The organism is Xanthomonas axonopodis (genome assembly GCF_001304695.1).
Taxonomy (GTDB): domain Bacteria; phylum Pseudomonadota; class Gammaproteobacteria; order Xanthomonadales; family Xanthomonadaceae; genus Xanthomonas; species Xanthomonas axonopodis.
Genome location: NZ_JFAQ01000098.1, coordinates 1 through 43621, shown reverse-complemented (window position 1 = coordinate 43621; position 43621 = coordinate 1). Strand labels below are relative to the sequence as shown.

Here is a 43621-nt window from a genome sequence, read left to right as displayed (position 1 = left end):
CGGGCGCGGCCGGTGCTCGGAATCCTCATGTACCCCTCGTACACTCCGGTTCCTGTGCGCCGTCCACGCCCACCTGACGACCGCTCGCTACGTTTTGTTAGCCACTCTAAGTAGCAAGCCGCGCGACAGGTTGCGGGCAGCAGCGGGCGCTAGCGGGCAACATCACGACGCTGCCAGCAAGGCGGCAGGGTTCTTCCACCCCACGCGCAGACCCGCCGCGCTCCCCCATCCCCGCCATGCGGCACAGCATGAAGCTGTGCCTGCAAGAACGCGATGGACGCCTGCGCAACGGCGCCGGCCAACGGCGTCTTGTGCGTCGACCCGATCGCATGCGCGCCGGTGTCGAAGGCCAGCGCCTGCTTGTGTGCCGGTGAAGTGCCCAGCGCTGCAAACATCTGCAGCATCGCCGGCACCGAGGCGATGCCGTCTTCGCGGCCATCGGCAGCGCGGTAATAGCCCAGAAACACCGGGCAGTGCACGCGCGGCCACGGCGGGTCGGCGGCGATGCGCTCGAACAGGTCATGCAAGGCGCGAAATCCATCCGGATGGATCGTCTCCGACCAGAACGCGCGCGCGGCAGGCGTGCGCGTGCGCGGGTCGATCAACGGCGCCTGCGTGGCGCAGACCTGCTCGAGCGATGCCGGATCGGCGGCCCGAATGCCGGGCGACCAAGCGACCACGCCGGCCACCGCGTCCGGGCGCTGCGCGGCCAGCCACAAGCCCAGTGTGGCGCCCATCGACGAGCCGACAATCGCAACCCGCTGGCCAATGCGTTGCGCCTGGGCCAGTGCCTCCAGCGCCGAGGACTGCAACACTGCCAGCGTGAGCCCCTGCATCGCATCGGCGGCGGCAAGTCCGTGCCCGGGCCAGCGATGCACGTAGCCGTTGGCGGCCAGCGCATCGGCCATCTGTTCGGGTAGCGCGCCCGCTTCGCCGGGGCTGGCGCTGAAGCCGTGCAGGTACAGCACCACCAGCGGCCTGCCGGCGTGTGCGGCATGGTGCCAGTAGACGCGTGCGGCGTTGCCCGGCTTGAGTTCAGGGGCGTGCATGGTTGGCGTGCTGGGCGAGCAATGCCAGCAATTCGTGCGCATTGATGGGCTTGGGTAGATAGCCGGCCACGCCCGCCGCGCTGGCATCGCGCATCGAATCGGTTCGCGTGTCGGCGGTCAGCACGATGATCGGCGGCAGCGCCGACATCGCATCGCGCGCTTCGCGCAGCGCATCCCAGCCGGATGTACCGGGCATGTGCAGATCCAGGAACACCAGGTCCGGCGCAGCCTCGCGGATGCGCTGCACCGTATCGGTACCATCGATCTGGAAGCTCACCCGATGCCCGGCGCGGGTCAGCAGATTGCCGATCACCAGACGATTGGTATCCATGTCTTCAAAGACCAGGCAATGCAGGGAGGGCACGCTCTGTGCGTGCCGGGCCAACGCATCGCGCAGCGCGAGCGTGTTGCTGCCGGCTGCGGCGCCGGGCAGTTCGAAGATCCAGCGGAAGATGCTGCCACCGGCAGGGTTGTCGCTCACGGTGAGGCTGCCGCCCATCGCATCGGAGACCGACAGCGCGCTGTACAGCCCCAGGCCCACGCCGCCTTCGGCCCGACTGAAGCCGGTACTGAGCTGAGTGAACGGAGTGAAGATGTAGGCCTTCTGATCGTCCGGTACGCCAATGCCGGTGTCGGTGACGGTCACCGCGATGCTCCAGCGCTCCTGCACCTGGGTCGCGTCGATCAGCAGATCCACCGTGCCGCCGGCCGGGGTGAACTTGATCGCGTTGATCACCAGGTTGCTGATCACCTGTTCGATGCGGCCTTCGTCGCCCATCACGTGCGGTGTTTGCGGGCGATCGACACGCACATCGAGCGTGACGCCCTTGCTGGACGCCGCGGTGGCGCAGACCGCTTTCACCGTGGTGATCACGTCCAGCAGGTTCAACGGCTTGCGATGCAGCTGCAGGCGTCCGCCATCGATGCTGGCCACGTCCAGCACCTCGTTGACACGATGACGCAGCGCGGTCGCATTGACGGTCACCGATTGCAATAGCTCGCGTTGCTGTGCCGGCATGTGTTCGGTTTCGATCAACTGGGCGCAGTTGATCACCGCATTCAGCGGCGTGCGCAATTCGTGGCTCATGGTGCTGATGAAACGGCTTTGCGCATCGCGCGAGGTCAGCGCCTGCAGTGCCACTTCCTGCATCGCAAGCACGATCCGCGCCACCAGCAACGGCAGCACGATGATCAGCGCCACGGCATAGACGAAATACGCCGGACGCGACAGCCAGTAGCCTGACGGTGCGGTCATCAGCATCAGCACGAAGGTGCTGAGCAACACCGGAAATGTCGCGCGCTGCCCATAACGCGCCACCGCAGCAATGGTGATGAACGGCAAAAACGCGTTCAACGACATCAGCAGGATGAAGGCCAGGTAGGTCTGGATGCCGATGAACAGCAGGTTCATCGCAAAGCCCATCGCATCGAGCCATTCGCTGGGCGGAATGATCCGGCGGCGTACCAGCAGCATCCACGCCACCGACAGCACCCACAGGCTCAGCGCAGTGGAAAAGACGTGGTGCGCGTCGGCCACCAGCACCGGTTGCGGCCCGTAACAGTCAGCCCAGGCACCACGCGGTCACGATGGTCTGCACGATCACGCGGCCGACGCAGGCGCGATATTCCAGGAACGACTCGAACAGCCGCACCAGTCTGTCGTTACGCAATTGCCTGGCGGCCAGGATCAGGCCGGGCGCTGCGCGATTGGGAGTGCGACGCATCAGGGTCTGGATCGTCGGAGGGGAGGGTACGCCGGTACTGCTTGACCAGCAGGCCAGCCGCGTTCGCCACCGCGGTGAAACGCTGCGCAAGCGTCTCGCCCAGCGCGCCGTGGCTTGCGGCGTCGCGCAACTGGTCGCAGGCTTTCAGCAACTGCTGCGAGCCGGTCAGCGAAATGGTGTTTTTCAACGAATGGATCTGTTGCAGGGCCTGGGCCTGCGGTGTGCCCGCATCGCCGAGCGTGCAGGTGGCGATGGCCTGTTCGATCTCCACCAGGAAGGCATCGGCAAACGCCGCTGCCGCCACCGGATCCAGGCCGGCCATGGTGTGCAGCGTCGAGCCGGCCTCGATGCGTGGTTGCGCATGGGCGGCGGCGTGCCGGGCATGTTCGCCCGCTGCGTTGGCCGGCCCGTGCATGCGCAGGCGTTGCAACAGGCTGGCGAACAGGCCGCGCATGCTCGCAGGCTTAGGCCAGTGCGGCGAGGTAAGGGGCGCAACCGCCCCGCCTGCGGCGCGCACGCCGCGCGCGCCATTGCGGCTCACCCGACTGCATTGCACGCACGCGCAGCGCCGTCCCGATCGTTGCGATCACCCAGCCGCACTCAATCGCGGAAGTTGTCGAACTGCAGCGGCAGTTCGAAGTCGGCTTTTTTCAATAGCGCGATCGCGTCCTGCAGGTCGTCGCGCTTCTTCCCGGTGACGCGCAGCTTGTCGCCATTGATCTGCGCTTCGACCTTGAGCTTGGCTTCCTTCAACTTGGCCACCAGCTGCTTGGCCTGCTTCTGCTCGATGCCTTGCTTGATGGTCACCTTCTGCCGCGCGCCGGCCAGGTTGGTTTCCACATCGCCAAATTCCAGGCAGCGGATGTCGATGCCGCGCGCCAGCAGCCGCGCGCGCAGGATGTCGGTCATCTGCTTGACCTGGAAATCGCTGGGCGCGGACTGGGTGATCACCTTGCCGTCTTCCAGCTCGAACTTGGCCTCGACCCTTTGAAATCAAAACGCGTGTCCAGCTCGCGGTTGGCCTGATCCACCGCATTGGTCAGTTCGTGCTTGTCCACTTCGGACACAACGTCGAAGGAAGGCATGCAAAGCTCCTGCAATTGAAAAACAGCCGCCATTCTAGGCCATCGTGCCGCGCCGGCCGTCATGCGGGCATTGGCGGGCGTGCCTGTGCCGCGGCGATAATGCGCGCATGCCCACTCCCCGCTCTCCGCTTCCCGCCATCGCCTGGATGGTGGCCGCCGCGGCCTGTTTCTCGCTGATGGACGCGGGAATGAAGCTGCTCTCGGCGCATTACCCGCCGCTGCAGGTCACCTTGTTGCGCGGCGCCGCCTCGTTGCCGTTCGTGCTGGTGTGGGTGTTCGCCACCGCCGGGCCGCGCGCGATCGTGCCGGTGCGCTGGGGCCTGCATCTGCTGCGCGGGGTACTGGGCATGGTGATGATCGGCTGCTTCGTCTTTGGTATCAAACGCATGCCGTTGTCCACCGCCTACACGCTGTATTTCGTGGCGCCGCTGCTGGTAGCTGCGTTGTCGGTGCCGCTGCTGGGCGAGCATGTCGGCCCGCGCCGCTGGACCGCCATTGGCATTGGCCTGCTCGGGGTGATCGTGGTGTTGAGCCCGGGCGTGGACGGGCTGATCTCGTTGCCGGGGCTGATGGTGTTGCTGGCCGCCACCGCCTATGCCGTTGCGGCGATCACCGTGAGCCTGCTGACCCGCACCGACACCCCGCAGGCAATGGTGGTGTGGTTTCTGCTGTTCATGGCGATCGGCGCCGGGATGATGGCCATTCCCGGCTGGGTGCCGCTGCAGGCCGGGCACGCTGGGCTGATTGCCGGCATGGGCCTGGCCGGTGCGCTGGGTCAGGTCGCGCTGACCCAGGCCTTCATGCGCGGCGAGGCCTCGATGATCGCCCCGCTGGAATACACCGGTCTGGTCTGGGTGATCGGCTGGGACTGGCTGCTGTGGCAGACCCTGCCCGACAGCTGGACCTGGACCGGCGCCGGCATCATCATCGCCAGCGGGCTGTATTTGTTGCGCCGGGAGCGGATACGCCAGGCTGACAGGCCGTTGCCGCTTGAACGGCCGTGAGGACGGGATTCGGGATTCGGGATTTGGGATTGGCAACAGCGGAGCCGCCGTGGCTTTTGCGAATCCCCAATCCCGACTCCCGGCCGCAAACATTGACTGTTAGGCTTCACGACCTCCCAACCGGCCACGCGCGGTGATCCAGTTTCAGCGCCTGCACAAGTCCTATTCCGTCGACGGTCGCCAGATCGTGGCGCTGCATCCGCTCGATCTGCGGATCGGCCCCGGCGAGGTGTTCGGCATCATCGGTCATTCCGGCGCCGGCAAATCCACGCTGATCCGGCTGATCAATCGGCTGGAAGAGCCCAGCGGCGGGCGCCTGATGATCGGCGACGAGGACGTCACAGCATTGGACAGCCAGGGCCTGCGCGCCCTGCGCCGCCGTATCGGCATGATTTTCCAGCACTTCAACCTGCTGTCCTCGCGCACCGTGGCCGGCAACGTGGCTTTCCCGCTGGAACTGGCCGGCACGCCGCGCGCCGAGATCGATGCGCGCGTGGCCGAGTTGCTGGCCCGGGTGGGGCTGCAGGAGCATGCCAACAAGTATCCGGCGCAACTGTCCGGTGGGCAGAAACAGCGCGTGGGCATTGCGCGCGCGCTGGCCACCCGGCCGCAGATCCTGCTGTGCGACGAAGCCACCAGCGCGCTGGATCCGCAGACCACCGCCTCGGTGCTGCAGCTGCTGGCGCAGATCAACCGCGAGCTCGGCCTGACCATCGTGCTGATCACCCACGAGATGGACGTGATCCGCCGCGTCTGCGACTGCGTGGCGGTGCTGGACGCCGGCAAGCTGGTGGAAACCGGCCCGGTGACCGAGGTCTTCCTGCACCCCAAGCACGCCACCACCCGGCGCTTCGTTTCCGAAGCCGAGCATGTGGACGAAGCCGAGCTGCATCGCGATTTTGCCGCGGTCGGCGGGCGCATCGTGCGGCTGACCTTCCTGGGCAACGGCACTTACGAACCTGTGTTGGGCCGCATCGCCCGCGAAACCGGGGCGGACTACAACATCCTGGCCGGGCGGGTGGATCGCATCAAGGACACGCCCTACGGCCAGCTCATCGTCGCCCTGACCGGCGGCGACCAGAACGCCGCACGCGCCGGTTTCGTCGCCGCCGGCGTGCAGGTGGAGGATCTGCGCGTATGAATCCGATCGTTGCCGCTGCGGGCGGTTTCTTCCGTAATCTCGATGCCGCCAAGTGGGGCGATATCGGCCAGGCCACCCTCGATACCTTGCTGATGCTGGCCGGCGCGTTGCCGCTGACATTGCTGACCGGCCTGCCGCTGGGCGTTGCGCTGTTCCTGTGCGGGGCGCCGCAGTTGCGCCGTCGCCCGGTGCTGTACGGCGCGCTGGCGGCGCTGATCAATCTGTTGCGCTCGGTGCCCTTCATCATTTTGATGATCGCAATGATCCCGCTGACGTTGATGCTGATGGGCACCTCGCTCGGCGTGCGTGGCGCGATCCTGCCGCTGGTGGTCGGCGCCGCACCGTTCTACGCACGCCTGGTGGAAACCGCGCTGCGCGAGGTCGATCGCGGGATCATCGAAGCCAGCCAGGCGATGGGCGCCACCACCCGGCAGCTGGTGCTACGGGTGCTGTTGCCCGAAGCGCGCCCCGGCCTGATCGCCGGCGCCACCGTGACCACCATCGCGCTGATCGGCTTCACCGCGATGGGCGGTGCGATCGGTTCCGGCGGCCTGGGCGATGTGGCCTATCGCGAGGGCTACCTGCGCTCGCACTCGGACGTGGCACTGATCACCGTGATCGCCCTGCTGGTGCTGGTGCAGGTGCTGCAGATGCTGGGCGACCGCCTGGTGGCGCATTACAGCCGGCGTTGAGCCGGCGCGCGGCTGTTGGGGCGCGCGTGTGACCCAACCGCTGCATCGCCCCGTCCGTACCGCGCGGTGCATCGCTGCCACGCGCGGCGTCTGGTAGGTTGAGGGTCTGCGTCAGGCCCGCATTCCTCCTCCCACGGATCCCTATATGAGCACATTCGCGTTTCGTTCCCTCCTGGCGGCAGCCACGCTCGCATTGGCGTCCTGTGGTGGCGATGGCAGCAGCGGCGGCGACACCCTGACCGTGGCCGCCACGGCCGTGCCGCATGCCGAAATCCTGGAAGTGGTCGAACCGCTGCTGGCCAAGCAGGGCGTCAAGCTCGATGTGCGGGTGTTCAACGACTACGTGCAGCCCAACGACCAAGTCGTACAGAAGCAGATCGACGTCAACTACTTCCAGACCGAGCCCTATCTGGATGCGTACAACCGCGACCGCAAGAGCCAGCTGGTCACCGTCGTGGGCGTGCATATCGAGCCGTTCGGTGCCTATTCGCGCCGCTTCAAGGCGCTGGCCGAACTGCCTACCGGTGCCGACGTGGTGATCCCCAACGACCCGAGTAACAATAGCCGCGCGCTGACCCTGCTCGACAAGGCCGGGGTGATCAAACTCAAGGACCCGAGCAACGCGCTGTCCAGCCAGCGCGACATCGTCGAAAACCCCAAGCAACTCAAATTTCGCGAACTCGATTCGGCCATGCTGCCGCGCGTCCTGGACCAGGTCGATCTGGCGCTGATCAACACCAACTACGCGCTCGACGCCGGGCTCAATCCCACCCGCGATGCGCTGGCGATCGAAAGCAAGGATTCGCCGTACGTCAACTTCCTGGTGGCGCGCGCCGACAACAAGGACGATGCGCGCGTGCAGAAGCTGGCCAAGGCGCTGACCAGCCCGGAAGTGAAAGCCTTTATCGAGCAGAGGTACAAGGGCGCGGTGCTGCCGGCGTTTTGAGCGCAGGCCGCGGCGCCTGCGCTCCGAGGCGTCCTTACCACGACTTGTAGTAGTAGATGCCATTGGCCGTCATGACCAGGTTGATGGCATTTTCCTCGCCATTGCGATCGCTCATGCTGGGGTGAAGCTTGGCGCCGACGATATTGAAGGGGCGCTGCAGCGCCAGCAGATCTCTCTCGATTTCGAAGCTGCCCAGCTCGTCCTGGTTGGAGATCATGCCGCCGACCAGGAATCTCTCGGGGTTCTGCACGCCTTCTTCCCGCATATCGTCGCGGATTTCGGAAAGCGCATCCTGTGCATCCTGTGCATCCTGTATCCCGGAATAATGCAGCAGGCCCAGAATGTCGTGGTCGCGAGGATTGGTTCCTTTGGCACAAATGCACACGCATGAAGACAAACCGTGCGTGCCGATCGAATCAAATCCGTCCTGCGCGAGATTGATGACGGCACATTCGTCCATGTCCACATCCATTGTCCGGCCGGCTTGGATATCGCGTGCAGACCGGACTGCGCGGATATGGGGTGTCTGGAACAGCGTGGCGTATTGTCTTTCCAGATCGTGAAATGGCTGGATCTGCTCCCGGGTAAAGCCGTCCGGGATGGCGAATGCGTCGCTGCCGGATGGGCGCGCACTGCTGGAGGCCGGTTCGTCATCGGAATCGCCCGCAGTGTCGGCAACACGCTTTCTGGGTCTTGGGCGTGGCAACCCCCGGCAGTCGGGGTGGGGCGCTGACCATTCCGCAGTCTCGTCGGCTGGAGTGGCCGAAGGCGGCGGCTCGGCGGTGTAAGCGGTGCTGGTGGATGTGTCGGGTCTGATGGAAGCCGGCTTCATGGAGTCAAGACCGTCCGCGATACACGTCTGGATCCTCGCATCGCCCCTGCATGAAGCCCCGCCTGCTGCCGAACCGATGGATCTGGAAAACGAAGTGTTCTGCATCGACGAAAATGGATCCGCAGGACCTGTGTCTTCGCCCATCGGGCTTTGATCGCTTGGAGGCGTGCCGGTACCGGGATCAACAGTCCACCGATCCAGTGTCGGCTCGCCAGGCGGGTGTTCGGTCCCTGCTAAACGGCGCCCGGATCGCAGCGCTGCATTGGCGTGCCAATTGATGTGCAGGTGGTCGTAGCCGATTTTCGGCAGGATGCGCTCGATCCTTTCCAGCGCGGTCCAATCTGCCGCGTTCCCCCCGAGCTGAGTGCGTTCGCGGTGCTGCAGAGGGGCATCGATGGCGCCGAACACGCGCCGCTGCACGTCCGCGTAGTAGCGTCATCAGCCATCTTTCTGCGACAGCCACTCAATGCCTTTGCTGCTTGCCATCCCGCTGGCCGTCATCATTGCCCTGGCAGTGTTAGTGGTGGTGTTCCCGTTGTCGCTGCTGCAGCGCTTTCGCATGGGCACTGCACGTCGTCAGGCGCGCGGCTGGCTGCTGATGATCAACCTGTTGTCGGCGGGCATCTCCAGCATGCTGTTTGGAATCTTCAGCTTGATCGCGGCGGCGTTCTGGCCCGGCGCGATCGGCCACGCGGCAGTCGGCTGGGCCTGCGGGTTGGCGCTCGGGGTGTTGGCGCTGCGCCTGACCCGCTTCGAACGCACCACGCAAGGCCTGTTTTACCGGCCCAACCTGTGGCTGGTGCTGGCCTTGACCGCGTTGGTCGTGGTGCGGGTGATCGCCGGGATGGTGCAGGGCTGGCGTAGCGCCTGGCAGGGTGTCGCCTGGCCAACCGAAGGATGGCTCAGTCATGCCAGCCTGCTCGGCGCTGCCGGCGTCTTGCTCGGTTACGCGCTTGCCTATGCCACCTTGCTGTGGTGGCGCTGGCGCAGCGCGCGTCTGCGCGGCAGCGTGTATTGGCGCTAAGTGCGTATGACAGTGCGCCAGGTGATCGTGTTCGACACATGCAAACGGGGCGTCGACGCGTGCAGGTGCACGGAGTTACAGACGTATTGGAAGCGATGAAGCAGAGCCGATACACGTAGGCACACCGCTGTTTGCAGTTGCATGTGGAGAGCTGACACCGCACCTCAGATCTGGGTCGTAGCGGCCTGCAACTTCCACATCTCACCCTCCGCGAAAAAAAAAACGGGCCTTTTGGCCCGTTTTTCTTCAATCAACGCCCTGGCGGGGAGGGGCGTGCTTAGAAGCGCGCGCCGACGCCGAAGCCGACGGTCCACGGATCCAGTTCCAGCTCGCTGCCGGTGCCCTGGCCGCCCACGCGCAGTTCCGGACGCGAACGCATGTAGCGGGCGTCGGCGCGTGCGAACCAGGTGGAGTTGATGTTCATGTCCACACCAACGGTGCCGATGACGCCCTTGGCAGTGCTCAGGCCCACATGCTGGCCGGTGGTCGACGCCGCATCGATCTTCTCGTTGCTGAAGTTCGATTCGTAGTAGCCCACGCCCACGAACGGACGGAACACGTTGTCGGCTTCGCCGAAGTGATACTGGCCGCTGATGGCGATCGGCTGCTGGTCGACGGTACCGACCTTGCCCACGCCATCGGCGGTGACGCGGTGGTTGAACTTGTCGGCGGCGCCCCACAGTTCAAGGGCCCAATTGTCGTTGATGTAGTAGTTGGCGCTCAGCGTCGGTGCCGGACCGCCATCGACGTCCAGGCCCGGAGCCGGGTTGTTCTTCGGGTTCAGCAACGCCACGCCGCCGACCACGGCCCAATGCTTGCCCGACGCGGTGTCGCCGCTGCTGGACATCGCGCTGGAAGACATCGCGCTGGAAGACGCCGAGGAGGTGTCGCTGGTAGTGGTGGTGTCTTGCGCGAACGCAGACGGTGCAATCGCAAGTGCAGATACAGCAGCCAGGCTCAGGATGGAAATGTAACGCATGAGGGTCTCCTCGTCTTGTTGTTAGGCCCGTGGAGTGGGCCGCGCCAAAACTATTCCTGAAAATCTGAATCCACGCCCACCTGCACCCCGCTAAAATTTCGTTTGTTCAGGTATTCCCCCAATAAGGCCGTCGCTACGTCATGCAATCTGAAAAAGACATTCACGCAGATGCGATCGCCGTGACGAAAAAACACGTCAGCCAAGGCCTGCCAGCGCACATTCGCAGTGATTGCAGGGTGTTGCTGCTTGGTTCGATGCCGGGGGTCGCGTCGTTGGAAGCGGCTCGCTACTACGCACACCCACGCAATCGCTTCTGGCCATTGATGCAAGCCTTATTGGGCATTGATACAGCCGCAAGCTATGCAGCGCGCTTGCACGCGCTGCTCGACCATCGTGTGGGGTTATGGGATGTCATCGGCCAATGCGAGCGGCGCGGAAGTTACGTCCATCGTGGCGGCGAGCATCGTGGTCAATCCGCTGCCTGCGTTGCTGGCCACGCTGCCGCAGCTGCGCATGGTGGCCTGCAATGGCACTGCGGCAGCGCAGGCCTGGCGTCGCTACGTCCAGCCGCTGCTACCGACGGAGCTGTGCGCGCTGCCTGTCGTCGTCTTGCCGTCCACCAGCCCGGCCAATGCCGCCTGGTCGCTGCCGCGGCTGGCGACAGCCTGGCAGCCGTTGTGCGATGCCGTGCACTAGCCGGGGGGCAACGCGAGGTCAGTGTGGAATGCGAGCGTCGCAGCGAACCACGCCGTGGTCGCGGTGCTCCGCGATTGTTGATGCACGCTGCCGCACCGCGGTCGGCACCCGCGCTGTGTGTGGCGGCCATTGGCCAGAAGTCATGGTAGCCTCCGGCACAGGGCTGCGTGCCAGCGTTGCAGGCGTGCTGCAACCAGCGCATAACGGAGTGGCGAGATGGCGATCAAACAGGCAATCACGGTGGCAGCAGGCGCGCTGTTCGGTCTGTTGAGCGGCGCCGGGGTGGCCGCTGCCAAGGGCCCGAATCTGCACTGCGAGGTCAGCAGCGATTACGACCTCGTGCTCAACGCACGCAGCCTGATCCTGATCCGCGAATCGGGCACGCCGCAGTGGCTGGTGATGCGCCAGGGCGCCCTGTTCGTCGACGACCGCTGGGTGGCAGTGAGCGCTGACGATCGCGCCCGCCTGATCCAGTTCGAGCGCCAGACCCGCGACGCGGTGCCGCTGGCGCAGGCAGTCGGGCGCGAAGCGGCCGATATCGCAGTCACCGCTCTGGGCGAGGTGGCCGCCGGCTTCAGTCGCAGCCCGGACGCCACGCGCGCGCAGTTGGCAGACGTGCGCGAGAAGATCGGTGTGCGCTTGAAGCAGAGTGTGCGCTTGAAGCAGAGTTTCAGCAAAAGCCAGCTGACCCCGATCGATATCGACGACGACATCGGTGCGCTGGTCGCCGAGTTGCTGCCGCAGCTGATCGGCGATGTGGTGGCCGGTGCGGTGCAGTCCGCAATCACCGGAAATGATGTGCAGCTGCGTTCGCTCGACGGCATGGAGGCGCGCATCGAGCGCCTGGTCGAGCCGCAAGCGCGCGCACTGCGGCCACGCGCGGAGTAGTTGTGCTAGCGCCTGGAAGCGCTCGACGGGCTGGACAATGCGCTGGCGTATCGTTTGCCGTCGGGCGAGCCACTGCAACTGTTGCGGGTCGATCGGCGCGCGGCGAAATGATCGGCGCACGCGCTCATGCGGACGCTGCATCCCGCCGGGCGTGCGATTTTTTGGCACGGCAATGGTTGGCGCTGCGGCCCGCAGCCGGCCACAATAGGGGTTTCCCCATTCTGTTGCCGGAGTTCCCCCGTATGGCCGAAATCAAGGAAGCACTTGTCCCCGATATCGGTGACTACAGCGACGTCCCGGTAATCGAGGTGCTGGTGTCCGTCGGCGATACTGTCAGCAAGGACCAGAGCCTGGTCACGCTGGAATCGGACAAGGCCACCATGGAAGTGCCTTCGTCGGTGGCTGGCGTGGTCAAGGAGATCAAGGTCAAGGTCGGCGATTCGCTTTCGCAAGGCGCGCTGGTGGCGTTGATCGAAGTGGCCGATGCCGGCGCCGATACCGCCAAGCCCGCCGCTGCCCCGGCATCGGCTGCCAAGGCCGAACCTGCCGCGCCTGCCGCCGCCTCGAATGGTGGCCTGATCGAAGCGCGCGTGCCCGATATCGGCGACTACACCGACATCCCGGTGATCGAAGTGCTGGTGGCCGTGGGCGATACCGTCGCCAAGGACCAGAGCCTGGTCACGCTGGAATCGGACAAGGCCACGATGGAAGTCCCGTCCTCGGCCGCCGGCGTGGTCAAGGAACTCAAGGTCAAGGTCGGCGACACCCTGTCGCAGGGCAATGTGGTGGCGATCATTGCCGCCAGCGAAGGCGGCACCGGTGCGGCGCAGTCGCCGGCCAAGCCCACCACCGACACCGCCGAAACCGCGGGCAAGGTCGAGCCGGTTGCCGTCCCGGCCGAGCCGGACAAGCTGGCCCAGCGCGAAATCGCGCAGGTGCAGGGCGCGCGTTCCGGTGCCGGCACGCAGGCAGCGCAGGGTGGCCAGCCGTCCGCGGGCAAGCCGAGCAGCCCGCCGGTGACCTTCGATGCCGACAGCGTGTTGCCGTCCAAGGTGCCGTATGCCAGCCCGGTGGTACGCGTTTTCGCACGCGAGCTGGGCGTGGACCTGAATCAGCTCAAGGGCAGCGAAAAAGGCGGCCGCATTACCCGTGAGGACGTGCAGCGCTTTGTGAAGGCCGCACTCAGCGGCGGTGCATCTGCCGCAGCCGGTGCTGCGCCGGCCGGTGGCGGCAATGGCCTGAACCTGCTGGCCTGGCCGAAGGTGGACTTCAGCAAGTTCGGCGAAACCGAAACCCAGCCGCTGTCGCGCATCAAGAAGATTTCCGGTGCCAACCTGGCGCGCAACTGGGCAATGATTCCGCACGTCACCCAGTTCGAGTCGGCCGACATCACCGACCTGGAAGCCCTACGCGTGGCGCTCAACAAGGAAAACGAGAAAGCTGGCATCAAGCTGACCATGCTCGCGTTCTTGATCAAGGCCAGCGCCGCGGCACTAAAGAAGTTCCCCGAGTTCAACGCCTCGCTGGATGCGGCCGGCGAGAACCTCACCCTGAAGAAGTACTTCCACATCGGGTTTGCCGCCGATACGCCGAACGGCCTGGTGGTACCGGTGATTCGCGATGTCGACAAGAAGGGCGTGTTGCAGATCGCGCAGGAAAGCGGCGAGCTGGCCAAGAAGGCGCGCGACGGCAAGCTGGGCCCGGCCGACATGAGCGGCGGCTGCTTCTCGATCAGCTCGCTCGGCGGCATCGGCGGCACTGCGTTCACGCCGATCATCAATGCGCCGGAAGTGGCGATCCTGGGCATATCCAAGTCGGCGATGCAACCGGTCTGGAACGGCAAGGACTTCGCGCCGAAGCTGATGCTGCCGTTGTCGCTGAGCTACGACCACCGCGTCATCGACGGCGCCTTGGCGGCCCGTTTCACCACCTATCTCAGCCAGGTGCTGGCCGACATGCGTCGCGTCCTGCTGTGAGGGCCGCGCTGCTGACCATCGCCGCGCTCGGCGTGCTGCCGTGGAAAAGCGCTGCTGCACGCGAATGCGAGAGCACGCTCGGCCGCGGCTGGCCGCCGGCCGTGGGCAACTACGGCACTGCTGTCACCACGTTGCTGGATGGCGGCACCAAGCCGGCCTTGTCGTTGCTGACGCTGCCCACGCGTGGCGTGGAGAGCGCGGTGTCGCTGGTGCCGGGCAAGGAGGGCGCCGACTGGACCCTGCGGCATAGCCGCGCCGACGAGCGCGTCTACAGCTGGGTCAGCCAGACCGATCGCGGCAGTGTGCAGTTCCGCACCGAGCAGACGCCTGAAACGGTCGATATCCCGATTCCGGCACCGTTGGCCAAGCGCCTGGTCAGCAACTGGACCAGCACGCTGACCCAGCTCGCACCGAACGGACGTACTGCGCCGGTGAGCGAGGGCGAAGTGCTCTCGTTCCAGGTCGATGGCGTGCGCTACAGCGGCGCCCGTCCCAGCTGCGGTGCCGGCGAGTTGCTGCTGAAACAGGCCGCGCTGCTGATCGAAGCCAGCGAAGGCAAGGAAAAGAAGCGCGACAAGCGCTGGACCCAAATCGAATCGTCGCTGGATGAACTCCAGCAGACGCTTGCCGGCACGGCCGGTTGAGCTACAGGAGAAGCAAATGGCGGTCATTGAAATCAAGGTTCCCGACATCGGCGATTACAGCGATGTCCCCGTCATCGAAGTGCTGGTCGCCGTCGGCGACAGCGTGGCCAAGGACCAGGGCCTGGTAACGCTGGAATCGGACAAGGCCACGCTGGAAGTGCCGTCCTCGGCGGCTGGTGTGGTCAAGGAACTCAAGGTCAAGGTCGGCGACACCCTGTCCGAAGGTGCGCTCGTGCTGCTCCTCGAAACCGAAGGCGAGGCCGCCGCGCCGGCCAAGGCCGAACCCAAGGCCGCCCCGGCCGCTGCAGCGCCTGCCGCCGCACCGGGCAGCAAGCCGCCGGTGACGCCGTCGCACCGTGCCCCGGCCGAGCCGGCCGCGCCCAAGCCGGCGCTGGCCAGCGGCAAGCCGGCCGACATCGAATGCAAGATGGTGGTGCTCGGCGCCGGCCCCGGAGGCTACACCGCTGCGTTCCGCGCGGCCGACCTGGGCCTGGACACGGTGCTGATCGAGCGCTACGCCAGCCTGGGCGGTGTCTGCCTCAACGTCGGCTGCATTCCGTCCAAGGCGCTGCTGCACGCCGCCGCGGTGATCGACGAAGTGGCCCATGCCGGCGACTTCGGCGTGGACTTCGGTCAGCCCAAGATCACCCTGGACAAGCTGCGCGAGTACAAGGAAAAAGTGGTCGGCAAGCTCACTGGCGGCCTGGCCAGCATGGCCAAGCAGCGCAAGGTGCGCACCGTGACCGGCGTGGCCAGCTTCGTCTCGCCCCACGAGCTGGAGATCGTCGGCGCCGACGGCAAGACCCAGCTGCTCCGCTTCGAGCACTGCATCATCGCCGCCGGCTCGCAGGCAGTGAAGCTGCCCAACTTCCCGTGGGACGACAAGCGCGTGATGGACTCCACAGACGCGCTGGAGTTGCACGACATTCCCAAGACCCTGTTGGTGGTCGGCGGCGGCATCATCGGCCTGGAAATGGTCACGGTGTACAGCGCGCTCGGCAGCAAGGTCACCGTGGTCGAGTTCATGGACCAGCTGATGCCGGGCGCCGACAAGGACCTGGTCAAGCCGCTGGCCGACCGCCTGAAGAAGCAGGGCGTGGAGGTCCATCTCATGACCAAGGCCACCGACGTCACCGCCGACAAGAGCGGCATCACCGTGTCCTTCGAAGCGGCTGTGGAAGGCGAAAAGCCCGGTCTGCAGGCCACCGCGTACGATCGCGTGCTGGTCGCCGTGGGCCGTCGCCCGAACGGCAAGAAAATCGGCGCGGAAAAGGCCGGCGTCACCATCACCGAGCGCGGCTTCATCCCGGTCGACCGGCAGATGCGCACCAACGTGCCGCACATCTTCGCCATCGGCGATATCGTCGGTAACCCGATGCTGGCGCACAAGGCCACCCACGAAGGCAAGCTGGCCGCCGAAGTGGCTGCCGGCGAGAAGAAGGAATGGGTGGCGCGGGTGATCCCGTCGGTGGCGTACACCAACCCGGAAATCGCCTGGGTCGGTGTCACCGAAACCGAAGCCAAGGCCAAGGGTCTGAAGGTCGGCGTCGCCAAGTTCCCGTGGGCCGCCAGCGGCCGCGCGATCGGCATCGGCCGCACCGAGGGCTTCACCAAGCTGATCTTCGACGAAGACACCCATCGCGTGATCGGTGGCGCCATCGTCGGCGTGCATGCCGGCGATCTGCTGGCCGAAATTGGCCTGGCGATCGAGATGGGTGCCGAAGCCGAAGACATCGGCCACACCATCCACGCGCACCCGACCCTGAGCGAGTCGGTCGGCATGGCCGCCGAGGTCTATGACGGCACCATCACCGATCTGTACATCCCCAAGAAGAAGTGACGCCGCTGCGCACGACCGTGCCGCCACGTGTGGCGCGGTCGCCGCGATGGTGACTCGACGCATGGAGGTCGTCATGGGGCAGGGCAATCTGTGTTCCGAACTGCAGGCGCTGCTGCAGCGCGAACTGGCCAGCGGCAACCGTATCGCCGAGCCGCCGCGGCGGACCGACTGGCCGCATCCGGGCTCGGTGTTCGTCTCGCTGAAGCGCGACTTGCGCAGCGACGTGGCGTCGCTGCCGGCGACGGTGCAGCATGCGGTCTGCACCGATCCGCACGACGGTTGGCACGACGAGTGCTACTGCACCACGCACCAGCATCTGTTGGTGGCCGGTGCGACCAAGCCGCCCTGAGCGTGTGTCCGCTGCTGCCGGGTCGGTTAGTTGCCACGCATCCGTTAAACGACAGAACCCCGCATCGCCGCGGGGTTCTGCATGAGGCTGCTTTCTGGGTCCCGGGTCCGGGTCCCGAAAGAATCAGAACGCGAACGTCACGCCTGCCACCGGGCCCTTGAACTCCTGCTTCAGGCCGACCAGGCCGTCGCTGCCCTCGCGGTCCACGTCCAGCTTGAACCAGTCGTAGCCGGCGGAAATGCCGAAGTTCTTGGTGAAGCGGTATTCGGCAATGGCGTTGGCGCGGCTCAGGTCGCCGTCGTAGTCGCCGAAGTCGCCCCAACTGGTGTTGAGGTACTGGCCCTGCACGTTGAACAGCCAGTGTTCACTCGGACGCGCGGTGAAGCGGATGCCCACGACCGGCGCAGCGCCGTCTTCGCTTTCGTCCAGGACCTCGCCAGTGAACACGCTACCCAGGTCGGCATACGCATTGGCCTCGACCTTGGCGTATTCGGCACCGATCTGCAGGCCCAGGTTGAATTCCGGAGAATCGATCACCGAGTAGTCGTACACGAAAGTGGCGACCTGGTACTTCAGCTCACCCTTGATGAAGCTGCCGGACGGCACGGTCACGCCATCGGCGCTCAGATCCTGGCTCAAGGTCTCGCGGCGATCCTTGTCGTACTTGAAGTAGTCGAAGATCAGGCGCTGACGGGTGCTGATGCGCAACACCCCATCCACGCGCGGCTCCCATTCCTTGCCGCCCAGCTTGAAGTCTTCGTTGACCGAGACATTGTTGCCAGCCAGCAGGGTGTTGCCGCGCAGAGTGTTGTCGTTGTCGACATTCATCGCGCCGATGCGGAGCTGGAAGCGGTCATCGGTGTCTTCGGCGTGTGCGGGCGCGACGTAGGCGACGGCCAGGACGCACGGGATCGCCAGTGCGAGGAGGTGTTTCATGGGAGCTCCGAATTCTTGGAATGGTCAGGCGGCTCGGCCTCTGCAGCGCATCGTCGGTAGGCGCGCGTTTTTCAAAAGTGAAGGGGCCGTCCAATCAGCGTGAAGGCGGCCATAGCAATCGGACAAAACGGTCCGCTTTGCTAATCCTTTGGTCAGGTCATGGAACGCGTGCAGCGTCACTGCCAAGGTCGCCTAGAGGCCAGGCAAGCCAAGGAATCGATTGGACCGCCGATGGGAAGGTCGCAGGGTGTGACAAAATGCGTTCAAAAGCAGGAGCCCCGGTCTCCCAGGGCTCCTAGACGCAGCCTGCGGCGGTACCTTTCGACGAGGATGTGCAGGCCTTGCAAGCTCTGACCGCCAGTTTGTGGCAAAGTTCCCACCCGCTGCGGCGGCAGCCATGTGGTGCATCGCAGCAAGCGATGACCTCTGCCGGTTGTCTCACAATTTGTCCCATTGCTATACTTTCGCGGCTAGACGAGGCGCAACTGCGCTTCCCACTCATTCACACGTAAGGTAACCGTAGTGCTGAACTCCGTTGACGCGGGTCGGCGGTTGATGCTGCGCGCTGCGGTATATCCGCTTGCCGCCGTAGCTATAACCAGTCTGGGGTTGCTGTTGGTCGGTCCCCGTTACGCTGCAGGCCTGGCATTGACCGGATTTGCGACAGTGCTGGGCGGTTGGGTTGCGGCACGTACCGCGCTAGGTGGCGATATCCAGGCAGCGGGCATCGCCATGGTGCGGCTGATCCTGGCGATGGTGCTGAAGTGGGTGTTGGTTTTCGTGGCGCTGGCGTTGGGCTTCGGCCTATGGCGGCTGCCTCCTCTGGCCTTGTTGGCGGGTATCGCCATCGGGCTGATTTTTCAGGTTCTGGCTCTGGCCAGACGTTGATTCGAACTTAAAGGGCTCCGGACACATGGCGGGCGAGGCAGCAACACCTACCTCCTATATCCAGCATCACTTGCAGAACCTGATCGTTCCGATTCGCGATGGTGGCGGCACGTTTTGGACCATCCACCTCGACACCCTGATCATGGCGGTGTTGATGGGTCTGACCATGGTTTTCGCGTTCTGGACGGCAACCCGCAATGCCACGGCCGGTGTGCCGGGCAAGTGGCAGGCATTCGTGGAAATCTGCCTGGAGTTCGTCGACCGCCAGGCCAAGGACACCTACCACGGCAGCAGCAAGCTGGTGACGCCGATCGCGATCACCATCTTCTTCTGGATCCTGTTGATGAACCTCATCAAGATGATCCCGGCCGATTTCATCGCGATCCCGCTGGGCTGGGCCGGCGTTCACGCCTGGAAGCCGGTGCCGACCGCCGATGTCAACGCCACCTTGGGCATGTCGATCAGCGTGTTCTTCCTGATGATCGTGTTCTCCCTGCGCTCCAAGGGCGTGGGCGGCATGACCAAGGAATTCCTGACGGCGCCGTTCGGCAAGTGGATGATGCCGTTCAACCTGCTCTTGAACACCGTCGAGTGGCTGAGCAAGCCGATTTCGCTTGCGATGCGACTGTTCGGCAACATGTTCGGCGGCGAGATCGTCTTCCTGCTGATCTGGGTGCTGGGTGGTGCGGGCATCGCCGGCATGGTCGCTGGCGGCGCATTCGGCCTGGGCTGGATGCTGTTCCACCTGCTGGTGATTCCGCTGCAGGCCTTCATTTTCATGATGCTGTCGATCGTGTATTTGAGCCTGGCCGAAGACAGTCACTGAGTTTGCGTCACCCTTCATCTGCTTTATTCCGCTTCATCCATCACCCTTAGAAACTTTCGTTCGGAGATCACCATGTACCTCGCCGTCCTGACCAACCTCGCTCAAGTCCAGAGCTCCACCGTCCTCGCCGTCGGCATCATGATCGGCCTGGCCGCGCTGGGTGCCGGCCTCGGTCTGGCCATCATGGCTGGCAAGTTCCTGGAATCGGCTGCGCGCCAGCCGGAGCTGATCCCGGTGCTGCAGGTTCGTATGTTCATCACCGCCGGCCTGATCGACGCCGCGTTCATCATCAGCGTCGCTGTCGGCCTGCTGTTCGCCTTCGCCAACCCGCTGGCCCAGGTGTTCATCGAGCGTCTGTCGCAGGCTGCCGGCTGATCCAGCGGTAGCAGGATGTGGATGGGGCCCTTGGTGGTTGCATCCGCGGATGAAGGTCGGAAATCGCCGCCGCGCGGTGGCGCTTTCACCCCTAAACAGCGATTGAGCGACCCATGGATATCACCCTTACCATCTTTGCCCAGGCGCTGGCCTTCGCCGGTCTGATCTGGATCGTTGCGTCCAAAATCTGGCCGCCGTTGTTGAAGGCGATCGAAGAGCGTCAGCAGAAGATCGCTGAAGGTCTTGCTGCGGCCGATCGTAGTCAGAAGGATCTGGCGCAGGCGCAGGAAAAGGTCAATGAAGCACTGAAGGACGCACGCACCAAGGCCAACGAGATCATCGATCAGGCCCATGCGCGCGCCAACCAGATCATCGAAGCGGCCAAGCTGGAGGCAATTGCCGAAGCCAACCGTCAGAAGGATCTGGCGCAGGCCGAAATCGACGCATCCGCCACGCGTGCCCGCGAGGAGCTGCGCAAGCAGGTCTCGGTGCTGGCCGTCAGCGGTGCAGAAAAGCTGCTCAAGCGCGAAATCGATGCCAACGCCCACAAAGCGCTGCTCGACGAGCTGGCGGCGGAGATTTAAGCGATGAGTCAGGCCCTCACCCTTGCCCGTCCCTACGGCCGTGCCGCGTTTGCGATCGCGCGTGAGGGCGGCAACTTCGCGCTCTGGTCCGATGCGCTGGCGTTTTCGGCGCAGGTGGCCGGCGAACCGCGCGTGGCCGCATTGCTGCTCAACCCGGCCCTGGGCCAGGAACAGGCAGTGACGCTGCTGGCCCCGCCGCAGGCGGGCGAGGACTATCTGCGTTTCCTCGGCGTGCTTGCCGATGCGCAGCGGCTGTCGCTGCTGCCGGAAGTGGCAGGCGTGTACGAACAACTGCGTGCCGAGGCCGAACATGTCGTCAAGGCGACGGTGACCTCGGCCGCTGCAATGAGCCAGACCGAACTCGACACGATCGCTGCTGCGCTGAAGAAGCGCTTTGGCCGCGACGTGGACATCACCACCGCAGTCGATGCGTCGCTGATCGGCGGCGCGGTGATCGACACCGGCGACGTGGTCATCGACGGCTCGCTGAAGGGCAAGCTTGCGCGTCTGCAAAGCTCGCTCGTCCACTGAATTCACATAAACGCACGGCCCTCGCGGCCGGCACCTAGGACTGAACGATGGCAACCACGCTCAACCCCTCCGAAATCAGCGACCTGATCAAGACCCGCATCGAGGCGGTCAAGCTGTCCGCAGAGTCGCGCAACGAAGGCTCCGTGACCAGCGTGTCCGACGGCATCGTGCGCATCTTCGGCCTGGCCGACGTGATGCAGGGCGAAATGATCGAACTGCCGAACAACACCTTCGCGCTGGCACTGAACCTGGAGCGTGATTCGGTCGGCGCCGTGGTGCTGGGCGATTACGAAAACCTGCGCGAAGGTGACGTGGCCAAGACCACCGGCCGCATCCTGGAAGTGCCGGTGGGACCGGAGCTGCTGGGTCGCGTGGTCAACGCACTGGGCGAGCCGATCGACGGCAGGGGTCCGCTGGGCGCCACCCAGACCGCACCGGTGGAGCGCGTTGCGCCCGGCGTGATCTGGCGTAAGTCGGTCGACCAGCCGGTGCAGACCGGTTACAAGTCGGTCGATGCAATGATCCCGATCGGCCGTGGCCAGCGCGAGCTGGTCATCGGTGACCGTCAGACCGGCAAGACCGCGCTGGCGATCGACGCGGTGATCAACCAGAAGAGCACCGGCATCAAGTGCGTGTACGTGGCGATCGGCCAGAAGGCCTCGACCGTTGCCAACATCGTGCGCAAGCTGGAAGAAAACGGCGCGCTGGCGCACACCGTGGTGGTGGCTGCGACCGCGTCCGAATCGGCCGCGATGCAGTACATCAGCCCCTACGCCGGCTGCACCATGGGTGAGTACTTCATGGACCGCGGCGAAGACGCGCTGATCGTGTACGACGATCTGTCCAAGCAGGCCGTGGCCTACCGCCAGATCTCGCTGCTGCTCAAGCGTCCGCCGGGCCGCGAAGCCTATCCGGGCGACGTGTTCTATCTGCACTCCCGCCTGCTGGAGCGCGCCGCGCGCGTGTCCGAGGAGTACGTGGAGAAGTTCACCAATGGTGCGGTGACCGGCAAGACAGGTTCGCTGACTGCGCTACCGATCATCGAAACGCAGGCCGGCGACGTGTCCGCGTTCGTGCCGACCAACGTGATCTCGATCACCGACGGCCAGATCTTCCTGGAAACGGATCTGTTCAACGCCGGTATTCGCCCGGCCGTCAACGCCGGTATCTCGGTGTCGCGCGTCGGCGGTGCGGCACAGACCAAGATCATCAAGAAGCTGTCCGGCGGCATCCGTATCTCGCTGGCGCAGTACCGCGAGCTGGCGGCGTTCGCGCAGTTTGCCTCGGACCTGGACGAAGCCACCCGCAAGCAGCTCGAGCGCGGTCAGCGCGTCACCGAGCTGATGAAGCAGAAGCAGTACGCGCCGATGTCCATCGCCAACCAGGCATTGTCGATCTACGCCGTCAACGAGGGCTACCTGGACGACGTGCCGGTCAACAAGCTGCTGGCGTTCGAAGAAGGCCTGCACGCGCACTTCGCCAACACCCAGGGCGAGCTGGTCTCCAAGATCAACAGCACCGGCGGTTGGGACAACGACATCGAAGCCAGCTTCAAGAAGGGCATCGAAGAGTTCAAGACCACGGGCAGCTGGTAAGGGCGCCGGGATTTGGGATTGGGCATTCGGGATTCGTAAAGGCGGTGATCTGAGGGCTTGACCGCTCTTGATCACCACTTTGGATCTTCAGATTCAGGTATTTCGGGGTTTGTAGGTGAGGTGACATCGAGGGGCTTTGGCCAATCCCGAATCACCAATCCCGAATCCCACGAGCGAAGCGAGCGAGCAATGGCAGGCGGACGCGAAATCAAAACCAAGATCAAGAGCGTGCAGAACACCCGCAAGGTAACGCGCGCGCTCGAAATGGTCTCGGCCTCCAAGATCCGCAAGGCGCAAGAGCGCATGAAGACCTCGCGTCCGTATGCGCAGGCGATGAAGCAGGTGATCGGGCATCTGGCGCAGGCTAGCACCGATTTCCAGCATCCGTTCCTGGTCGAGCGCGAGCAGGTCAGGCGGGTCGGTTACATCGTGATCTCTTCCGACCGCGGCCTGGCCGGCGGCCTGAACAACAACCTGTTCCGCAAGATGCTGGCGGAGGTGCGTCCCTGGCAGGACAAGGGTGCCGAGATCGACGTGGTGACCATCGGCCAGAAGGCCACGGCGTTCTTCCGTCGCATCAAGGTCAACATGGTCGGCAGCGTGACCCACCTGGGCGACAGCCCGCAGGTGGAGCAGCTGATCGGAGTGATCAAGGTGATGATCGATGCCTTCATCGAAGGCAAGGTCGACCGTGTATACCTTGTCTACAACCGCTTCGTGAACACCATGACGCAGAAGGCCAGCTTCGATCAGCTGCTGCCGCTGCCGGCCGCCGAGCACAAGGTGGCGCACCACGATTGGGATTACCTGTACGAACCCGATGCCGCCACCGTGCTGGAGCACGTGATGACGCGTTACATCGAGTCGCTGGTGTACCAGGCCGTGCTGGAAAACGTGGCATCCGAGCATGCCGCGCGCATGGTGGCGATGAAGGCCGCCAGCGACAACGCCAACAAGATGATCGGCACCTTGCAACTGGTCTACAACAAGGCACGTCAGGCGGCGATTACCCAGGAAATTTCGGAAATCGTCAGCGGCGCGGCCGCCGTATAAGTACCGCCGAGATTGGGGATTCGGGATTGGTTGGAGCGCAGCGAATCGCGCCCTTACGAATCCCCAATCACGAATCCCAAATCACAAAATTCCACGAGATGGCATCGGCCACTCGGACAGAACAAAGCTAACCGGAGCAGCAAAATGAGTCAGGGCAAGATCGTTCAGATCATCGGCGCGGTCGTCGACGTCGAATTCCCGCGCAATGAAGTGCCGAAGGTGTATCACGCGCTGAAGGTCGACGGCACCGAAATCACCCTGGAAGTGCAGCAGCAGCTCGGCGACGGCGTCGTGCGCACGATTGCGCTCGGCTCCACCGATGGCCTGAAGCGCAACCTGGTCGCCACCAACACCGAACGTGCCATCTCGGTGCCGGTCGGCGCCGGCACGTTGGGCCGCATCATGGACGTGCTGGGTCGCCCGATCGACGAAGCCGGCGACGTGCAGGCCTCGGACCATTGGGAAATCCATCGCGGCGCACCGTCGTATGAAGACCAGTCGTCCAGTACCGAGCTGCTGGAAACCGGCATCAAGGTCATCGACCTGATGTGTCCGTTCGCCAAGGGCGGCAAGGTCGGCCTGTTCGGCGGCGCCGGCGTCGGCAAGACCGTCAACATGATGGAACTGATCAACAACATCGCCAAGGCGCACTCGGGTCTGTCCGTGTTCGCCGGCGTGGGCGAGCGTACCCGCGAGGGCAACGACTTCTACCACGAGATGAAGGACTCCAACGTCCTGGACAAGGTGGCGATGGTGTACGGCCAGATGAACGAGCCGCCGGGCAACCGTCTGCGCGTGGCGCTGACCGGCCTGACCATGGCCGAGTACTTCCGCGACGAGAAGGACGCTAGCGGCAAGGGCAAGGACGTGCTGCTGTTCGTGGACAACATCTACCGCTACACGCTGGCCGGTACCGAAGTATCCGCGCTGCTCGGCCGTATGCCGTCGGCCGTGGGCTACCAGCCGACCCTGGCCGAGGAAATGGGCGTGCTGCAGGAGCGCATCACCTCGACCAAGAGCGGTTCGATCACCTCGATCCAGGCCGTGTACGTGCCTGCGGACGACCTGACCGACCCGTCGCCGGCAACCACCTTCGCCCACTTGGACTCGACGGTCACGCTGAGCCGTAACATCGCCTCGTTGGGTATCTACCCGGCCGTGGATCCGCTGGACTCCACCAGCCGCCAGATGGACCCGCTGGTGATCGGCCACGAGCATTACGACACCGCCCAGCGCGTCCAGCAGACCCTGCAGAAGTACAAGGAACTGAAGGACATCATCGCCATCCTGGGCATGGACGAGCTGAGCGAAGAAGACAAGCAGTCGGTGTCGCGTGCACGCAAGATCGAGCGCTTCTTCAGCCAGCCCTTCCACGTGGCCGAAGTGTTCACCGGCTCGCCGGGCAAGTACGTCTCGCTGAAGGACACCATCCGCGGCTTCAAGGCGATCTGCGACGGCGAATACGACCACCTGCCGGAGCAGGCGTTCTACATGGTCGGCAGCATCGAAGAAGCCGTCGAGAAAGCCAACAAGATGAGCGCCAAGGCGTAAGAGCCGGGATTTGGCATTCGGGATTAGGTACGGCGGGTGAGCTGGGTGCGGGAACGAGGTGAGTGGTCACAGCGAAAGCTGCGGTTGCCAATCCCGAATCCCCAATCCCCAATCCCCGCCTCACAACGTGAGGCACCATGAGCACTATCCGTTGCGACATCGTCAGCGCCGAGAAGGAAATCTTCCACGGTGAGGCGACGCTGGTCGTGGCCACCGGCGAGTTGGGCGAGCTGGGCATTGCGCCCAAGCACGCGCCGCTGATCACGCGCCTGAAGCCGGGCAAGGTGGTGGTGACCACCGCCAATGGCGAACAGCTGGACTTCGCCATTTCCGGCGGCATCCTGGAAGTGCAGCCGCAGGTGGTGACCATTCTGGTCGACACCGCAGTGCGTGCGCAGGACATCGACGAAGCGGCCGTGCGCAAGGTCAAGGAAGAGGCCGAGCGGCTGCTGGCCAATCGTGGCAACACGGTGGACGTGGCCGAGGCGCAGCGTCAGCTGGCCGAAGCGACCGTGCAGTTGCAGGCGCTGGAGCGCTTGCGTCGCAACCTCAAGCACTAAGCAGTGGTCTGCTCACCTTCGAGGGTGGGCGGTGCACGAGCGACAGCTGCAAGTTCATCTGCAGATAAGCAATCCGAAACGCCGACCATCGTGTCGGCGTTTTCGTTTTTGGCGCTTCGCGTGCGGATTCGTGAATCCGCCATTGCGTGCGGCAGGCACACTGCGTGCATTGGCGCACCCTGCACGGCAGCGGTGCAGGGCAACCTTAGTTCGGCACGTTGAGGAAGATGCATGACCCGTTCGATCGATGGCATTCGCGCTTACATGGTGAGCGGCCTGTTGGCCGCCGGGTTGCTGGGGTGCGCATTGCCGGCGCGCAGTCAGCCGCCGCTGGATCTGTTGATGGACCGCATCGTGCAGCGCAATGCCATTGGCGACGCGGTGGCGCTAAGCAAGTGGGACAGTGGCAAGCCGGTGCTGGATCAGGCGCGTGAGGCGGCGGTGCTGCAAAGCGTGCGCGATCAGGCGCCGGCGCATGGGCTGGATGCCGACGATGCTGCTCGCTTCTTTGGCGCGCAAATCGAGGCCAACAAGTCGGTGCAGTACGCGCTGCTGAACCGTTGGCACGAGCGCGGACGCGCGCCGAACACCGCACGTCCGGATCTCACCGCGCTGCGCGCTCGCCTGGATCAACTGCAGGGCGAACTGCTGGATGCGCTGGCCGATGTGGCCTCAGCGCGCAGCGCGCCCGACTGCCCGGCCAGCACCGCGCGTGCTGCGGCGCATTACGCAGAGCAATGGCAGCTGGATGCGCTGCATCGCGCGGCACTGGTGCGTGCCCTGGGCGATTTTTGCCACTGATGTGATGCTCTGCAATCGGTCTGCGATGAACCATTTGCCGTCATGTGCGTTGGAGCGGCTGACAAACCTATGCGCGCACACCTGGCGGTGAGCGCAGCGGTTTTGTCGGTCACATCTTGGCAGATGCAGTCGCAGGTCCAGATCGAACGCTGAGCGTGTCGAAGGCGCAGTGCCTTCGTCGCTCCCGGGACACGTGGTTAACCCGTCCTGGGAGCGACGGCGGCCTCCATGCCGTCAACTGTCCCGCAACCGGCGAGGACGCCGCACGGGAAAGGCTCCTGGCAGCCTGGCCGAACGCCACGTACAGCGGCTGACGCGACTGGTCCATGCCCGCCGACCGGCGCGGCATGGAAGCCGCGGAAGAGCTTAGGAAGATGCACGTGCGATCGATCAGTTTAAGAAGATGCAGCTGCTGTGCTACACATGTCTGCGCGCAAGCGGTATGCCCTTCTGCGTGATATCGCCACGCGACCGAGTAGACGCTCGGCGCCTGCGCATGGCATCCATCAGCGATACACCACATGCCGGCCCAGGAAGAACGACACGATCGCCAGGCCGCCTTCGACCAGTGGCTTTGCCAGCCATGCCTGACGCAGGCCGAGTAGGTCGACCGTGGTCGAGAGCAGCCAGGTGCTGATCAGCGTGAGCGTCAGCCACATCACGGCGAAGCGGCGGAAGCGTCGCCAACCCAGCCGCGCATCGCCTTGCTGGGCGAAGGTATAGCGGCCGTTGAGCCAGAAGCCGAGCATGGCGCCGCCGATACGTCCGAGCAGATTGGCGGGCACTGCAGGCATGCCTGAGGCGGTGGCGGCGATGAAGATGCCGCAATCCACGGCCAGCTGCAGCGCGCCAATGATCATGAACTGGCTGCCTTGGCGGAACAGACTCATGCGTGCAGGGGAAAGGAAAGGGGCGCCCATCCTCATCCTAGCGGCTGCCAGGCGCAAACGTTGTTAGCGCGGGCGAACGCTGCATCCGGGCTACGACGCGGCGGCGGCGCAGCGACTAGAATTTGAATATCTCTCTGCCTGGAATGTCTTGATGACCCTGCCCCTGCACGTTGTGATCCTGGCCGCGGGCGAAGGCAAGCGCATGCGCTCGTCCCTGCCCAAGGTGCTGCAGCCGCTGGCGGGCCAGCCGATGCTGGCGCATGTGATCGCCACGGCGCGTCAGCTGCAGCCGGCGGCGATCCATCTCGTGTATGGGCATGGCGGCGATCAGGTGCAGGCAGCCTTCGCCGATCAAAGCGATCTGCAGTGGGCCGAGCAGCGCGAGCAGTTGGGTACAGGACATGCCGTGCAGCAGGCGATGCCCGCGATTCCCGATGCGGCAACGGTGCTGGTGTTGTATGGCGATGTGCCGTTGATCCGCAGCGAGAGCCTGCTGCAGCTGCTGCAGGCGCCGGGCCGCATGGCGGTGCTGGTCGCCGAACTAGCCAATCCCACCGGCTATGGGCGCATCCTGCGCGATGCGGAGGGCAGGGTGGCCGCCATCGTCGAGCAGAAGGATGCCAATGACGAGCAGCGCCGCATTCGCACCATCAATACCGGCATCCTCACCGCCGAATCCACTGCACTGCGTCGTTGGCTGGCCGGCTTGTCCAACGACAACGCACAAGGCGAGTTCTATCTCACCGACGTGTTCGCCAGTGCCGCTGCCGAGTTCACGCCGGCCGACATGGTGCATGTGGCCGACCCGCAGGAAGTGGAAGGTGCCAACGACCCGTGGCAGCTCGCCCAGCTCGAACGTGCCTGGCAGTTGCGCGCCGCGCGCAGGCTTTGCCTGGAGGGCGTGCGCATGGCCGACCCCGCGCGCGTGGAACAGCGCGGTACGGTCAAGGTGGGCCGGTATGTGCAGCTGGATATCGATGTGATTCTGGAAGGCGATGTCACGTTGGGCGATGGGGTGGTGATCGGCCCGTTCGTCCGCTTGCGCGACGTCACGCTCGGTGCCGGCACCCAGGTGCGTGCGCACAGCGATCTGGAAGGCGTGGTCACCGAAGGCGCGGTGCAGATCGGTCCGTTCGCGCGTCTGCGTCCCGGCACCGTGTTGGCCGATGGCGTGCATATCGGCAATTTCGTGGAGACCAAAAAGGTCACCATGGGCGTCGGCAGCAAGGCCAACCATCTGACGTATCTGGGTGATGCGGTGATCGGCAGCAAGGTCAACATCGGCGCCGGCACCATCACCTGCAACTACGACGGGGTGAACAAGTCGCAGACCACCATCGGCGATGGCGCCTTTGTCGGCTCCAACAGCGCGTTGGTGGCGCCGATCGAGATTGGCGCCAATTCCACCATTGGTGCCGGGTCGGTGGTCACCAGCGATGCGCCAGCGGGCCAGCTCACAGTGACGCGTGCGCGGCAGACCGTGATCGAAGGCTGGAAGCGGCCGACCAAGAAGTCGCCGTAGCGCTGCGGGGTGTGCTGCGTGGCGCAAACTGGCGCGCGTGCGCAGCATTTGCCCATGCGCGGGACGTCACGCACCCTCGAAGGGGTTGCGCGCGTCCTGCGGTGTTTCACGCCGCCAACGGCAACAGCAAGGTCACGCACAGTCCGCCGTGTTCGCGGTTATGCAGCGAGATGCGGCCGCCGTGCGCTTCGGCGATTTCGCGGGTGAGGGCAAGGCCAAGACCTGTGCCATTGCGCTTGGTCGAATAGAACGGCATCAGCGCGTTGTGCAGTACCGCTTCGTTCATACCGTTGCCGCGGTCGAGCACTTCGATGCGCAACCACTGCGGCACGCGCGTGACGCGCAGTGCGACATCGCTGTTGGGCGGCTGCGCTTCGCTGCAGGCCTCGTGGGCATTTTTCAGCAGATTGAGCAGCGCCTGCTCGATCTGCGCTGCATCGATCCGGCTGGAGACATCGGTGAGCGTGCCCTGCACCTGGAATGGAATCTGTTGCTGCAAGCGCTGCAGAAATGGCGCCCATTCGATGGTCTGCAGCTGCGGTTGCGGCAATTTGGCGAAGCGCGCATAGCCGCGGATAAAGCCTTCCAGGTGACGCGCGCGCTCTTCGATGGTCTCGAACACCGTACCCAGGCGGTCGGTGCGTTCGCGGCGCAGCAGCTCGGCGCCCGAATGCGCCAGCGAGGCGATCGGTGCCAGCGAATTGTTCAATTCGTGGCTGATCACGCGGATCACTTTTTTCCAGGTCTGCACTTCCTGGCGGCGTAACTCGGTGGTCAAGGTGCGGATCAACAACAGCTCGTGCCCGCGCCCGTTGATGTGAAAGCTACGCCGCGACAGGTGATAGATCTGCTCGTCCTCTTCGTCGTCGCCATCTTCGCGTACCGCGAACAGGCAATCCCCGCCACGTGCCAGGGCGTCGCGCAATTCGGCGGGCATGCGGCCGAGCATATCGTCCAGATGCTGGCCTTCCAGCTTGCGTCCCTCATACAGCAATTTGCGTGCGGCATTGTTGGAAAACCCGATCCGCCGCAGGCCATCGCCGCCGGCGACCACCAGCAGCATGACCACCGGCGTGTTCTGCAGCATGGTGTCGAGCATCAGCTCGCGCTGTACCAGGTGACTACGCTGCGCACGCAGCACATCGCCAAGTTCGGCATGCGCCTGCACCAGTTGCGCCAGCTCGTCGTTGCCGCGCCAATACACGCCGAAGTTGTATTCGCCATCGCGGTAGCTGCTGGTGGTGCCGGCTAGCGCACGAAACAGCGAGCGCATCGGCGCGGTGGCGCGGGTGAGGCTGAACCACATCGCCGCCAGCAGTACGAGGACCGAAATCGCCGCCACCTGCCAGCCGTGGTCCAGCCAGTACGCCATGAACCATGGGAATGCAGCCGCCAGCGCAAGAACCGGCAGCAAGCGTAAAAACAGCGAAAACGTGAAAGAGCGGCTCCGCATACGAAAGTTCATTCCGGGCTGATGCCGTAACGGTCCATGCGTCGATACAGCGCTTGGCGGCTCAACCCCAGCTCGGCCGCCGCTTGTGCGATCACACCTTGCGCGCGCGCCAGCGCCTGATTCGATACGCGCGCGATCCGGCTCGCCTGCCGCCGGCGCCGCCGGCCGTGGCGCGGGTGCACGTGGCAGATTCAGATCGCCCGCTTCGATACGCGCGCCCTGCGCGAGCAAGGCGGCGCGTTGCAGCACATTGCGTAGCTCGCGCACGTTGCCGGGCCAGGCTGCGCGGACAGCGGCTTTTCACCGGCGAGGAAGTGCTCGGCCAGCGGGCCGATATCGCCGGGGCGTTCGGCCAGTGCGGGCAGTGCGATTTCCACCGTGTTGAGCCGGTAATACAGATCCTCGCGAAAACTGCCCTCGCGGATCATCGCCGGCAGATCGGCATTGGTGGCGCTGATCACGCGCACCTTGGCGTGGCGTTCGCGGTTGGAACCCAGCCGCTCGTAACGGCCGGTTTCCAGCACGCGCAGCAACTTCATTTGCCCTGCCAGCGGCAGGTTGCCGATCTCGTCGAGAAACAGCGTGCCGCCGTCGGCCGCTTCGAACTTGCCTTCGCGCACCTTGTTTGCACCGGTGTAGGCGCCGGCTTCTGCGCCGAATAATTTGGCTTCGATCAATTCGCCTGGCAAGGCGCCACAGTTGAGTGCAATGAATGTGCCATGTTTGGTGGCCGAATTGGCCTGGATGATCTCGGCAATCTTTTCCTTGCCGCTGCCATTGGGGCCGGTGATCAGCACCGGCAAGTCCGAGCGTGCGACCTGACAGGCAAGGGCGATGGCGCGCTCGCTGGCCGGATCGGCGAACACCGCGCCGTGCAGATCGTAGCGCTGGGTCAGCTGCTCGCGGCCGCGCCGTTCGCGTTCGCGACGACGTTCCAGCTCGCGGCGTGCTTCAGACAGTTCCAGCAGGTTGTTGACCGTGGTCAGCAGCTTGGTGTCGTCCCAGGGCTTGGCGATGTAATCGGCCGCGCCAGCCTTGACCAGGCCTACCGCGCTGCCCAGATGGGTCCAGGCGGTGAGCAGGATCACCGGCAGGTCCGGATGACGCTGACGCAGTTGGGTAAACAGCGCCTCGCCCTCTTCGCCGGAGGTGGTGTCGGCGGTGAAATTCATGTCCTGGATCACCAGATCGAACGCCTGCTCGTCCAGCAGCGCCAGCCCGGCCTGTGGCGAATGCGCGTGCCGTGCCTCGATGTCGTGCAGCGAAAACAGCACCTCCAGCGCAGTGGCAACGGCCGTGTTGTCGTCGATGATCAGGATCTGCGGCATCGCATTGCTCGAGCAGGCGCGGGAGGGATCGGCACAGAATACTGGCAACACGGAACGACAACGCACCGCCAGGAGGGTTGCGGCCAGAGCGCCGGGCGGCAACGTCGGCGGACTCAAGCGGCCGATGCATGGTGAACCGGCTGTGCGCCGGCATGGCGCTTGGTTATGGAGCCGTCGGCGGCAACAGCGGTGTGTACATGGCCGCTGTCCAGATCAGGTGCACCTGCACACCATCGCGCATGACATCCACGGCAACGGGTTGCCTGCAGCAGCGCGCAGTGCAGCCGGCAGTGTTGCGACTTCGGTGATCTGGGTTCGGCCCGCCGTGCGTATGCGATCGCCGCGCTGCAACTGCAGGCCTAGCGACGCGCTGGCCTGGGTCACCAGCAATCCGTCGCTGCTGGCGACAAGCTCCAGGATCTGATCGTTATGGCGCCAGTTCAGGCGGGTGTCGTCGATGGCGAGAGCGTCTTGCATCGAAGCGTTGGAGGAGGCCGACGCCGCGTGCGCCCGCGTTGTCGCATGGGCCTGGTCGGGGTGCAAGAGACAGCAGGCGGTCAGGGCGATCAATGCGGATGTGGCAACAGGGCAAGGCATGAGCGGATCCGGTTCGTAACCAGGGTGGAAACGCACGGTTGATGGTGAGCCTTTTTCCTTCCCCACCGCCAAGCGACAGTGAAGGAACCGCCATCATGCACTGCGGGTGGCAACCGCCGGTGGCACTACGGCTGCGCGCCTGGCCGGCCAGAACACCGCCACCTGGCCCAGCATCCACAGCAGCAGCGCGCCGATCGGCAGGTAGATCAGCGGCAAGCGTGGCAGCTCGTAACGTGCCATCAACCAGACGTTGATCGAGTAGGCCAGCAGCATGCCGAGCACGATGCCGATCGAGGCGAGCAGGAAATTCTCGATCTGGAAGTAGCGCAGGATCTGGCTGCGCGTTGCACCCAGCGCACGGCGGATACCGATCTGCTTGGTGCGCTGCTCTACCCAGAAACTCACCAGGCCGACGATGCCCAGTGCCGTGACGATCAGTAGTGCGATGCACACTGCGTCGAGCAGCCAGACCATTGCGCGATCGTTCTCGAAATAGTCCGCGCGGATGTCGCTATAGGTCTGCTGTTTCAGGACCAGCCGGCTATTGTCCAATTTCATCAGCGCAGCGACGGCAGATTGCAAGACCTCTGCCCGACGTGTTGGATCGGTGACGCGGATAATGTATTGGCCTGTGGTGTAAGTGATGCGCAGTGGCAGCAACATCGAGTAATTGCTCTGATCAACACCGGCTGCGGTATTGTTGGTGGGGCGTGCCAGTGCCTGCACGATGCCGATGATGTGTAGTGCAGTATCGCCTGCGTACACTGTCTTTCCCAATGCAGTTTGCGTGGGGAACAGCTTGTCGGCCATGCGCTGCGTAATGATCACCGAAAGGCCTTTTTCATCGATGGCCCGGTCCTTGTTGGCCTGCGCCATATCCATGAATTCGCCTGCGGTGAAATCGCGCCCTGCCAGCAGTTGCAGGCCAAGCGTGCCGAGCGTGCCTTCGCTGGCCATGTACTGCGCGGCACTAAGTGTCGGGCGCTCTTGTTGTTGAGTAAGAGAGACACTGCTGTTCCACGAGTAATGAACAAACGGAATCTGATTGATGGCGATCGCGCTACGGACGCCAGGCAGATTGCGCAGGGCTGCCAGATCTTCACGTGTGCGTGCTTCTGCATTGACCTGGGTGCCGATGCCCCCAAGCTGGATGCTGACCAGTTCCGATTCGGCAATGCCGCTGGGCTGCTGCAGCGTTTCGATGCGGTTGCCGATCAAAAACAGGGAATTGCAGATGATCGCGCAGGCAAGTGCGATTTCGAGCACGATCAATGCTGCTGCGGTCTTGTGATGGCGCAACGTGGAGACGATAGGGTGGATGTCCATGGGCGGTACCTTCGGATAAGAGGCCGTGCCCGCCGTAGCGCGGCGGGCTTGGTGATCAGGACGCTTTGAGCTGCAGCGCGGGGGCAACCTGGATGGCGCGCCATGACGGCAGTAAGCCGGCCAGCAGGCTGGCAGCCAGCGCCAGTGCGAAGGTCAGCAGCAGCATGGTCGGATCCAGATGCGCCAGCTTGGCGTAGTCAACGGCCTGTTGGCGCACCACCCACAATCCCAACCATGCCAGCCCCAGCCCCGCAATGCCGCCTGCAAGTCCGATGGTGCCGGCTTCGACCAGGCACTGCGCAAAGATCGCGCCGCGTGAGGCGCCCAGGGCGCGACGCACACCGATCTCGCCACTGCGGCGCAGGAACTTGGCGAGCAACAAACCAACGGTATTGAGCAGGCAGACCAATAGAAAACCCATTGCCAGCCACAACTGCAGGCGCACGTCGCCGGGAACCACCTCTTTATAGTCCAGCCACTCCATGACATTGCGCAGGCGGGTGTTGTTCGGGCGCTGGAAACGCCCCGCAGCGCGTTGTTGGTCGGAATAGTTGTCCAGGTAGGCCCTGTAGTCGCCAGCCTTCGCCGGGCTTTCCAGTTCCACCCAATACTGCATCCAGGTGCAGGACGCGTTGAGCGCGGTCTGATCGCTATTGTCGTTCTTGCCAAAGCAATTCATGCCGCCGTAATGGTCCATCTTCAGATCGATCGCCACCGAAAACGGCAAGTACACCTGTTCGTCTGATCCATAACTATTGCTGAGGTCATAGAAGCGCGGATTGACATTCCATTCGTTGAGGACGCCAACAATGCGGAAGGTACTCTTGTCCATGCGCAAATCGCGACCGACGCTGTTGCTCCCGTCGAACAACTTGTCGTTGAGTTTCTTGGTGATGACTGCAACGCGTTCGTGTTTTTCGTCGCTGCCGGCTGACCAACCCTGTCCGTACAGGAACGGTGTTTCGAACATCGGGAAGAAATCTGCCGAAGTAAAGCGAGCTTCCGACTTGAATGCACTGATGCCCTTCTTGTCTGGTTCGATGGCGACTTGCGCGCCGGTCATCAGTGCCTGGCGTTTGGCACGCTTTTCACGTAACAGTGCTTCGGCGTCAAAGCGGGTCACTTGATCGTCCGGCTCTTCGCCTGGCTGAAAACCGGCTTTGGGTTGTGGGTCGACCAGCACGTTGAACAACCGATCGCTCTTCTGCGGAATCGGGTCGCCCGACAGCACATAGAACACCGTCAACGTGGTCATGCTGGCGCCGATGCCCAGCGCGATGGCCAGCACCATCAACGCTGTGAGCACCTTGTTGCGGCGGAAGCTGCGGACCGCAAGATTGAAGTAGTAGCCGAACATGGGGGGGGCTCCTTAGTCGGCCAGTGTGGCAGCGGCGGCAGGCGTGCGCATCAGGCCGGGATTGCGTTCCAGGTCGGTGGCCTGGCCGTCGATGATATGCACGTTGCGTTGCGCGCGCGCGGCCAGTTCCGGGTCGTGGGTGACCATGACGATGGTGGTGCCCTGGCTGTTGATCTCTTCCAGCAGTTCCATCACCCCGCGTGCCATTTGCGAATCGAGGTTGCCGGTGGGTTCGTCGGCCAGCAGCAGACGCGGGCTGCCGGCCAGTGCGCGCGCAATCGCGGCTCGCTGCTGCTGGCCGTCAAACAGTTCGGTGGGGTAGTGACGCAGGCGCGAGCCCAGGCCGACTTTGTTCAGTGCGTCTTCAATGCGCTGCTTGCGCTCGGCGGCCGCCATGCCGCGATAGCGCAACGGCACATCGACATTGTCGAACAGGTTGAGGTCGGGAATCAAGTTGAAGCCCTGGAAGATGAAGCCGATCTTCCGGTTGCGCAGGCGCGAACGTGCGTCGTCGGAGAGATGGCTGACGTCTTCGCCATCGAGCAGGTACTGCCCGCTGGTGAAGGTTTCCAGCAGCCCGGCCAGATTGAGGAAGGTGGTCTTGCCAGAGCCGGAGGGGCCGGTGACCGCGACGAACTCGCCTTCGCGCACATGCAGGTCCAGCGACCGCAGCGCATGCGTTTCCACCTGTTCGGTGCGGAAGACCTTGGAGACCGCTTGCATCTTGAGCATTGCCGATTCCTTTGCGAAGAGAGTGTGCGACGAGTGGGAATGACTGAATCAGTGGACGGTGACGCGCGTCGCGTCGCCAAAGTTGTCTGCGCCGGAGACCACCACGCGGTCGCCGACCTGCAGCCCGGACAGCACCTGCACTTCGCCCAGGCTGCTGACGCCGAGCGTGACGGGGCGACGCGCAGCGGTGGTGCCATCCATCACGTAGGCATAGCCGCCGCCGGATTGTTCGACAAACGGGCCGCGTTCGACCTTGAGCACGTTGCGGCGCGTGTCCATCAGCACGCGTGCGCTCATGCGCTGGCTCTGGCGCAGGCCAGGCGGTTGCTTGTCGGTAAAGCGGATGCGCGCGGTGACTTCGCCGTTGACCACCTCCGGCGACACCGCCGAGATGGCGCCGGGGAACGGTTGGCCGGTGCCGCTGGTGAGCTGGGCCGGCATGCCGATCGCCAGATCGCGGGCGAAACTTTCCGGCACCTTGATCTCCACTTCGAACTTGGACAGATCCACCACGCCCAGAATCGGCGCGTTCGCAGCCACCTGGGTGTGCTGCACCGCCTGCACCTGACCGACCTGGCCATCGAAGGGCGAGCGCAGCGTGAGTGCGTCCACCTGGCGCTGCACCTCGGCCACCACCGCGCGTTGGCGGTCTGCCAGCAGGCGCTTGTTGCGCGAATCCAGGTCCGCGCCCTGGCTCTTCAACGCGGCATCGCGCTGGGCGTGCTGCAGGTCGATGTCGGTCTTCTTCAAGGTGTCCTGCGCCTTGGCCAGCTCCACCTGCGGCACGGCGCCGCCATCAAAGCCGCGCTGATAGCGCTCCAGGTCGCGCACGGCGGCCTGCTTGTCGATCTGGGCCTGGTCGGTGAGCTTGCTGGCGTTGGCACGCGCCAGGGTGGCATCCAGGGCGGCGCGGCTGGATTCGGCCTCCAGGCCGGCCAGCGTGGCCTGCTCCTGTGCCAGCTTGCTGCGCAACTCGGGACTGTCGATGCGCGCCAGCTCCTGGCCCTGCTTGACGACATCGCCGGCCACCACGCTCAGCGTCACCGTGCCGGCCGAGATGGCATACAGCACCGGGCTATTGGCGGCGATCACGCGGCCGTCGGCGGCGATGTCGCGGACCAGGTCGCCCTGGGTGACGGTGGCAATGCGCACCCGGCTGGCATCGAACGAGCGGCTGCCGGCGCTCCACGCAGTCACGGCCCAGCCGATGCCGGCCAGCACCGCCACCGCGGCACTGCCAGGCCATAGCCAGCGGCGCCACGGCGCACGCTGGGCGGGGGTACGGAGAACCTGATCTTGGGCGGAGGTATCGCGAATCATGGTCGGCTGGCTCGGTGGCGTCACTGCGATACAGCAGGACCTGTGCCAACATTCAAATAATTAAAATAGATGGTTTTTATGGGGTGACGACCACTGTCCGCAGTGTCCGCGGACACCGGTCGCGGACACGCTGTCCGGGCACGGTCATGCAGCGGACAAGAGCGGACACGCTAAAATGTCCGACTTCTTTTGCGAGAGCTGTCCTATGTGCGGCATTGTCGGAGCGATCGCCGGGCGCGATGTGGTCCCGGTCCTGATCGAGGGACTCAAGCGCCTGGAATACCGCGGCTACGATTCCTCCGGCATTGCAGTGCTCGACGGCGCGCAGGTGCGCCGGGTGCGTCGCACCGGCCGGGTGGCCGAGATGGCGCAGGCCGCGCAGGCCGAACAGTTGGGCGCCACGCTGGGCATCGGCCACACCCGCTGGGCCACCCATGGCGGCGTCACCGAAGCCAACGCGCACCCGCACATCAGCGCCGGCGTGGCGCTGGTGCATAACGGCATCATCGAAAACCACGAGGAGCAGCGCGAAAAATTGCGCGCGCTGGGCTACACCTTCGAGTCGCAGACCGACACCGAAGTCATCGCGCATCTGATCCATCACCATCGGGGCAGCGCCGGCGACCTGCTCACCGCGCTGCAGCGCACCGTCAAGGAACTCACCGGCGCCTACGCGCTGGCGGTGATGAGCCAGGCCGAACCGGAACGCTTCGTTTGCGCGCGGATGGGCTGCCCGTTGCTGATCGGGGTAGGCGAGGGCGAGAACTTCGTCGCCTCCGATGTGTCGGCGATCGTGCAGTCCACCCGCCAGGTGATCTTCCTCGAAGAAGGCGACACCGCCGAATTGCACCGCGATGGCGTTCGCATCTTCGATGGCAACGATGCGCCGGCGGAGCGCCCGCTGCACCTGTCGGACGTGTCGCTGGCCTCGCTGGAACTCGGCCCGTTCCGCCACTTCATGCAGAAGGAAATCCACGAACAGCCGCGCGCGCTGGCCGACACCATCGAGGCGGCGATCGATGCCAAGGGCTTCCCGGCGTCGCTGTTCGGTGCCAACGCAGAAGCGGTGTTGCGCGACATCGAAGGCGTGCAGATCCTGGCCTGCGGTACCAGCTACTACGCCGGCATGACCGCGCGTTACTGGATCGAAGCCATTGCCGGGATGCCGTGCAGCGTGGAGATCGCCAGCGAATACCGCTACCGCGCCGCGTATGCCAACCCGAAGCATCTGATCGTGACCATTTCGCAGTCGGGCGAAACGCTGGACACGATGGAGGCGCTGAAATACGCCAAATCGCTGGGGCATCTGCACACGCTGTCGATCTGCAACGTGCCGGAGAGCGCGATCCCGCGCGCCAGCGAACTGGTCTGCTACACGCGTGCCGGCGCCGAGATCGGCGTGGCTTCGACCAAGGCCTTCACCACCCAGCTGGCGGTGTTGTTCCAGCTCGCCATGGTGCTGGGCAGGTTGCAGGGCCGCAGCAGCGACGCCGAAGAAGCGCAGTATCTGGAGCAGCTGCGTTTTTTGCCCGGCAGCGTGCAGCACGCGCTGAATCTCGAGCCGCAGATCATGGCCTGGGCCGAGCGGTTTTCGCCGAAGGAAAATGCGCTGTTCCTCGGTCGCGGCCTGCATTATCCGATTGCATTGGAAGGCGCGCTCAAGCTCAAGGAAATCTCCTATATCCACGCCGAAGCGTATCCGGCCGGCGAGTTGAAGCACGGCCCGCTGGCACTGGTGGATGCGGCGATGCCGGTGGTGGTGATCGCACCCAACGACCGCCTGCTGGAGAAGGTCAAATCCAACATGCAGGAAGTGCGCGCCCGCGGCGGCGAGCTGTTCGTGTTTGCCGATCAAGACAGCCACTTCAGCGACTCCGAAGGCGTGCATGTCATTCGAACCCCACGCCATGCCGGCGTGCTGTCGCCGGTGATCCACACCATTCCGGTGCAGTTGCTGGCCTACCACACGGCCCTGGCACGCGGCACCGATGTGGACAAGCCGCGCAATCTGGCCAAGGCGGTCACGGTGGAATAAGCGCAGCCGCGATGGCGGCTGCGCGCGCTGTCAGCTGTGTGCGGCTCTGTCGCTGTCACTTTCCAGGATGGCGATTGCTTGCGACGTCCCGCTGGCCGAGCTCACGCGCAATGCGCGAGGTTGAGTCCCTCGCCAAGCAGTTGCCGATATCTTTGCCTTTGCACGTGGCGCATGCCGCTTTCAGGAAATGGTCGTATGCATCTGGTAAAGGCCCCGTAGCACTACCAGCGGTCGCTCTTAGCGCTCCACCATAGCCTCTGCCAACGCAGTGGCCCACGTTATGCATAAGCTCCTGGCGAGGGTCCACACCACGCAGGAGGACGTATGCACGAGTCTTTCAAACACGGGGCGCCGGCCGAATTGTGGCAGGCGTTGGTACGCGAGGCGGGGCAGCGGATTGCGCGTCCGCTGGACGAATCGCGCGAGCACTATCTGGTGTTCGTGTTGCTACGCTTCCAGCGCGATGCGCATCTGCTTTCGCGTACGCAGGCGCTGGCATGGCTGCATGCGCAGGACCAGATCGGTAGCGTGCGGGCCGACGCATTGCGTGACGTGGGCGACGGCTGCCTGCTGATTGCAGGCCTGTTTCCAGGCGTGGCGCAGCGCCGGCGCCTCAGTGTGGATTACTTCATCGACCTGGGTAGGGGCGCGTATTCCGAAGTGGCCGACACCCGCTGCAGCGATGCAGGCCTGTTCGCGCAACTGGCCCAGAGCTATCGCGAGCTGGTGCGTACATTGGCCGCATTGCGCACGCCACGCGATTGGCAACCAGGCCCCGGTGGAATCCTGCATGCCTAAGCAGTGAGCATCTGAGGGGCGGTCCCCACACATGCGTGGGGACCGCCCCGACTGCGATGGCTGTCGTGTGCGGGCACACTACCCCTGCAGGACGATCGGCCGGGTGTGTTGTGCCATCACCCGTCGATCAGCGCCCTGCATGTTGGAAGCCGTCGTGTGCGAGCGGTGGCGCATCGGTCGCGCTGCATGGGGGACATGCAGCGCGTCGTACTTATCCATAGGGACAGGGATTCATGAAGATGTGTATCGCGGCGGTGCTATTGGCACTGCCGGGGCTTGCTGTTGCGCAAGACGTGCCGCTGGGCTATGCCGGCCAGGGTGGAATGACGCTGCAGGAGATCGACCCTGCCATTTACGCGTATCACTACGACCACGGATTCGTGGGCGAAGATGCGATGGGCTGGGATCCTGCGCTGCAATTCGCCTGGTCGCGCATCGCCGCCGCCAAGGTCTGCGCACAGCAATCGCCGTCCGATGCATTGATCGGCAAGCTGGTGGAGCAGTACGGCAAGGATGCCGTAGTGCACCAGATCAACGGTATCGGCTTCCATGAAGCACAGATGCGGGCAGCTGGTACGTTCTGTACCCCTGCGCGCTTGACCGAAGCCACTGCGGTGGTGCCTGCGTTTGCGGGCGGAGATTTCTCCACGGCAACTGCGTATGCGGCTGCTGCAGTTGCAGGCACTGTGTCGGTCGCCGCAACAGAGGCGCAGCCAGGTCCGCAATCCGATGCAGGCGCTGTCCTGGCGCCCTCGGCAGATTGGGCCTTGCAGCTTCCATTGCATTCCAGCATGCGCGTGGGCTCGAACGGTTTGCCCAACGGCGATGAGATGCTGCGTGTGGGGCGCCGCGGACATACCGGGATGGTCATCGGCTTGCAAATTGCCACCAGCCTGTTTGCGCGCGGTGTTGCGGTCTCTGCCTTCGGAAAAGATCAGCTGAAAGGCGAAAAGATGGAGGCCCTGGGGAATCCCGGCTATCAATTGCAGCGTGACGCGGTCAACGCGCATTTGAAGACCTACTTCACCGGGCATCCGCGGGCCGTACCGGCAGAACCGTTCCCCTTGCAGGTGCTGATGTCGGATTGGCTGCTGGTGTATCAGAGCCTGGCCGATGCCAAGTCGCCTTACGAACTGCGCTACGCAATGACGATCGGTGGCGAGCGCAGCGGCTTTTTGAAGCGCAAGGCGAGCCCGGTCAGCCTGGATTGTGCGCCGACACCGCGCACTGCCTCGCTGGAAGAATTGGAAGCCAACGATTACGCACTGGTCAAGCAAGCCGCACAAGCCTACAGCGACGAATGCGCAGCGAAATTCGCCGAGCACTTGCCGCAATGGTTCCATGATAGAGAGGCTGTTGCGACGTCCAACTGACGGATCAGCGCTGTACGTGCCGGATATCCGTCGCCTGACGTGATCCGAGAAAATCGAGTCATGCGGGCGTAAACCAGAAGGGGCACCGATCCATCGATCAGTGCCCCTTCTGCGTTTCTAATTGCACGAAGATCAACCGACGCTACGCGCCTGGTTGGGTTGTTGCTCGTGCTGATCTTGAACCTGCGTTTGCGTTTGGGCTTCCTGCCGCACCGCATTGCTGCTCTGCTCCAGCGGCCGTTCCGCAGCGGTTGCCTTTTCGGTATAGATCCGCTGATGCGCCGGGTCCGTTGGCTGACCCTGCACGGCAAACAGTCCGTTGCCATCCTTGCTCTGCGCCACCATGTCGATGCGCTGCATGCCGCTGACCTTGGCTTCGAAGGTCATGTGGCCAGCCGCGTTTACCAGTTGCTGCCGATTGGCGAAGGCATTCGGACCGAGCTGTTCCAGCTTGTTGATCCCCTGATTGAACAGCAGATGGTCGGGATTGGTTTTCTCCGAGAGCAGTGGCGTCTTTTCCGCCTGATTCAGCGCCGCCTGCGTCTCGCGGCCCACCACGCCATCGTCCTGCAAGCCATGCGCACGCTGGAATGCCTTGACCGGGTCGCTGGTGCGTTGGCCATAGACACCGTCGGCCTTGAGTTCGTTGCCGCCTGCGTCCTTGTAACCCAGTTGCTTGCAGGGTTTGCTGCAATGTGCGGACTTCTGCGCCACGCGCATTTTCGCGCAGGACACCCGGCGCCTCAGCGGCGGCGGGTGCCTGGCCGGGTTTGTGCTCGGTCGCTGGGTGAGATTGCTGCTTGTCCTGGCTGCGCTCCTGCAACAGGTCGCGCGTCTCAGACAGCGGGTCGCTCGCATACAGCTTGACGCCCCTGGCGTGCTTGTGCTCAAGGTAGGAATCCAGCGAACTGAGCTCAACACCCTCGCCGCCACAGGATTGGCTGATCTTGAGCTGGCCATCCTTGGAGTCGCGCACCACCATCGTGATGTGGTCGATGCCCTTGTAGCGTCCGCTGTCCCTGCGGCCCTGAGGGCCATTGTCCTCGCCGATGATCATGCCCTCTTTGAGGGTCTGGGCAGTGACGTCCTTGCCTTGGATCAGCACACCGGAGCGCAGCTCGGCCTTGCGCAGCAGTTCGGATGCACTGTCGAAACCGGGGCTGAACTTTTCGTCTTTGGTGAAGATGGCCTTGCCGGCGCCCTTGTTGATCTCGTCTATGGTCGCGTTCTGCATTTCGACCACCCAGCCAGAACAATCGACCCTGCCTTTATCGGGATCTTTCGCGCCCAGGCCGTATTTGACGTGGTCGTATTTATTGGTGAGGTCATACGCCGCGTGGAGCGCGATGCCTTGCGTTGCGGGTTTTTCCGGCCGGGCAGGTGAAGAATGCGCTGGAGCAGCGTGCGGGGTGGCTGCTGCGCGGCCAAAATCGGCTCGATGCCTTTTTCAGGAATACGGATACGGTCCATCTTCGTATCCCAGTACTGCACGAAGGTCTGTGCCATGTCCTTGTCGGACATGCGCCGGAACGTCGACGAATCGACACCCGCCAGGGATTTCAATTCTTTCTCGCCGACGTTGTTGAGAATGTTGGCGCGCGTGCTTTCCAGGCCAAAAGATCCTGTGGCGATCGCGGTCTGCAGAGAGCGGTAGCCACCGGCGCCTTGCTGATGGGCCAGGTACAGATCCAGGCCATCGGGTTCCGGCTTGCCCGAAAGATACGGCCCCCCATCGCATTCGTGTCGATTAACCAGGCTCGTCCGGTTATCCAGATACAGCCGTGCTGCTGCATCGGTGTTGACCACCGCGTCCAGCTCGCGTCCGGCAATACCGTACTGCTGGGCGGTTGGCGGCGTGAACTGGAACAGTCCTTTCGCGCCACTAGGGCCGCGGTTGGCCAACTCGTCGAAGGCGCCGCCAGTCTCTACGTGGGCAAAACGCAGGAAGTCGTCACACGGAATATTCCGCTCGGCCGCTTCGCGTTCAATGATGTCTAGCACTTGGGCTCGTGAGTAGTTCGTCGGCATCGCTCAAGGTCCTTGATTGAGTGCTGCAGCCACGCGGCTGCAGCGGTACGCCGCCCGAACCAATTCCTTTGGTCCTGTCTTCAGGGGTCGACGTCCCCCCGATTTTGAGTAGCACGCCAGTTTGGAGTCCAATTCCCTACCTGAAGGAGATTGGACGTGAAGAAGCGTTTTACCGAGGAACAAATCATTGGCTTTTTGCGCGAGGCCGAAAGCGGCGTGGCGATCAAAGATCTGTGCCGGCGACATGGCTTCAGCGAAGCCTCGTATTACCTATGGCGCAGCAAGTTCGGTGG

The 43621-nt window shown here is 64.1% G+C and carries 34 protein-coding genes, 1 other RNA gene and 8 pseudogenes; 27 read left to right on the top strand and 16 right to left on the bottom strand.

Annotation, left to right across the window (positions count from 1 at the left end; genetic code table 11):
• Window positions 1-27: 27 nt before the first annotated feature.
• A non-coding RNA gene (locus tag XAXN_RS21155) (sX9 sRNA) lies at window positions 28-103 on the top strand.
• Window positions 104-224: 121 nt separating this feature from the next.
• On the opposite strand, the pseudogene XAXN_RS09985 reads toward XAXN_RS21155, so the two are convergent.
• The 4 genes and pseudogenes from XAXN_RS09985 to XAXN_RS09970 form a co-directional block, all read right to left on the bottom strand.
• Window positions 225-1049 (bottom strand): annotated as a pseudogene (locus XAXN_RS09985) (alpha/beta hydrolase); the annotation flags it as partial.
• Window positions 1036-2773: pseudogene (locus tag XAXN_RS09980) on the bottom strand (ATP-binding response regulator). The pseudogenes XAXN_RS09980 and XAXN_RS09985, both read right to left, overlap by 14 nt.
• On the bottom strand, window positions 2712-3227 hold the full coding sequence (locus XAXN_RS09975) for a hypothetical protein (RefSeq protein WP_054319430.1): 516 nt from the start codon (window positions 3225-3227) through the stop codon (window positions 2712-2714). Before XAXN_RS09975 ends, XAXN_RS09980 begins: the two are co-directional and overlap by 62 nt.
• Window positions 3228-3373: 146 nt before the next feature.
• Window positions 3374-3858, bottom strand: a pseudogene (locus XAXN_RS09970) (YajQ family cyclic di-GMP-binding protein).
• Window positions 3859-3965: 107 nt separating this feature from the next.
• Here XAXN_RS09970 and XAXN_RS09965 point away from each other — a divergent pair.
• The 4 genes from XAXN_RS09965 (at window position 3966) to XAXN_RS09950 (ending at window position 7641) form a co-directional block, all read left to right on the top strand.
• Complete coding sequence (locus tag XAXN_RS09965; RefSeq protein WP_054319429.1) at window positions 3966-4862, top strand: DMT family transporter; 897 nt, start codon at window positions 3966-3968, stop codon at window positions 4860-4862.
• Between the two features lie 133 nt (window positions 4863-4995).
• Complete coding sequence (locus tag XAXN_RS09960) at window positions 4996-6003, top strand: methionine ABC transporter ATP-binding protein (RefSeq protein ID WP_054319428.1); 1008 nt, start codon at window positions 4996-4998, stop codon at window positions 6001-6003.
• Window positions 6000-6695, top strand: a complete 696-nt coding sequence (locus XAXN_RS09955; protein WP_054319427.1) for a methionine ABC transporter permease — start codon at window positions 6000-6002, stop codon at window positions 6693-6695. Before XAXN_RS09960 ends, XAXN_RS09955 begins: the two co-directional genes overlap by 4 nt.
• Before the next feature lie 145 nt (window positions 6696-6840).
• Window positions 6841-7641 carry a MetQ/NlpA family ABC transporter substrate-binding protein gene (locus XAXN_RS09950; protein WP_054319426.1) on the top strand — a complete coding sequence of 267 codons (801 nt, stop codon included), beginning with the start codon at window positions 6841-6843 and terminating at the stop codon, window positions 7639-7641.
• A 34-nt stretch (window positions 7642-7675) separates the two neighbouring features.
• Here the strand turns inward: XAXN_RS09950 and xopAK are convergent, their stop codons facing one another.
• The gene (xopAK, locus tag XAXN_RS23665) at window positions 7676-8881 is read right to left on the bottom strand and encodes a XopAK family type III secretion system effector (protein WP_241148139.1); all 1206 of its coding nucleotides are present in this window, start codon (window positions 8879-8881) and stop codon (window positions 7676-7678) included.
• A gap of 58 nt (window positions 8882-8939) precedes the next feature.
• Here xopAK and XAXN_RS09935 point away from each other — a divergent pair, with 58 nt between their 5' ends.
• Window positions 8940-9497 carry a CcdC protein domain-containing protein gene (locus tag XAXN_RS09935; protein ID WP_054319424.1) on the top strand — a complete coding sequence of 186 codons (558 nt, stop codon included), beginning with the start codon at window positions 8940-8942 and terminating at the stop codon, window positions 9495-9497.
• A 277-nt stretch (window positions 9498-9774) separates the two neighbouring features.
• Here the strand turns inward: XAXN_RS09935 and XAXN_RS09930 are convergent, their stop codons facing one another.
• On the bottom strand, window positions 9775-10476 hold the full coding sequence (locus tag XAXN_RS09930) for an OmpW/AlkL family protein (RefSeq protein WP_054319423.1): 702 nt from the start codon (window positions 10474-10476) through the stop codon (window positions 9775-9777).
• Window positions 10477-10616: 140 nt separating this feature from the next.
• Between XAXN_RS09930 and XAXN_RS09925 the strand changes: the two are divergent.
• The 6 genes and pseudogenes from XAXN_RS09925 to XAXN_RS09900 all read left to right on the top strand — a co-directional run bounded on the left by XAXN_RS09925 (window position 10617) and on the right by XAXN_RS09900 (window position 16869).
• A pseudogene (locus XAXN_RS09925) lies at window positions 10617-11172 on the top strand (DNA-deoxyinosine glycosylase).
• A gap of 216 nt (window positions 11173-11388) precedes the next feature.
• A pseudogene (locus XAXN_RS09920) lies at window positions 11389-12171 on the top strand (DUF2884 family protein).
• A 131-nt stretch (window positions 12172-12302) separates the two neighbouring features.
• Window positions 12303-14036 (top strand): dihydrolipoyllysine-residue acetyltransferase, encoded by a 1734-nt coding sequence (locus tag XAXN_RS09915; protein ID WP_054319422.1) that lies wholly within the window; start codon window positions 12303-12305, stop codon window positions 14034-14036.
• Complete coding sequence (locus XAXN_RS09910) at window positions 14033-14680, top strand: hypothetical protein (RefSeq protein ID WP_054319421.1); 648 nt, start codon at window positions 14033-14035, stop codon at window positions 14678-14680. Before XAXN_RS09915 ends, XAXN_RS09910 begins: the two co-directional genes overlap by 4 nt.
• Before the next feature lie 16 nt (window positions 14681-14696).
• Window positions 14697-16520, top strand: coding sequence for a dihydrolipoyl dehydrogenase (lpdA, locus tag XAXN_RS09905; protein WP_054319420.1), 1824 nt, complete (start codon window positions 14697-14699; stop codon window positions 16518-16520).
• Window positions 16521-16581: 61 nt separating this feature from the next.
• Window positions 16582-16869 (top strand): hypothetical protein, encoded by a 288-nt coding sequence (locus XAXN_RS09900; RefSeq protein WP_054319419.1) that lies wholly within the window; start codon window positions 16582-16584, stop codon window positions 16867-16869.
• 123 nt (window positions 16870-16992) lie between these two features.
• Here XAXN_RS09900 and XAXN_RS09895 read toward each other — a convergent pair whose 3' ends face one another.
• Window positions 16993-17805, bottom strand: coding sequence for a porin family protein (locus tag XAXN_RS09895; protein WP_054319418.1), 813 nt, complete (start codon window positions 17803-17805; stop codon window positions 16993-16995).
• Between the two features lie 522 nt (window positions 17806-18327).
• On the opposite strand from XAXN_RS09895, the gene XAXN_RS09890 reads away from it, so the two are divergent.
• The 10 genes from XAXN_RS09890 (at window position 18328) to XAXN_RS09845 (ending at window position 26569) form a co-directional block, all read left to right on the top strand.
• Window positions 18328-18693, top strand: a complete 366-nt coding sequence (locus XAXN_RS09890; RefSeq protein WP_134980377.1) for a hypothetical protein — start codon at window positions 18328-18330, stop codon at window positions 18691-18693.
• 25 nt (window positions 18694-18718) lie between these two features.
• A complete protein-coding gene (gene atpB / locus XAXN_RS09885; protein ID WP_054319416.1) occupies window positions 18719-19519 on the top strand; it encodes a F0F1 ATP synthase subunit A in 801 nt (266 codons plus the stop codon).
• A gap of 72 nt (window positions 19520-19591) precedes the next feature.
• On the top strand, window positions 19592-19894 hold the full coding sequence (gene atpE, locus XAXN_RS09880; protein ID WP_002814105.1) for a F0F1 ATP synthase subunit C: 303 nt from the start codon (window positions 19592-19594) through the stop codon (window positions 19892-19894).
• Between the two features lie 113 nt (window positions 19895-20007).
• Window positions 20008-20478: a F0F1 ATP synthase subunit B gene (locus XAXN_RS09875; protein WP_054319415.1), complete on the top strand. Its 471-nt coding sequence runs from the start codon at window positions 20008-20010 to the stop codon at window positions 20476-20478.
• A 3-nt stretch (window positions 20479-20481) separates the two neighbouring features.
• Window positions 20482-21009 (top strand): F0F1 ATP synthase subunit delta, encoded by a 528-nt coding sequence (locus tag XAXN_RS09870; protein ID WP_054319414.1) that lies wholly within the window; start codon window positions 20482-20484, stop codon window positions 21007-21009.
• A 47-nt stretch (window positions 21010-21056) separates the two neighbouring features.
• Window positions 21057-22604, top strand: a complete 1548-nt coding sequence (gene atpA / locus XAXN_RS09865; RefSeq protein WP_054319413.1) for a F0F1 ATP synthase subunit alpha — start codon at window positions 21057-21059, stop codon at window positions 22602-22604.
• Window positions 22605-22793: 189 nt separating this feature from the next.
• Complete coding sequence (atpG, locus tag XAXN_RS09860) at window positions 22794-23657, top strand: F0F1 ATP synthase subunit gamma (protein ID WP_054319412.1); 864 nt, start codon at window positions 22794-22796, stop codon at window positions 23655-23657.
• 144 nt (window positions 23658-23801) lie between these two features.
• Window positions 23802-25208 (top strand): F0F1 ATP synthase subunit beta, encoded by a 1407-nt coding sequence (gene atpD, locus XAXN_RS09855; protein ID WP_003484008.1) that lies wholly within the window; start codon window positions 23802-23804, stop codon window positions 25206-25208.
• Window positions 25209-25345: 137 nt separating this feature from the next.
• Window positions 25346-25768 carry a F0F1 ATP synthase subunit epsilon gene (locus tag XAXN_RS09850; RefSeq protein ID WP_003484011.1) on the top strand — a complete coding sequence of 141 codons (423 nt, stop codon included), beginning with the start codon at window positions 25346-25348 and terminating at the stop codon, window positions 25766-25768.
• A 231-nt stretch (window positions 25769-25999) separates the two neighbouring features.
• The gene (locus tag XAXN_RS09845) at window positions 26000-26569 is read left to right on the top strand and encodes a chorismate mutase (protein WP_054319411.1); all 570 of its coding nucleotides are present in this window, start codon (window positions 26000-26002) and stop codon (window positions 26567-26569) included.
• A 506-nt stretch (window positions 26570-27075) separates the two neighbouring features.
• Here the strand turns inward: XAXN_RS09845 and XAXN_RS09840 are convergent.
• Window positions 27076-27459 carry a GtrA family protein gene (locus XAXN_RS09840; protein ID WP_054319410.1) on the bottom strand — a complete coding sequence of 128 codons (384 nt, stop codon included), beginning with the start codon at window positions 27457-27459 and terminating at the stop codon, window positions 27076-27078.
• 151 nt (window positions 27460-27610) lie between these two features.
• Between XAXN_RS09840 and glmU the strand changes: the two genes are divergently transcribed.
• A complete protein-coding gene (gene glmU / locus XAXN_RS09835; protein WP_054319409.1) occupies window positions 27611-28981 on the top strand; it encodes a bifunctional UDP-N-acetylglucosamine diphosphorylase/glucosamine-1-phosphate N-acetyltransferase GlmU in 1371 nt (456 codons plus the stop codon).
• A 106-nt stretch (window positions 28982-29087) separates the two neighbouring features.
• On the opposite strand, the gene XAXN_RS09830 is transcribed toward glmU, so the two are convergent.
• From XAXN_RS09830 to XAXN_RS09800, 7 genes and pseudogenes are all read right to left on the bottom strand, one after another.
• The gene (locus XAXN_RS09830) at window positions 29088-30434 is read right to left on the bottom strand and encodes a sensor histidine kinase (protein ID WP_054319408.1); all 1347 of its coding nucleotides are present in this window, start codon (window positions 30432-30434) and stop codon (window positions 29088-29090) included.
• Between the two features lie 8 nt (window positions 30435-30442).
• Window positions 30443-31762, bottom strand: a pseudogene (locus XAXN_RS09825) (sigma-54-dependent transcriptional regulator).
• 163 nt (window positions 31763-31925) lie between these two features.
• Window positions 31926-32239: pseudogene (locus XAXN_RS09820) on the bottom strand (hypothetical protein).
• Between the two features lie 213 nt (window positions 32240-32452).
• Window positions 32453-33685: an ABC transporter permease gene (locus XAXN_RS09815; RefSeq protein ID WP_054319407.1), complete on the bottom strand. Its 1233-nt coding sequence runs from the start codon at window positions 33683-33685 to the stop codon at window positions 32453-32455.
• A 55-nt stretch (window positions 33686-33740) separates the two neighbouring features.
• Window positions 33741-35042 (bottom strand): ABC transporter permease, encoded by a 1302-nt coding sequence (locus XAXN_RS09810; RefSeq protein WP_054319406.1) that lies wholly within the window; start codon window positions 35040-35042, stop codon window positions 33741-33743.
• Window positions 35043-35054: 12 nt separating this feature from the next.
• Window positions 35055-35774: an ABC transporter ATP-binding protein gene (locus XAXN_RS09805; protein WP_054319405.1), complete on the bottom strand. Its 720-nt coding sequence runs from the start codon at window positions 35772-35774 to the stop codon at window positions 35055-35057.
• A 48-nt stretch (window positions 35775-35822) separates the two neighbouring features.
• The gene (locus XAXN_RS09800) at window positions 35823-37094 is read right to left on the bottom strand and encodes an efflux RND transporter periplasmic adaptor subunit (RefSeq protein ID WP_054319404.1); all 1272 of its coding nucleotides are present in this window, start codon (window positions 37092-37094) and stop codon (window positions 35823-35825) included.
• 205 nt (window positions 37095-37299) lie between these two features.
• Here XAXN_RS09800 and glmS point away from each other — a divergent pair, with 205 nt between their 5' ends.
• From glmS to XAXN_RS09785, 3 genes are all read left to right on the top strand, one after another.
• Window positions 37300-39129 carry a glutamine--fructose-6-phosphate transaminase (isomerizing) gene (gene glmS, locus XAXN_RS09795; RefSeq protein WP_054319403.1) on the top strand — a complete coding sequence of 610 codons (1830 nt, stop codon included), beginning with the start codon at window positions 37300-37302 and terminating at the stop codon, window positions 39127-39129.
• A gap of 324 nt (window positions 39130-39453) precedes the next feature.
• Window positions 39454-39927 (top strand): hypothetical protein, encoded by a 474-nt coding sequence (locus XAXN_RS09790; protein ID WP_054319402.1) that lies wholly within the window; start codon window positions 39454-39456, stop codon window positions 39925-39927.
• Between the two features lie 233 nt (window positions 39928-40160).
• Window positions 40161-41300 (top strand): hypothetical protein, encoded by a 1140-nt coding sequence (locus XAXN_RS09785; protein WP_054319401.1) that lies wholly within the window; start codon window positions 40161-40163, stop codon window positions 41298-41300.
• A 132-nt stretch (window positions 41301-41432) separates the two neighbouring features.
• Here the strand turns inward: XAXN_RS09785 and XAXN_RS23065 are convergent.
• Window positions 41433-43301: pseudogene (locus XAXN_RS23065) on the bottom strand (XVIPCD domain-containing protein).
• Between the two features lie 183 nt (window positions 43302-43484).
• On the opposite strand from XAXN_RS23065, the gene XAXN_RS09775 reads away from it, so the two are divergent.
• Window positions 43485-43621 (top strand): transposase (locus XAXN_RS09775; RefSeq protein ID WP_042824689.1); only part of this gene is annotated, 137 nt, incomplete at its 3' end.

Coding starts and splice junctions, on each gene's coding strand:
- XAXN_RS09895 (WP_054319418.1), bottom strand. CDS start 17,805: ATGAAACACCTCCTCGCACTGGCGATCCCGTGCGTCCTGGCCGTCGCC.
- XAXN_RS09875 (WP_054319415.1), top strand. CDS start 20,008: ATGGATATCACCCTTACCATCTTTGCCCAGGCGCTGGCCTTCGCCGGT.
- XAXN_RS09915 (WP_054319422.1), top strand. CDS start 12,303: ATGGCCGAAATCAAGGAAGCACTTGTCCCCGATATCGGTGACTACAGC.
- XAXN_RS09845 (WP_054319411.1), top strand. CDS start 26,000: ATGACCCGTTCGATCGATGGCATTCGCGCTTACATGGTGAGCGGCCTG.
- XAXN_RS09975 (WP_054319430.1), bottom strand. CDS start 3,227: ATGCGCGGCCTGTTCGCCAGCCTGTTGCAACGCCTGCGCATGCACGGG.
- XAXN_RS09965 (WP_054319429.1), top strand. CDS start 3,966: ATGCCCACTCCCCGCTCTCCGCTTCCCGCCATCGCCTGGATGGTGGCC.
- atpB (WP_054319416.1), top strand. CDS start 18,719: ATGGCGGGCGAGGCAGCAACACCTACCTCCTATATCCAGCATCACTTG.
- atpG (WP_054319412.1), top strand. CDS start 22,794: ATGGCAGGCGGACGCGAAATCAAAACCAAGATCAAGAGCGTGCAGAAC.
- XAXN_RS09810 (WP_054319406.1), bottom strand. CDS start 35,042: ATGTTCGGCTACTACTTCAATCTTGCGGTCCGCAGCTTCCGCCGCAAC.
- XAXN_RS09800 (WP_054319404.1), bottom strand. CDS start 37,094: ATGATTCGCGATACCTCCGCCCAAGATCAGGTTCTCCGTACCCCCGCC.
- glmS (WP_054319403.1), top strand. CDS start 37,300: ATGTGCGGCATTGTCGGAGCGATCGCCGGGCGCGATGTGGTCCCGGTC.
- XAXN_RS09935 (WP_054319424.1), top strand. CDS start 8,940: ATGCCTTTGCTGCTTGCCATCCCGCTGGCCGTCATCATTGCCCTGGCA.
- XAXN_RS09900 (WP_054319419.1), top strand. CDS start 16,582: ATGGAGGTCGTCATGGGGCAGGGCAATCTGTGTTCCGAACTGCAGGCG.
- XAXN_RS09870 (WP_054319414.1), top strand. CDS start 20,482: ATGAGTCAGGCCCTCACCCTTGCCCGTCCCTACGGCCGTGCCGCGTTT.
- XAXN_RS09830 (WP_054319408.1), bottom strand. CDS start 30,434: ATGCGGAGCCGCTCTTTCACGTTTTCGCTGTTTTTACGCTTGCTGCCG.
- XAXN_RS09850 (WP_003484011.1), top strand. CDS start 25,346: ATGAGCACTATCCGTTGCGACATCGTCAGCGCCGAGAAGGAAATCTTC.
- XAXN_RS09930 (WP_054319423.1), bottom strand. CDS start 10,476: ATGCGTTACATTTCCATCCTGAGCCTGGCTGCTGTATCTGCACTTGCG.
- atpD (WP_003484008.1), top strand. CDS start 23,802: ATGAGTCAGGGCAAGATCGTTCAGATCATCGGCGCGGTCGTCGACGTC.
- glmU (WP_054319409.1), top strand. CDS start 27,611: ATGACCCTGCCCCTGCACGTTGTGATCCTGGCCGCGGGCGAAGGCAAG.
- XAXN_RS09805 (WP_054319405.1), bottom strand. CDS start 35,774: ATGCTCAAGATGCAAGCGGTCTCCAAGGTCTTCCGCACCGAACAGGTG.
- atpA (WP_054319413.1), top strand. CDS start 21,057: ATGGCAACCACGCTCAACCCCTCCGAAATCAGCGACCTGATCAAGACC.
- lpdA (WP_054319420.1), top strand. CDS start 14,697: ATGGCGGTCATTGAAATCAAGGTTCCCGACATCGGCGATTACAGCGAT.
- XAXN_RS09790 (WP_054319402.1), top strand. CDS start 39,454: ATGCACGAGTCTTTCAAACACGGGGCGCCGGCCGAATTGTGGCAGGCG.
- XAXN_RS09950 (WP_054319426.1), top strand. CDS start 6,841: ATGAGCACATTCGCGTTTCGTTCCCTCCTGGCGGCAGCCACGCTCGCA.
- XAXN_RS09840 (WP_054319410.1), bottom strand. CDS start 27,459: ATGAGTCTGTTCCGCCAAGGCAGCCAGTTCATGATCATTGGCGCGCTG.
- XAXN_RS09955 (WP_054319427.1), top strand. CDS start 6,000: ATGAATCCGATCGTTGCCGCTGCGGGCGGTTTCTTCCGTAATCTCGAT.
- atpE (WP_002814105.1), top strand. CDS start 19,592: ATGTACCTCGCCGTCCTGACCAACCTCGCTCAAGTCCAGAGCTCCACC.
- XAXN_RS09785 (WP_054319401.1), top strand. CDS start 40,161: ATGAAGATGTGTATCGCGGCGGTGCTATTGGCACTGCCGGGGCTTGCT.
- XAXN_RS09815 (WP_054319407.1), bottom strand. CDS start 33,685: ATGGACATCCACCCTATCGTCTCCACGTTGCGCCATCACAAGACCGCA.